The sequence below is a fragment of the Ruegeria sp. EL01 genome, assembly GCF_900313035.1.
Classification (GTDB): domain Bacteria; phylum Pseudomonadota; class Alphaproteobacteria; order Rhodobacterales; family Rhodobacteraceae; genus Ruegeria.
In genome coordinates this window covers 115,344-173,014 of sequence record NZ_OMPS01000041.1, presented here as the reverse complement: position 1 = coordinate 173,014, position 57,671 = coordinate 115,344, and the positions used below count along the sequence as shown (strand labels likewise).

Annotated in this window: 49 protein-coding genes and 5 pseudogenes; 33 read left to right on the top strand and 21 right to left on the bottom strand. The window is 57.5% G+C overall.

What is annotated here, in order from left to right:
* Positions 1-217 precede the first annotated feature (217 nt).
* From ihfB to D9K61_RS16700, 6 genes are all read left to right on the top strand, one after another.
* Positions 218-502, top strand: coding sequence for an integration host factor subunit beta (gene ihfB / locus D9K61_RS16720; RefSeq protein WP_120634325.1), 285 nt, complete (start codon positions 218-220; stop codon positions 500-502).
* 7 nt (positions 503-509) lie between these two features.
* Positions 510-860, top strand: a complete 351-nt coding sequence (locus tag D9K61_RS16715; protein WP_162946947.1) for a lipopolysaccharide assembly protein LapA domain-containing protein — start codon at positions 510-512, stop codon at positions 858-860.
* 8 nt (positions 861-868) lie between these two features.
* Positions 869-1,513, top strand: a complete 645-nt coding sequence (locus tag D9K61_RS16710) for a phosphoribosylanthranilate isomerase (protein ID WP_120634323.1) — start codon at positions 869-871, stop codon at positions 1,511-1,513.
* 239 nt (positions 1,514-1,752) lie between these two features.
* Positions 1,753-3,000 (top strand): tryptophan synthase subunit beta, encoded by a 1,248-nt coding sequence (gene trpB, locus D9K61_RS16705; RefSeq protein ID WP_120634322.1) that lies wholly within the window; start codon positions 1,753-1,755, stop codon positions 2,998-3,000.
* 48 nt (positions 3,001-3,048) lie between these two features.
* On the top strand, positions 3,049-3,252 hold the full coding sequence (locus tag D9K61_RS27605; protein ID WP_254055803.1) for a hypothetical protein: 204 nt from the start codon (positions 3,049-3,051) through the stop codon (positions 3,250-3,252).
* A gap of 26 nt (positions 3,253-3,278) precedes the next feature.
* Complete coding sequence (locus D9K61_RS16700; RefSeq protein WP_371688483.1) at positions 3,279-3,677, top strand: methyltransferase; 399 nt, start codon at positions 3,279-3,281, stop codon at positions 3,675-3,677.
* An 81-nt stretch (positions 3,678-3,758) separates the two neighbouring features.
* Here the strand turns inward: D9K61_RS16700 and D9K61_RS27915 are convergent, their stop codons facing one another.
* From D9K61_RS27915 to D9K61_RS16660, 8 genes are all read right to left on the bottom strand, one after another.
* Positions 3,759-3,959, bottom strand: a complete 201-nt coding sequence (locus D9K61_RS27915; RefSeq protein WP_371688482.1) for an antibiotic biosynthesis monooxygenase — start codon at positions 3,957-3,959, stop codon at positions 3,759-3,761.
* A 205-nt stretch (positions 3,960-4,164) separates the two neighbouring features.
* Complete coding sequence (locus D9K61_RS16690; protein ID WP_120634321.1) at positions 4,165-4,542, bottom strand: DUF2237 family protein; 378 nt, start codon at positions 4,540-4,542, stop codon at positions 4,165-4,167.
* 9 nt (positions 4,543-4,551) lie between these two features.
* Complete coding sequence (locus D9K61_RS16685) at positions 4,552-5,715, bottom strand: serine hydrolase (protein WP_120634320.1); 1,164 nt, start codon at positions 5,713-5,715, stop codon at positions 4,552-4,554.
* An 82-nt stretch (positions 5,716-5,797) separates the two neighbouring features.
* Positions 5,798-6,481 (bottom strand): aminoacyl-tRNA hydrolase, encoded by a 684-nt coding sequence (pth, locus tag D9K61_RS16680; RefSeq protein WP_120634513.1) that lies wholly within the window; start codon positions 6,479-6,481, stop codon positions 5,798-5,800.
* A 218-nt stretch (positions 6,482-6,699) separates the two neighbouring features.
* Positions 6,700-7,350: a 50S ribosomal protein L25/general stress protein Ctc gene (locus D9K61_RS16675; RefSeq protein ID WP_120634319.1), complete on the bottom strand. Its 651-nt coding sequence runs from the start codon at positions 7,348-7,350 to the stop codon at positions 6,700-6,702.
* 121 nt (positions 7,351-7,471) lie between these two features.
* On the bottom strand, positions 7,472-8,638 hold the full coding sequence (locus D9K61_RS16670) for an alpha-hydroxy acid oxidase (protein WP_120634318.1): 1,167 nt from the start codon (positions 8,636-8,638) through the stop codon (positions 7,472-7,474).
* Positions 8,639-8,778: 140 nt separating this feature from the next.
* Positions 8,779-9,570, bottom strand: coding sequence for a tryptophan synthase subunit alpha (trpA, locus tag D9K61_RS16665; RefSeq protein WP_120634317.1), 792 nt, complete (start codon positions 9,568-9,570; stop codon positions 8,779-8,781).
* A gap of 79 nt (positions 9,571-9,649) precedes the next feature.
* Positions 9,650-10,138, bottom strand: a complete 489-nt coding sequence (locus tag D9K61_RS16660) for an acyloxyacyl hydrolase (protein ID WP_120634316.1) — start codon at positions 10,136-10,138, stop codon at positions 9,650-9,652.
* A 212-nt stretch (positions 10,139-10,350) separates the two neighbouring features.
* On the opposite strand from D9K61_RS16660, the gene ychF reads away from it, so the two are divergent.
* From ychF to D9K61_RS16635, 5 genes are all read left to right on the top strand, one after another.
* Positions 10,351-11,448 carry a redox-regulated ATPase YchF gene (gene ychF / locus D9K61_RS16655; protein ID WP_120634512.1) on the top strand — a complete coding sequence of 366 codons (1,098 nt, stop codon included), beginning with the start codon at positions 10,351-10,353 and terminating at the stop codon, positions 11,446-11,448.
* Positions 11,449-11,518: 70 nt separating this feature from the next.
* On the top strand, positions 11,519-12,400 hold the full coding sequence (locus D9K61_RS16650; RefSeq protein WP_120634315.1) for a LysR family transcriptional regulator: 882 nt from the start codon (positions 11,519-11,521) through the stop codon (positions 12,398-12,400).
* Positions 12,401-12,485: 85 nt separating this feature from the next.
* A complete protein-coding gene (locus tag D9K61_RS16645) occupies positions 12,486-14,189 on the top strand; it encodes an NAD(P)H-dependent oxidoreductase subunit E (RefSeq protein WP_120634314.1) in 1,704 nt (567 codons plus the stop codon).
* A 13-nt stretch (positions 14,190-14,202) separates the two neighbouring features.
* Entirely contained in the window at positions 14,203-16,986 is a 2,784-nt protein-coding gene (gene fdhF, locus D9K61_RS16640; protein WP_120634313.1) for a formate dehydrogenase subunit alpha, read from the top strand.
* A gap of 119 nt (positions 16,987-17,105) precedes the next feature.
* Positions 17,106-17,621 (top strand): thioesterase family protein, encoded by a 516-nt coding sequence (locus D9K61_RS16635; protein ID WP_120634312.1) that lies wholly within the window; start codon positions 17,106-17,108, stop codon positions 17,619-17,621.
* A gap of 18 nt (positions 17,622-17,639) precedes the next feature.
* Here D9K61_RS16635 and D9K61_RS16630 read toward each other — a convergent pair whose 3' ends face one another.
* The 3 genes and pseudogenes from D9K61_RS16630 to D9K61_RS16620 all read right to left on the bottom strand — a co-directional run.
* Complete coding sequence (locus tag D9K61_RS16630; RefSeq protein WP_254055802.1) at positions 17,640-21,728, bottom strand: translocation/assembly module TamB domain-containing protein; 4,089 nt, start codon at positions 21,726-21,728, stop codon at positions 17,640-17,642.
* Positions 21,725-23,530 (bottom strand): autotransporter assembly complex family protein, encoded by a 1,806-nt coding sequence (locus tag D9K61_RS16625; RefSeq protein WP_120634311.1) that lies wholly within the window; start codon positions 23,528-23,530, stop codon positions 21,725-21,727. The genes D9K61_RS16630 and D9K61_RS16625 overlap by 4 nt, the downstream gene beginning before the upstream one ends.
* A 150-nt stretch (positions 23,531-23,680) precedes the next feature.
* Positions 23,681-24,308, bottom strand: a pseudogene (locus tag D9K61_RS16620) (urate hydroxylase PuuD); the annotation flags it as partial.
* Between the two features lie 174 nt (positions 24,309-24,482).
* On the opposite strand from D9K61_RS16620, the pseudogene D9K61_RS16615 reads away from it, so the two are divergent.
* Positions 24,483-25,332: pseudogene (locus tag D9K61_RS16615) on the top strand (LysR family transcriptional regulator).
* Positions 25,333-25,336: 4 nt separating this feature from the next.
* On the opposite strand, the gene uraH reads toward D9K61_RS16615, so the two are convergent.
* On the bottom strand, positions 25,337-25,693 hold the full coding sequence (gene uraH / locus D9K61_RS16610) for a hydroxyisourate hydrolase (protein ID WP_120634510.1): 357 nt from the start codon (positions 25,691-25,693) through the stop codon (positions 25,337-25,339).
* Between the two features lie 171 nt (positions 25,694-25,864).
* Here uraH and puuE point away from each other — a divergent pair.
* From puuE to D9K61_RS16595, 3 genes and pseudogenes are all read left to right on the top strand, one after another.
* Positions 25,865-27,281, top strand: a pseudogene (gene puuE, locus D9K61_RS27340) (allantoinase PuuE).
* Positions 27,278-27,784, top strand: a complete 507-nt coding sequence (locus tag D9K61_RS16600) for an ureidoglycolate lyase (protein WP_120634310.1) — start codon at positions 27,278-27,280, stop codon at positions 27,782-27,784. Before puuE ends, D9K61_RS16600 begins: the two are co-directional and overlap by 4 nt.
* 42 nt (positions 27,785-27,826) lie before the next feature.
* Positions 27,827-29,258: pseudogene (locus tag D9K61_RS16595) on the top strand (uracil-xanthine permease family protein).
* Between the two features lie 47 nt (positions 29,259-29,305).
* Here D9K61_RS16595 and D9K61_RS16590 read toward each other — a convergent pair.
* From D9K61_RS16590 to D9K61_RS16580, 3 genes and pseudogenes are all read right to left on the bottom strand, one after another.
* Positions 29,306-30,292 carry a type I glyceraldehyde-3-phosphate dehydrogenase gene (locus tag D9K61_RS16590; protein ID WP_120634309.1) on the bottom strand — a complete coding sequence of 329 codons (987 nt, stop codon included), beginning with the start codon at positions 30,290-30,292 and terminating at the stop codon, positions 29,306-29,308.
* Between the two features lie 54 nt (positions 30,293-30,346).
* Positions 30,347-30,670 (bottom strand): hypothetical protein, encoded by a 324-nt coding sequence (locus D9K61_RS16585; RefSeq protein WP_120634308.1) that lies wholly within the window; start codon positions 30,668-30,670, stop codon positions 30,347-30,349.
* A 100-nt stretch (positions 30,671-30,770) separates the two neighbouring features.
* A pseudogene (locus tag D9K61_RS16580) lies at positions 30,771-31,603 on the bottom strand (bifunctional allantoicase/(S)-ureidoglycine aminohydrolase).
* A gap of 174 nt (positions 31,604-31,777) precedes the next feature.
* Here D9K61_RS16580 and D9K61_RS16575 point away from each other — a divergent pair.
* A complete protein-coding gene (locus tag D9K61_RS16575; RefSeq protein ID WP_120634307.1) occupies positions 31,778-32,134 on the top strand; it encodes a hypothetical protein in 357 nt (118 codons plus the stop codon).
* A 10-nt stretch (positions 32,135-32,144) separates the two neighbouring features.
* Here D9K61_RS16575 and D9K61_RS16570 read toward each other — a convergent pair whose 3' ends face one another.
* Entirely contained in the window at positions 32,145-33,080 is a 936-nt protein-coding gene (locus tag D9K61_RS16570; protein WP_120634306.1) for a glyoxylate/hydroxypyruvate reductase A, read from the bottom strand.
* 126 nt (positions 33,081-33,206) lie between these two features.
* Between D9K61_RS16570 and D9K61_RS16565 the strand changes: the two genes are divergently transcribed.
* From D9K61_RS16565 to D9K61_RS16550, 4 genes are all read left to right on the top strand, one after another.
* Positions 33,207-34,442: an acyl-CoA dehydrogenase family protein gene (locus D9K61_RS16565; protein WP_120634305.1), complete on the top strand. Its 1,236-nt coding sequence runs from the start codon at positions 33,207-33,209 to the stop codon at positions 34,440-34,442.
* 12 nt (positions 34,443-34,454) lie between these two features.
* Positions 34,455-35,255, top strand: a complete 801-nt coding sequence (locus D9K61_RS16560; protein WP_120634304.1) for a thioesterase family protein — start codon at positions 34,455-34,457, stop codon at positions 35,253-35,255.
* 74 nt (positions 35,256-35,329) lie between these two features.
* Positions 35,330-35,977, top strand: a complete 648-nt coding sequence (locus D9K61_RS16555) for a DUF1007 family protein (protein ID WP_120634509.1) — start codon at positions 35,330-35,332, stop codon at positions 35,975-35,977.
* Positions 35,962-36,876, top strand: coding sequence for a nickel/cobalt transporter (locus D9K61_RS16550; RefSeq protein WP_120634303.1), 915 nt, complete (start codon positions 35,962-35,964; stop codon positions 36,874-36,876). The genes D9K61_RS16555 and D9K61_RS16550 overlap by 16 nt, the downstream gene beginning before the upstream one ends.
* Before the next feature lies 1 nt (position 36,877).
* Here D9K61_RS16550 and truA read toward each other — a convergent pair whose 3' ends face one another.
* Positions 36,878-37,645, bottom strand: a complete 768-nt coding sequence (gene truA / locus D9K61_RS16545; RefSeq protein ID WP_120634302.1) for a tRNA pseudouridine(38-40) synthase TruA — start codon at positions 37,643-37,645, stop codon at positions 36,878-36,880.
* Between the two features lie 108 nt (positions 37,646-37,753).
* On the opposite strand from truA, the gene D9K61_RS16540 reads away from it, so the two are divergent.
* The 11 genes from D9K61_RS16540 to D9K61_RS16490 all read left to right on the top strand — a co-directional run bounded on the left by D9K61_RS16540 (position 37,754) and on the right by D9K61_RS16490 (position 52,126).
* Positions 37,754-39,169, top strand: a complete 1,416-nt coding sequence (locus D9K61_RS16540) for a YcjX family protein (protein ID WP_120634301.1) — start codon at positions 37,754-37,756, stop codon at positions 39,167-39,169.
* Positions 39,166-39,621 (top strand): GNAT family N-acetyltransferase, encoded by a 456-nt coding sequence (locus D9K61_RS16535; RefSeq protein ID WP_120634300.1) that lies wholly within the window; start codon positions 39,166-39,168, stop codon positions 39,619-39,621. The genes D9K61_RS16540 and D9K61_RS16535 overlap by 4 nt, the downstream gene beginning before the upstream one ends.
* On the top strand, positions 39,614-40,603 hold the full coding sequence (locus tag D9K61_RS16530; protein ID WP_120634299.1) for a YcjF family protein: 990 nt from the start codon (positions 39,614-39,616) through the stop codon (positions 40,601-40,603). Before D9K61_RS16535 ends, D9K61_RS16530 begins: the two co-directional genes overlap by 8 nt.
* Before the next feature lie 60 nt (positions 40,604-40,663).
* A complete protein-coding gene (locus D9K61_RS16525) occupies positions 40,664-41,374 on the top strand; it encodes a VIT1/CCC1 transporter family protein (RefSeq protein ID WP_120634298.1) in 711 nt (236 codons plus the stop codon).
* 76 nt (positions 41,375-41,450) lie between these two features.
* Positions 41,451-42,767 carry an SDR family oxidoreductase gene (locus D9K61_RS16520; RefSeq protein WP_120634297.1) on the top strand — a complete coding sequence of 439 codons (1,317 nt, stop codon included), beginning with the start codon at positions 41,451-41,453 and terminating at the stop codon, positions 42,765-42,767.
* Positions 42,767-43,246, top strand: coding sequence for a DUF2269 domain-containing protein (locus tag D9K61_RS16515; protein WP_120634296.1), 480 nt, complete (start codon positions 42,767-42,769; stop codon positions 43,244-43,246). Before D9K61_RS16520 ends, D9K61_RS16515 begins: the two co-directional genes overlap by 1 nt.
* 97 nt (positions 43,247-43,343) lie before the next feature.
* The gene (locus D9K61_RS16510) at positions 43,344-46,061 is read left to right on the top strand and encodes a DUF2339 domain-containing protein (protein ID WP_120634508.1); all 2,718 of its coding nucleotides are present in this window, start codon (positions 43,344-43,346) and stop codon (positions 46,059-46,061) included.
* A gap of 163 nt (positions 46,062-46,224) precedes the next feature.
* Positions 46,225-49,185: an isoleucine--tRNA ligase gene (gene ileS, locus D9K61_RS16505; RefSeq protein WP_120634295.1), complete on the top strand. Its 2,961-nt coding sequence runs from the start codon at positions 46,225-46,227 to the stop codon at positions 49,183-49,185.
* Between the two features lie 154 nt (positions 49,186-49,339).
* Complete coding sequence (locus D9K61_RS16500) at positions 49,340-49,900, top strand: GbsR/MarR family transcriptional regulator (protein ID WP_120634294.1); 561 nt, start codon at positions 49,340-49,342, stop codon at positions 49,898-49,900.
* A gap of 66 nt (positions 49,901-49,966) precedes the next feature.
* The gene (locus tag D9K61_RS16495; RefSeq protein ID WP_120634293.1) at positions 49,967-50,608 is read left to right on the top strand and encodes a DUF4166 domain-containing protein; all 642 of its coding nucleotides are present in this window, start codon (positions 49,967-49,969) and stop codon (positions 50,606-50,608) included.
* A 9-nt stretch (positions 50,609-50,617) separates the two neighbouring features.
* Entirely contained in the window at positions 50,618-52,126 is a 1,509-nt protein-coding gene (locus D9K61_RS16490) for a TIGR01777 family oxidoreductase (protein WP_120634292.1), read from the top strand.
* Here D9K61_RS16490 and D9K61_RS16485 read toward each other — a convergent pair.
* Positions 52,123-54,075, bottom strand: a complete 1,953-nt coding sequence (locus D9K61_RS16485; protein ID WP_120634291.1) for a hypothetical protein — start codon at positions 54,073-54,075, stop codon at positions 52,123-52,125. The two genes, D9K61_RS16490 and D9K61_RS16485, sit on opposite strands and share 4 nt — an antisense overlap.
* 142 nt (positions 54,076-54,217) lie before the next feature.
* Here D9K61_RS16485 and D9K61_RS16480 point away from each other — a divergent pair, with 142 nt between their 5' ends.
* Positions 54,218-54,673, top strand: a complete 456-nt coding sequence (locus D9K61_RS16480) for a methylated-DNA--[protein]-cysteine S-methyltransferase (RefSeq protein ID WP_120634290.1) — start codon at positions 54,218-54,220, stop codon at positions 54,671-54,673.
* A gap of 76 nt (positions 54,674-54,749) precedes the next feature.
* A complete protein-coding gene (locus D9K61_RS16475; RefSeq protein ID WP_120634289.1) occupies positions 54,750-55,217 on the top strand; it encodes a hypothetical protein in 468 nt (155 codons plus the stop codon).
* Between the two features lie 3 nt (positions 55,218-55,220).
* Here the strand turns inward: D9K61_RS16475 and D9K61_RS16470 are convergent, their stop codons facing one another.
* The 3 genes from D9K61_RS16470 to D9K61_RS16460 form a co-directional block, all read right to left on the bottom strand.
* Positions 55,221-55,934: a phosphatidylcholine/phosphatidylserine synthase gene (locus D9K61_RS16470; protein WP_120634288.1), complete on the bottom strand. Its 714-nt coding sequence runs from the start codon at positions 55,932-55,934 to the stop codon at positions 55,221-55,223.
* An 87-nt stretch (positions 55,935-56,021) separates the two neighbouring features.
* Complete coding sequence (locus D9K61_RS16465; RefSeq protein ID WP_120634287.1) at positions 56,022-56,942, bottom strand: tyrosine recombinase XerC; 921 nt, start codon at positions 56,940-56,942, stop codon at positions 56,022-56,024.
* On the bottom strand, positions 56,939-57,646 hold the full coding sequence (locus D9K61_RS16460; RefSeq protein WP_120634507.1) for a DUF484 family protein: 708 nt from the start codon (positions 57,644-57,646) through the stop codon (positions 56,939-56,941). Before D9K61_RS16460 ends, D9K61_RS16465 begins: the two co-directional genes overlap by 4 nt.
* Positions 57,647-57,671: the final 25 nt, after the last annotated feature.

The window sequence follows — 57,671 nt, the reverse complement described above, 5'->3', positions numbered from 1 at the left end:
GTTTTTGTTGCGAATCAATATGTTCTGAAATTGCAGCCTAACTTGCGTGTCATTCACGCATTACGTGTAGAAATACCGCCGACCGGCGAAGATTCGCGTGAGTTTGAGCAAAAATGATCCTCTGAGGTGAAGACTTTGCGTTCCCCCGTTCCGGGTTTTTTCCTATACTGTCAGAACAATAGACATGTTAAACCGGCCGCCTGGGAGGGTATCACGTATGATCCGTTCAGAATTGATTCAAAAAATCGCCGACGAAAACCCGCATCTCTATCAGCGCGATGTCGAGCGGATCGTGAATACCGTTTTTGAAGAAGTCACAGATTCCATGGCGCGGGGCGACCGGGTCGAACTGCGCGGGTTTGGCGCGTTTTCCGTCAAGAAACGGGACGCCCGCGTTGGCCGCAATCCCCGGACAGGGGAAACCGTTCAGGTCGAAGAAAAATGTGTCCCATTTTTTAAGACTGGCAAGTTGCTCAGGGATCGATTGAACGGTAAAGCCTGACGTCATGATGCGCTATCTTCGATATGCTTTTCTGGCGGTGCTTGGGATCATCCTGATTTCAGTGTCTCTGGCGAATGTTCAGTCAGTAGAATTGAAACTGATGCCTGATGCCCTGGCCGATCTTTTGGGCTTTAACCTGGCAACATCCCTGCCGCTGTTTGTGGTGGTTCTGGGTGGTGTGGTCGCCGGTCTGGTCATCGGCTTCCTTTGGGAATGGCTGCGCGAACATAAACATCGTCGCGACGCGACCACCAAGAAAAGCGAAGTGCGAAAGCTTGAGCGTGAGGTCAAAAAGCTCAAGAAAAAGCAGAATGAAGGTCAGGACGACGTTCTGGCGCTGCTGGACGAGGCTAGCTGAGGCCGCCAATGCCCGATGATGTAAGGTTCAAGATCTGCGGTTTGACCGCACCCGAACATGTGCGCGCTGCCGCAGACGCCGGTGCGGGCTATGTTGGGTTTGTCTTCTTCCCGAAATCGCCTCGACATCTTCAACTTTCTGCTGCGGCCAGTCTGGCTCAATTGGTTCCGGCCGGTATCGCAAAGGTCGCCTTGGTGGTGAATGCGACGGATGAAGAGCTGGATCGCATCGTCTCGATGGTCCCTCTGGACATGTTGCAACTACATGGCAAGGAAAGCCCAGACCGTGTGGCTGAAGTGAAGGATCGATTTGGGCTGCCGGTAATGAAGGCGATCGGCATTGCAGAGGCCGAAGATCTAACGGCCATTGATCACTACTCTGAAGTGGCTGATCAGTTGCTGGTTGATGCCAAACCACCCCGCAACGCGGAACTGCCTGGGGGCAATGGTCTTGCGTTTGACTGGCGGTTGCTGGCCGGGCGAAAATACTGGCGGCGCCCCTGGATGCTGGCCGGTGGACTTACGCCCGACAATGTGGCCGAGGCAGTACGTATGACCGGGGCACGGCAGGTCGACGTGTCGTCGGGCGTGGAAAGCGCGCCAGGGGTTAAAGACGTTGGCTTGATCCGCGCTTTTGCGGCTGCTCTACAGTGACCTGACCTGACCTGACCTGACCTGAATTGCTTCGCGTATCCCAGGGACACACGATGCAGGCCGCAAACCGCCTGACACATCTGAACTGGTTCTATCATTTTTCGCGCGGTGCGATTCCATTTGCGAAACAGGCCTTGCGCTTTTGCGGCAGCATATTCGCGCAGCGGCGTGATGCGTTTTGCCATGGCAAATTCCGCCGCCACCTCCTATGAACAACACGTACGACGAGGGAGTCACCCATGGCCAACGATCTTTTCAATTCCTTCATGTCCGGCCCTGACGAGCAGGGGCGTTTTGGTATTTTTGGCGGACGGTTTGTCAGCGAAACGCTGATGCCGCTGATCCTGTCACTGGAAGAAGAATATGAGAAGGCCAAGGATGACGCGACATTCTGGGCCGAGATGGATGATCTCTGGGCCAATTACGTAGGTCGCCCCTCACCGCTGTATTTTGCCGAACGCCTGACGGATCATCTGGGCGGCGCAAAAATCTACCTGAAACGGGACGAACTGAACCATACCGGCGCCCACAAGATCAACAATGTGTTGGGCCAGATCATCCTGGCGCGCCGCATGGGCAAGACCCGGATCATTGCGGAAACCGGCGCAGGGCAGCACGGTGTGGCAACGGCCACGGTCTGCGCCAAGTTCGGCCTGAAATGTGTGGTCTATATGGGCGCGCACGACGTGCAGCGCCAGGCTCCGAACGTGTTCCGGATGCGCTTGCTGGGGGCCGAGGTGATTCCGGTGACCTCGGGCCGTGGGACGCTGAAAGATGCGATGAATGATGCGCTGCGCGACTGGGTTACCAATGTGCGCGACACGTTTTATTGCATCGGTACAGTCGCTGGCCCGCACCCGTATCCGGCGATGGTGCGCGATTTCCAATCGATCATCGGCAAGGAAGCCAAGGAACAGATGCATCGGGCCGAAGGCCGTTTGCCTGACACGCTCATTGCCGCCATCGGTGGGGGGTCGAATGCGATGGGCCTGTTCTATCCGTTCCTCGACGACAAATCCGTGAACATCATCGGCGTCGAAGCGGGCGGCAAGGGTGTGAACGAAAAGGTGGAGCACTGCGCGTCGCTGACAGGTGGTCGCCCGGGTGTTTTGCATGGCAATCGAACGTATCTGTTGCAAGACGACGATGGCCAGATCCTTGAAGGGTATTCGATCTCGGCTGGTCTGGATTATCCGGGTATTGGGCCCGAACACTCGTGGCTGCACGAAATTGGCCGCGCACAATACGTCTCGATCACTGATGTCGAGGCGCTGGAGGCGTTCCAACTGTGCTGTGCGACCGAGGGAATCATCCCGGCCTTGGAACCCAGCCACGCCCTTGCCCATGTGATGAAAATCGCCCCTGATCTGCCCAAGGATCACATCATCTGCATGAACATGTGTGGACGGGGCGACAAGGATGTACAGACGGTTGCCAAGTACCTGAACTTTGACATGTCGGATACCGAAGGACGTTCCGCCGACTGAACCCATCCGGGCTTTGCGTCAGGCGCGTTTCGTGACAGGCTTTGTGGCATGCGCGATTCATCGTCATCCATTCCAACGCGGCTTGACCAAAAGTATGACGCCGTCGCCCGAGGGTGGGCGGACAAGATGCGGCTGCTTGGCTACTTCGACGCTTATTTGGGTTTTCTCTCTGCAGGGTCGCCTGAAGACCTTGGAAGCAATGTACTGGACGTCGGGTGCGGCACTGGCGCCTTCGCCGATGCGCGGCAGTAATACGTTCTGAGGGTCAGGTCACCCTGATGGAGCCCTCTGGCAAGATGTTGAAGCGAGCGGAACAGGTGTTGGGTCGCAGGGGTGTAGCTGCGAAAACCGTCAGAACACGGTTAGAAGATTTTCGGTCGACCGACCCCTTTGACTGCGTGTTAGCCGCACATGTTTTGGAGCACTGCCAAGACCCGATATCAGCACTGCGCCAAATGCGCGATTTGGCTGCCCCACCCGCCAAGCTCTGGCTTGTTGTTAGTAAGCCGCATTGGTGCAACGCCATCATTTGGTTTCAATGGCGTCATCGCTCTTACAGGCCGGAGAAGGTTGCTGAAATGCTCGCAGAATCAGGTTGGCTTCTGGAAACGCAACACAGTTTCCCGACCGGCCCTCCGTCGCGCACGTCGCGGGGATACCTGGCCCGAGCGGTTTAAGCGCCCGAGCCGCTTGCCGTGTGTGTTTTGATCGGAAACTAACAATCCCGTAACCAGTCCCGTTCTCCGATCTGGACCGTGTCAGCCTTCGTGCAGGACGGTTTCGAACCCTTCGAACTGCGGCGGCCCCATCAGCGCGGATTGGGTTTTGCTGCTTCCGGCGTTCTTATGCGCATTGCGGAACTGTTCCGATTTGGTCGATGTCTCAAAGTCTTCGCGGCAGTCCCATATGACATGGCTGGAATAAAGGCGATAACCGTCCCCTTCCGGTCCTTTCAACAAGCGGAACTCCTGAAACCCCTATAGTTCGTTCAGGCGGCTCTCACGCTCTTTCCAGACGTTTTCGAAATCTGCTTCGCTGCCCGGGCGGACCTTGAAGCGGTTCATGGCAATAAAGCTCATGTCAAACCTCATTCGTTCATCATTTGGGCTGGCTGAAATGAATGTTGGCTGGCTATGGGCCATAAAGAGTATTCTGAACCCGGCGTCAATCCACGCTGACCGAGTGTTCACGCAGAATGGCCAGCGGAACAATCTCCAATGCGCGCTTGTGCGTGGCCTCAAGCTGCACTTTGGGCGCGCAGCCTTCGTCATGGGCCTGCAGAAACCGGCTGGCGCACAGGCACCAACTGTCACCGGGGTTGAGACCGGCAAAGTCGAACTCGGGTCGTGGGGTGCTCAGGTCATTGCCGACATATTTTGAAAACGCCAAAAACTCGGCCGTCATGACGACGCAGACGGTATGGCTGCCTTGATCTTCGGGACAGGTGTTGCAGGCGCCATCCCGAAAGAAACCCGTCAGCGGATCGCGAGAGCAGGGGGCCAATACGCCCCCAAGTACATTTACACTGTCTTGCTTTTGCATAGGTGCATCTTACAGGTTTCGGGTGATATTGCGGAACATTTCGATATTCTGGGTGTTAACACCCGGCGCGCGGAATTTTCGGTCCGCTCCGGTTGTGACGATCAGCACGCCGCGAGGCTGATCAAAGTATATGTACTGTCCATAAACACCGCGCGCCAGGAACTCTCCGTCGTGCGCGCCAACGGGTATCCACCACTGATAGCCATAGCCTGTCTGGTCAGGTTGGGTCGGTGCGCTGGCGCGTGTCGCCTCGGCGATCCATTCTGCTGGCACAAGTTGTTGCCCGTTATGTATACCGTCCTGAAGGATCATTTGCCCGAAACGAGCAAAATCTCGGGTAGTAAAGTTCAATCCGCCCAGCACAAATGCCACCCCAGCCCCGTCGGTGATGTAGTAACCGTCGCGTTCCAGGCCCAGTGGTTGAATGATCTTTTCGGTCATCAGCTCGGACACGCCGCGTCCAGTTGCTCCGCGGATCACCATGCCAATCACATGAGTGTCGATCGACACGTATTGCCAGGTTTCACCCGGGGTCGCGAAGCTTTCCTGCAGCGAGGCTGCAAAATCATCCAACTCTCCACCCAACGCTACGACTCGGCCCATACGGTTGATGTCAGATTTTGGGTCCAGGTAGTCCTCATCGAAAGTGACGCCGCTGGCCATGTTCAGCACATTTCGGATCGTTGCGTCCTCGTAGGCGCTGCCGTTCAGCTGAGGGGCGTAGTCGACGACCCGGTCGTCCAGCGACGCGATCGCGCCTTCGTTCATCAGAACCCCGAGCAGGGCAGACAGATAGCTTTTGGCAACCGACCACGAGATCCGCCGGTCTTCGGGCGCGGTACCCAAATAGTATTCCTCGAACCGGATGCGCCCGTCCTGCATCACCAGCAATGACGTGACGGACCGCTCGTCGATCCAGGTATCGGTGCCTTCGGGCAGCTCAAATCCGGCGCCATATGACAGCTCTGACGTGGGTGCATTGCCGCGCGGCAAATCAACTGTCAGGAAAGCCTCGTTCATATGCGAAAAGTTGTGGACAATCTTTTCTTCGGAAAACAGCGAGTTCACAGCCATCAGGCGCTGTATCTCTTCGCGTTTCCAAATGCCGACAACGACAGCGGCCAGTCCCAGTGCCAGAACAATCCGCAGCAGCCACTTGATAACCGTTTTCATATGATGCCTCCCTCTTCGGTCAGCATTGGAACGCGGGACGGTTCAATCCGCAATCAAGACGTTGCGGAAAGGTCAGGCGCGCCTATTTGAACTTGTCCAGAAGCTTCTGCATGGTTGAACGATCATCGTTCAGCGGTTCAGGCTTTGCTTCAGGTTTGGGATCGGTCTTGGCGGGGGTAGCGGTCTTGGATGACCGCGCCGGGGCAGTGCGCAAGGCGACCGCATTCATGAATTTCCCGCCTTCATCCTGTGCTAAATAATTGGCACCGTCCGAAACACCGCGCAATAGCTTGCTCAGCCAGTCGCCCTCGGATTTTGCAAAATCACTCAGCACATAGGGTGAGACCATTTCCTTTCGGCCAGGGTGCCCGATACCCAACCGAACCCGGTCGTAGGCCGCGCCGATATGTTCATGGATCGAGCGTAACCCATTGTGCCCGGCATGACCGCCGCCCGCTTTGACGCGCACCTTGCCGGGGACTAGATCCAGTTCATCGTGAAAGACTGTCACGTCGGTCGAGTCGAGCTTGTAAAACCGCATCGCTTCGCCCACGGACTGGCCTGAACGGTTCATGAAGGTTTGCGGCTTTAGCAGCAGGATTTTCTCAGAGCCTAAGCGGCCTTCGGTGATGTCGCCCTGAAACTTTGATTTCCACGGGCCAAACCCATGATCGTCGGCGATTTGGTCCAAGGCCATGAAGCCAATATTGTGCCGGTTCCGGGCATATTTTTGCCCCGGATTTCCCAGTCCGACAAAAAGTTTCATGGCGCTGTTCCACAGGTCTAGGTTCGTCTGCCCCCTCATGCCCGGATTTTGATCGGAAATCCAGATGCGCCACTTTGAAAAACACGCGGTGAGCGGCTGCGAGGTTTTGGTCGGCTGAAGAAGCCGGGCAAACAGACGTGAGGTGGACATCAAGGTTGCAATAAAATAGGGGCTCTAAAAAGAGCCCCGTCAGAAAATCTGGATAATGGTATCCGGATTTATTCTTCTTCTTCGTCCTGTCCGACGACTTCGACTTCGTCAGCTGCGACTTCTTCTTCTTCATCGTCGTCTGTTGCCAGACCTGTCGGTGCCGAGATATTGGCGATCACGAAGTCACGGTCGATGGTCGGCTTGGTGCCAGCTGGCAGCTCAACCGACGAAATGGTTGCAACGTCGTTGATGTTCATGCCGGTCAGATCGACGGTGATCTTTTCAGGGATATCACCGGCTGTGCAGACCAGTTCAACTTCCGGACGGACAACGGTTACAACGCCGCCCTTCTTGACGCCGGGAGCTTCTTCTTCGTTGATGAACTCAACCGGGATGAACAACGCGATCTTGGTGGTCCGACGCAGGCGCATCAGGTCCAGGTGCGTCGGCAGGTCTTTGACGATGTCACGCTGAACGTCGCGGCAGATAACGCGCACGTCTTCGTGGCCTTCAACCTTCAGGTTCCACAACGTCGACTTGAACCGGCCCGCTTTCAGGCGCTTGAACAGTTCGTTGAACGGGATCTGGATTGTCAGCGGGTCTTTGTCGCCGCCAAATACAACGCCCGGAACCATGCCGTCGCGGCGTGTTTGACGAGCGGCGCCCTTGCCTGTCCCCGTCCGTTCCAGAGCTACGAGATCAGGAATCTCACCAGCCATGATATATCTCCAATGTTAGGGCGGGCATCCTCCAAGGCTGTATGCCCGCGTGAAGCGGCGTCCATAGCTTGATTCATTGGGTTTGGAAAGCGATTTTTAGGTGGTCAGACGCAAAGACAGATCAATCCTGCCAGCGCCCGCCAAAATCTTCTGGGATCAGCAGATTATGCCGCCCCAAATCGCCGACGTTTCGCTCACCGCATAGAGCCATTGTGGTGTCCAGTTCCTTTTCGATCACCTCGAGAGCGGTGGTCACACCTTTTTGCCCCATAGCACCTAAACCATAGACAAACGCGCGGCCGATATATGTGCCTTTGGCCCCCAAGGCCAACGCCTTCAGTACGTCCTGTCCGGAACGGATCCCGCTGTCCATGTGTACTTCAACGACGTCTCCGACCGCATCCAGGATTTCCGGCAGCATGCGGATCGAACTAAGTGCACCGTCCAACTGGCGACCTCCATGGTTCGACACAACGATGGCGTCAGCACCCAGTTTTGCCGCCATCTTGGCATCCTCGGCGTCCAGTATTCCCTTCAGAATGACCTTACCGCCCCATTGTTCCATCAGTTTTCCCACCTTGGTCCAATCCAGGCTTGGGTCAAACTGCTCTGCTGTCCACGCGCCCAGCGATGAAGCGTCCGAAACGCCTTCGGCATGGCCCACTATGTTTCCGAACTCTCGGCGATGAGCTCCGAGCATCTCAATGCCCCAAGCCCATTTGGTCATCAGGTTTGCGATGGTTTTTGCGGTCAGTTTCGGCGGGGCAGACAACCCGTTTTTCAGGTCTTTATGCCGTTGCCCCAAGATTTGCAGGTCCAGCGTGATCACAAGTGCCGAACATTTGGCATCCTTGGCGCGTTGGATCAGACGGCTGATGTAGTCGTCGTCCTTCATCGTATATAGCTGAAACCAGAACGGCTTGTTGGTGTGGCCTGCCACATCCTCGATTGAATTGATCGACATTGTCGAAAGGGTAAAGGGCACGCCGAATTCCTCGGCGGCCTTGGCGGCTTTCATCTCACCATCAGCGTGCTGCATCCCGGTCAGGCCCACAGGTGCAAGCGCAACAGGCATCGAAACATCTTCGCCAATCATCTGAGACGCGGTTGAACGCCCTGCCATATCCACAGCGATCCGCTGACGCAGGCGAATCTTTTCGAAATCCGAAGTGTTTTCCCGAAACGTTTGTTCCGTCCAGCTTCCGCTTTCGGCGTAGTCATAGAACATCCGGGGCACACGGCGCTGGTAGAGGCGTTTCAGGTCTTCGATTGTGGTGATGACGGGCATTACACATAGCCTTGGTGATATTGGTTAGGTTTTATTACCAATTTTTTCAACTAACCGCAACGCCGTCCGGGTATCAAAAAGCCGCAGTTGACCTGAGGCTAACTGCGGCTGAAGGGTCGTCAGCATTATGTGTCGTTTGGTCAGGCTGAGTGGGCTCCGTCGGATAGTGTTTTGACAAACGCCAGAACTTCGGCGACCGACTTTCCGGCCCCGATTTGGCTGACGATGGCCGAGCCCACAACAGCGCCATCCGCCACGCTAGCAATGGTGCGTGACTTTTCCGGTGTGTTGATCCCGAACCCGACGATCACCGGAAGGTCAGTCTGCGATTTGATCCGCGCAACCTCGGGCCCGACATTCTGGGCTTCTGCCTCGGCCGCTCCGGTGATGCCCGTGATTGACACGTAGTACACAAAGCCCGAGGTGTTCTGCAGTACCCGGGGCAGGCGCTTGTTATCCGTTGTGGGTGTCGCCAGGCGGATGAAGTTCAAACCGGCCGCCTGCGCGGGCAGGCACAGCTCGTCATCTTCTTCCGGTGGCAGGTCAACAACAATTAACCCATCGATCCCTGAGGCTTTTGCATCCTGTAGAAACGTCTCAACGCCGCGGCTGTAGATCGGATTGTAATATCCCATCATCACAATCGGCGTCGTGTCGTCGGTTTCGCGGAATGCGCGCGCCAGATCCAACGTTCGTTGCAACGTCATGCCGCCGTCCAATGCACGTTGTCCAGCCAGCTGAATCGTAGGGCCATCCGCCATTGGGTCGGTGAAGGGCAGGCCCAGTTCGATCACATCGACGCCAGCCGCCGGCAAACCCTTGACCACCTCAAGCGAGGTTTCGTAGTCAGGGTCTCCGGCCATGACATAGGCCACAAAGGCTTTTTTATCTTCGGCTTTCAGTGCAGCAAACTTCGCGTCGATACGGCTCATCGGATGTCCTTGCAAACGGGTTTCGACCTGATGTGCAGAAACTTTGACCGAAAATCAATCCCGCCTCGGCGCGATTGGATCAGAACGCGTAATGATACCGCAGTAAAAGAGCGTTCACCCCGGGGTTTTCGTCCTGGGTGCTGGCATTGGATTTATGGGTGACTGCAACTGAAACTTTGTTGCCGCCGTTCAGCGTGTAGCCAAGGCCCAGAAGGCTGCGGATCTGAAAGCTGCCGCCCAGATCGTTCAGATCATTTCCTTCGTCATAGTACCCGGGCATGACGCTGCCCTCGACAAACCAGCGATCACCCAGCGTATAGACGCCGATCAGACCAGCGCCGATATGTGTGTCGCCGTCAGTGTCGACCGACAAAGCAGCGCCCCAAGCGGCACTGAACCGTGTCGCCTGATGAAAGGGACTGTGTTGGTATTCCAGCGACAAAATAGCCTGATCCTCGGACATACTGTCCGAATAATCTGCATATCCGGCACCAAAAACGATGGATTGGGCAGGCGCGGCGGTTGCGGCGCCAATGGCCGCAGCGGAAACTAGAAGGAGTGTCTTCATATCAATCTGTCAGTAAGTTGTTGTTGTTGTTGTTCGCTAAGTGGTGACTTTAAGGCGCATTTTTCAAATTGCACAAGGACACAAACATCGAAAACTACCGAACAATTTTGTGATGTGTCCTAACAGGCTCAATTGAGCGTCGCTTGCCCAACCGCTTGCGCATCGACCCGGACCTGCCTAGAAGCAGCCGCGAATGGCATCAGGAGACCATCATGGGCTTTAAAATGGGAATCGTGGGTTTGCCGAACGTGGGCAAGTCGACCCTCTTCAATGCGCTGACCAAAACCGCGGCCGCACAGGCAGCGAATTTCCCGTTCTGCACGATTGAACCCAATGTGGGCGACGTGGCCGTGCCTGATGACCGTCTGGATAAGCTGGCGGCGATTGCGAGTTCGAAGCAGATCATCCCGACACGAATGACCTTTGTAGATATTGCAGGCCTGGTCAAAGGAGCCTCGCAGGGGGAAGGGCTGGGCAACCAGTTCCTTGCCAACATCCGCGAAACCGACGCAATTGCCCATGTTTTGCGGTGTTTCGAAGATGGCGATGTGACCCATGTGGACGGACGCGTTGATCCGGTGGCAGATGCTGACACCATCGAGACCGAGTTGATGCTGGCGGATTTGGAAAGCATCGAAAAACGTCGCGCAAACCTGGTGCGCAAGCTGAAAGGCAACGACAAAGAAGCCCAACAGCAGGAGCGTTTGTTGGCCGAAGCGCAGGCAATGCTGGAAGGTGGCAAGCCCGCGCGTCTGGTCGAAGTCAGCGATGAGGATTCAAAAGCCTGGAAGATGCTGCAGCTGCTGACCACCAAGCCGGTTCTGTATGTCTGCAACGTGTCCGAAGAAGAAGCCGTAGAAGGCAATGAATACTCGACCCGCGTTGCCGAAATGGCCGCCGCGCAGGGCAATTCCCATGTCATCATCAGCGCAAAGATCGAAGAAGAGATCAGCCTGCTGGAACAGGACGAAGCCCAGATGTTCCTTGAGGAAATGGGTCTGGAAGAGCCCGGTCTCGACCGCCTGATCCGCGCTGGTTACGATTTGCTCAAGCTGGAAACCTATTTCACCGTTGGCCCGAAAGAGGCCCGCGCATGGACCATTCGGACAGGCACTGCTGCGCCGCAGGCGGCTGGCGTGATTCACGGTGACTTCGAAAAAGGTTTCATCCGCGCCGAAACCATTGCCTACGATGATTATATCACAGCCAATGGGGAACAGGGCGCCAAAGAGGCCGGCAAGATGCGGGCCGAAGGCAAAGGCTATGTCGTCAAGGATGGCGACGTTATGCACTTCTTGTTCAATACCTGATCATTAAAGGTCTTTCGCTGCAGCCAGAGAAAGTTATCCTGCCCCAGCTGTCAGCACACCGAGGCCCAGAGTGATCGAGATTCGCGACCTGCAATTGCTCAGCGCCTTGGCGCGGCACCGACACTTTGCCAGGGCGGCCGAGGAGTGCGGGATATCTCAGCCTGCGTTTTCAATGCGCATCCGCAATCTCGAAGATCGGTTGGGTGTGTCCATCGTGCGCCGGGCCAATCGGTTTCAGGGCCTGACCGAAGAAGGCGAGATGATTGTTCGCCGTGCACGACGCATTCTGGACGATGCCAAAGCGCTGGAGCAGCAAGTATTGGCAACCCGGGGTGAAATCACCGGGACGCTAATTCTCGGCGTGATCCCGACGGCGACCGCTTTTACAGGTCGATTGATCAAACGACTGCAGCAGGCCCATCCACGTATCCTGTCCCGGATCGAAACCATGTCGGCCAATGCCATTCAGCATCGGCTGGATGAGGGCAGTCTGGATGCGGGCGTGACATATGGCGATAGTATTGGTACCGATTTGCGTCAGGTTCAGCCGTTGTATGAAGAGACATATGTCTTGTTGGTTCCCTCGCACATGACGGATGAGACCGGGCCGATCCCGTGGGCTCGGGTGGCTGAGTTTCCGATCAGCCTGCTGGAACCGCAAATGCAGAATCGGCGCATTCTGGATCGGATCTTTGCAGAGCAGGGTCTTCATCCGCATGTCGTGGCTGAAACCAGCGGGTTTACGGCCTCGATGGTTATGGCCCGCGAAGGCTTGGCCGCAACCGTTGTGCCGCGCGTTCTGGTGCGGGCGTTGGGCGAACTGAAGGGTACAAAGGTACTGCCGTTGGTCGATCCTGTTGTAAGTAAACCGATTTGTCTGGCGACCCTCACGCGCGATCCCGAATTGCCAACGGTTGCGGCATTGCGCGCCGTCGTGACGTCTTTACGGTGATAACCTGTCGTTATCGTGCGATAGTGATATGCGATTTGACGATATGCTAACCTGATGAGAGACCGAACCTCAATCGGAGGACATCATGGCACCACTAGATACCAAGCCATCAGGCGCACCCAAGGGCGTCTGGAAGTCAGGTAAAGGCAAAGGGCGGCACACGCCCAAAGGCCGTCAATTCACGGATGAGGCACAGGCAGAAATCAAGCGCCTGCTGGGGGATCGCCCGCGCCGCCGGGACTTGTTGATCGAATTCCTGCATTTGATTCAGGACGCGCACGGCCATATCAGCGCCGACCACATAGCCGCTTTGGCCGTTGAGATGCGTGTGGGCCAGGCCGAAATCTATGAGACCGCCACTTTCTACGCCCATTTCGATGTGGTGAAAGAAGATGAGGCACCTCCGCCCGCGCTGACGATTCGAGTCTGTGATTCCCTGTCTTGTGAAATGGCTGGTGCTCAGCAGTTGCAAAAGGCACTTGAGGACGGGTTGGATGCCTCTGAGGTTCGTGTTGTCCGAGCGCCCTGCATGGGCCGTTGTGATACCGCCCCGGTGCTTGAGATCGGTCACAACCATATCGATCACGCGACCCCTGAAAAAGTGCAGGCTGCGATTGCCGCTGATGATACCCACGCGCATTTGCCCGATTATGAGACCTTCTCCGCCTATGCCAAAAACGGCGGCTACGCCAAACTGAAAGATCTGCGCGACAGCGGCGACTGGGAAAAGGTGCAGGACGACATTCTGTCCTCGGGTCTGCGTGGTCTGGGAGGTGCTGGCTTCCCGTCCGGCAAGAAGTGGGGCTTTGTTCGCATGAACGAAGGCACCCGCTATCTGGCCGTGAACGGCGATGAGGGCGAGCCCGGCACCTTCAAAGACCGCTATTATCTGGAACGCACACCGCACGTCTTCCTCGAAGGCATGCTGATCGCCGCATGGGCGGTCGAGGCCGAGACCTGCTTTATCTATATGCGTGACGAATACCCGGCTGTGCTGGAAATCCTCGCCCGCGAAATTGCCGCGCTTGAACAAGCCGGGATCGTCGAGAAGGGCTATATCGACCTCCGTCGGGGTGCCGGTGCTTACATCTGCGGTGAAGAATCCGCGATGATTGAATCGATCGAGGGCAAAAAGGGCCTGCCGCGTCACCGACCTCCGTTCGTGGCGCAGGTTGGTGTCTTCAACCGCCCGACTTTGGTGCACAATGTCGAGACGTTGCATTGGGTGTCCAAGATCTGTCGCGAGGGGCCGGAATGCCTCAACAGCACAGAGAAAAACGGCCGCAAGGGCTTGCGCAGTTATTCGGTCTCGGGTCGTGTGGCCAAGCCGGGTGTGTACCTGCTGCCTGCAGGTTCGACCATTCTGGACGTGATCGAGGCCGCTGGAGGCATGGCCGAGGGCCACGCATTCAAGGCTTATCAACCGGGTGGGCCGTCTTCGGGTCTGCTGCCCGCTAGCATTGATGATGTTCCACTGGATTTTGACACTCTGCAGCCGCTGGGCACGTTTATCGGCTCGGCTGCCGTAGTGGTTCTGTCTGATCAAGACACCGCGCGCGATGCCGCGTTGAACATGCTGCGCTTCTTCGAGGATGAAAGCTGCGGCCAGTGTACGCCCTGCCGGGCGGGCTGCGAAAAGGCGGTGAAACTTATGCAGGCTGACAAGTGGGATCAGGACCTGCTGGAGGACCTGTGTCAGGTCATGGGCGATGCCTCGATCTGCGGGCTGGGGCAAGCGGCCCCGAACCCGATCCGCCTGGTCATGAAACACTTCGCTGACGAAATCTGAGGGAGACAGAGCCATGCTTGATGCAAGCCCAACCAAAACCGTCACCTTCAACCTGAACGGCGATGATGTCACCGTGCCCGAGGGCTGGACCATCTGGGAAGCCGCCAAGGGGCAGGGGTTCACGATCCCGCACTTATGTCACAAGCCGCAACCCGGCTATAAGCCGGACGGCAACTGCCGCGCCTGTATGGTCGAGGTGGAGGGCGAGCGCACTCTGGTCGCCTCGTGCATCCGTCCAGCCGCCGAAGGAATGGTTGTCAAAACCGATACCGACCGCGCCGAGAAATCCCGTGCCATGGTGATGGAACTGTTGGTCGCGGATCAACCCGAACAGCCGCACGATGTCTCAAGCCACTTCTGGGACATGGCAAAGCTGAACGACGTCAGCGACAGCCGGTTCCCGACAAAAGAGCCGAACAAAATCCCGCTGTTGGATGACAGCCACGTGGCGATGCGGGTCAATCTGGATGCCTGCATCAACTGCAACCTCTGTGTCCGGGCCTGCCGCGATGTGCAGGTGAATGACGTGATCGGCATGGCCGGGCGAGGCCACACCGCACAGGTGGTGTTCGACCAGAACGACCCAATGGGCGATTCCTCTTGTGTGGCCTGTGGCGAATGCGTTCAGGCCTGCCCAACAGGTGCTTTGATGACCGCCACAGTACTGGACGACCAGCAACTCGGCGACAGCAAGGACTACGACTCGGAAACTGAAAGCGTTTGCCCGTTCTGCGGTGTCGGCTGCAAGGTTTCGCTGAAGGTCAAAGACGGCAAGGTCAAATATGTCGAGGGCATCAACGGTCCCGCCAACGAAGGTCGGTTGTGCGTCAAAGGCAGGTTTGGTTTTGACTACATCCATCACCCACACCGCCTGACCAAGCCGCTGATCCGACGCGAGGATGCGCCGGCCAAGGGACTGAACGTCGATCCCGGCAATCTGGACACCCATTTCCGCGAAGCAACGTGGGAAGAGGCGATGGATCTGGCCGCCACCAAGCTGAAGGCGCTGCGCGAGGATGACCCGCGTAACGTCGCGGGCTTTGGTTCGGCCAAATGCACCAACGAAGAAGCCTATCTGTTCCAGAAGTTCATCCGTCAGGGCTTCCGCCACAACAACGTCGACCACTGCACCCGTCTGTGCCACGCGTCTTCTGTTGCCGCGCTGATTGAAAATGTGGGTTCGGGCGCGGTGACCGCGACCTTTAACGAGGTCGAAAATTCGGATGTTGTGATCATCATCGGGGCCAACCCGATTGAAAACCATCCCGTTGCGGCGACCTATTTCAAGCAGTTCACCAAACGCGGCGGCAAGCTGATCGTGATGGATCCGCGCGGTGTTGGCATGCGCAAGTTTGCCGACGAGATGCTGCAATTCCGCCCGGGTGCGGATGTCTCGATGCTCAACGCGATCATGAATGTGATCGTCGAGGAAGAGCTGTATGACAGCCAGTACATCCATCGCTGGACCGAGAACTGGGAGGCCGAGAAAGAACACCTGCGTGCCTTCACCCCCGAGGCGATGGCGCCGATCTGCGGCATCGAACCGGATCAGTTGCGCCGCGTGGCCCGCACGTTTGCACAGGCCAAGGCTGGTCTGATCTTCTGGGGCATGGGCGTAAGCCAGCATATCCACGGCACCGACAATTCTCGCTGCCTGATCTCGCTGGCTCTGATGACGGGTAATGTCGGAAAGCCCGGTGCGGGTCTGCATCCGCTGCGCGGTCAGAACAATGTGCAGGGCGCGTCTGACGCGGGTCTGATCCCGATGTTCCTGCCGGATTATCAGTCGGTTATGAACGATGACATTCGGGCCAAGTTCAACAATGTCTGGAACTCTGACGACTTCTCGAACGAGAAGGGTCTGACGGTCACCGAGATCATCGATCAGGCTTATGCGGGCAACATCAAGGGCATGTACATTCAGGGTGAAAACCCAGCCATGTCCGACCCGGATGTCGGTCACGCACGCGAGGCGCTGGCCAAGTTGGAGCTGATGATCGTGCAGGACATCTTCCTGACCGAGACAGCCAACTATGCCGACATCATCCTGCCCGCCTCAGCGCTTTATGAAAAGAACGGCACCGTGTCGAACACCAACCGTCAGGTGCAGCGGGTGCGACCAGCCGTGAACCCTCCGGGTGAGGCGCGCGAGGATTGGAAGATCACCGTTGAGCTGGCACAGCGCATCGGGCTGAACTGGGACTACGCGGATGTGTCTCAGGTCTTTGCCGAGATGAAGCTGACCATGGCGTCGCTGGACAACATCACATGGGAACGGCTTGAAACCGAGACGATCACTTACCCGTCGCTCAGCGAGACTGACCCCGGTCAGGCGATTGTGTTCGGTGATGGCTTCCCCCGTGCCGAGGGCAAGGCCAGGTTCACCCCGGCCAGCGTCATACCGCCCGACGAAGCACCCGATGAAGAGTACCCGATGATCGCCACCACCGGACGTCAGCTGGAACACTGGCACACCGGGTCGATGACCCGTCGTGCCACCGTTCTGGATGCGGTTGAGCCGGAGGCGAACTGTTCGATGAACCCGCGTCAGCTGAAGCTGATGGGGATCGAACCGGGTGAGATGATCCGCCTGACCACCCGTCGTGGCTCGATCGAGATCATGGTGCGCGCCGACCGCGCGATTGCCGAGGATATGGTGTTCATACCGTTTGCCTATGTCGAGGCGGCGGCGAACATCCTGACCAACTCGGCCATCGATCCCTATGGCAAAATCCCCGAGTTCAAATTCTCGGCCATTCGCGTTGAAAAGATCGAAGACGCTATTGCGGCAGAATAACCTCTCAAACGGTTAAAACACACAGGGCGGCCCTAAGGAGGCCGCCCTTTTTCGTGTCAAAGCTGGACTTTCGGCCCGCATGCGGCCTTGATGTATGCGCCTGAACGGGGGGAACACAGATGACGAATACGTCTTTGGGTGGACATGACGGACCGTATCCGATGCCGGTCGAAATCTGCGGTGGAGCGGTGGACACTGCTTGGATCGACTACAACGGCCATATGAATGTCGGATACTACGGTGTCGCTTTTGACATGGCGCTTGAGACGTTGATGGTGGATCACCTCGGGTTGGGGGAATTGCAAGTCAATGCGCTGGGGCAGGGCCCGTACATCATTCAGTCGCACCTGCATTTTCTGCGAGAGATTACCCAAGACATGCCGTTCCATTTTCACTTTCGGATGTTGGATGCTGACCCCAAAAGAGGTCACTACTTCGCCCAGATGATCTCGACCTCAGACTGTCATGTCTGCGCCACGCAAGAGGCATTGTTCATGAATGTCAGCCACACCACCGGGCGGTCGGTGCCGTATCCGGACTGGGCCGTGGCGCGTCTGATGCAGATGGTCGAAGATCACAAAACTCTGGAGCCCGCACCCCAGATCGGTCAACCAATCGGCATACGTCGCAAGTGATACCGCAGTGATCCGAGCTTAGTAGTCCCTGGCAAAAAACACTCCGATACCGGTTTCGCCTTTGCCGTCGACAGTGCCCTTGACCGAAAAATTATCTGTGACATCCAGGTTCAGGTTGACCTCGGTATCGCCTTCGGTGTTCACCGTGAAATCCGTATAGAGGTTGTCGCTAAGATACGCACCGGCCCCCAGACGGCCTGCACCGCCTTCGGTCGCGCCGATGTCGACGGTATCAAGGCCGGTGGATTCACGCAGTCCCTTGGTCGAATCGCCGCCCGCGCCGCTAAGCTGTGCCAATGATGCCGCCATCTGCGCGATCAGAAACGGCGATATCTCGGAAAAGCGGTTCCCGAACAACAGCATGGCCAGCGCCTCTTCGGCGGGGCGTTCCGGATCCGAGAACACGTCAACCTCGGGTGAGTCCAGTGGGCCCGCGATTTCGATCGTTGCGGTGCCGTCGGAGGTACTGGCTGAAGACTCGAATTCGATATACGGCGTCAGATCGCCCTGCAGACTGACGATGCCTTTTGTCAGCTCCAGCCTGCGGCCCAGAATGTCAAAAGTGCCCCGGATCAGATCGATCTGCCCGGATGGAACGATTGACGTTGTGGTTCCGCCGATCACAATGCGACCACCCAGTTCCGCATTCACGCCGCGGCCGCGGACAAATACGGCCTTTGGGGCGAGCAGGCTAATATCCAGCGCGATGCGGGAATCGCCTTTTGATCCTTTTTCTGTGACGACCAACTGCGCGCGCTCGCGGGTGATAAAGCCGGCACGGCTTTCGTTGATGTGCTGGATCTCGGGGATTGGTGCTGCGCCCACTGCACCGGCGGCCGCAGCAAGATTGATATTGGTTTCGTCAAAACTGATTTGTCCGGAAAGCGAGCTGTTCCCGGCCAATGCACCGGTCATGGCAATTTGGCCATTCAGCGTCGTTTTGTACAACAGCTTGTCTGTCAGAACGAGGCTGTTCAGCTGTGTCGTGATCTGTGCGTTGAAGGGCGGTGTCAGGGCCACCGGGCCGCTGACTGTAAAACCGCCGCCGGCGCGTACACCGCCGTTTAGCGATATTGTTGCACGGCTGCGGGCCAGATCGACCGAACCGCTGATCCCGGTTATGGTCTGACCGGCGGTTGGGATTGCGAAGGATGTGCCGGACGTTGTGATCGAACCACTTAGTGAATCCAACGCTGGTTGGCCTTTTAGCGCCAGATTGAAGCGGGCGGATCCGTCGATCTTGTTGGGCGTCACAAAGATGTTGGCGATGCCAAGATTGACCCCGCCTTGTGCCGTCAGATCCGCGTTGCCGCTGGTTTCGTCAAACGTGCCTGCCACATCGCTGTTGATGTTGGCCGGGCCTTTGGCGTTGGCATCAATTGTCCAGACGCCATTGTTCCGCTTGGCGTTTCCCGTGGCAGAAACAGTCCCGGGAAACTCTGACGCGAAGCGTTCGACGCGGTTGAGCTTGGCGTCAAAATCTAGATCTGCGGCCCCATCCGTATCCACTGTTCCGGACAGGCTGGCATACGAGCTGTCGGGTCCTTGCAGTTTGGCTGTACCTTCAAACCCGGAGCCGGAAGGTGCCACATTGGCAACCAGTTGCAGCGGACCAGACAAGGTGTTCGACAAACGTGCCAAATCATCCAGTTTGGCCGAGAAATCCAGCCCCCCGGATTCGCGGTTCAACTGACCCGAGGCATTGGCCGACAAAGCTGTACCATTCAGGCGAAAGTCGCGGATATTCAGGCCGCTGCCCTCTTTCAACGCGTCGACAACCAGCGTCGTGCGCCCTTGAATCAATTTGTCCAGCGCGGCGATGCCCGTTTGAATGTCGTTTGCGGTGATGTTGCCTTGGACATCGAAAGTCTCGCTTCCTTTTGCGCCTTTGCCCTGAACGTCGCCCTTGATTGATCCAGCCAGATCGCGTCCGGCAAGGCCGGACAGCACAGACAAATCCGGGACGTTCATACTGGCCTGGCCATCGACAGCCAGATTGCCCGTCGGATCGTCGATCGTAGCGTCGACCTGTGCCGTCAGCGCTGATCCGTTCACGGTCGCCTGACGGACGACGATCTGTTGCTGTGACAGGGCGCCGTCAAATTCGACCGATGTCTGGCCGGTCAGCAACGGGTCGATCTCATCCATACCGGTTTTGATATCGCGCCCGGTGACGCTGGCCACGCCATCAAACTCCAGCGTCTGAACAGTGCCCTTGCCGTCCAGCTTGGCCTGAACGCTGCCCCCTAGGTCGCGTTTCGCTAAACCAGAAAAACCCGAAAGGTCCGGGGCATTGACGCTGGCCTGACCATCAATGGAAAGGTTGCCATCCGGCGTTGTGACCTTGCCGCTGGCGTGCGCGCGCAAAGCCTCTCCGTTCAAGGCAAACTCGCGTATTGTCACCCCGTCCGTATCGCGTTTTGCATCCAATGTGATTGTTGTTTCACCGGTGATCAGCGGATCAATATCGTCGCGCCCGGTGGACAGATCACTGCCGCTGACATCAAGCTTGCCGTCAAAACTGCCTTCAATCGGTGACCCGCTGCCTGTGACCTGCGCCGAGGCTTTCCCGCCCAGATCCAGCTTCGCCAGATCAGAAAAACGCGAAATGTCGGATGCTTCCAGCGAGGCAGAGCCGTCAATGTTCAGTCCGCTATCCAATCCACTGATCAGGGCGTCAACGCCCAACAGGAAATCCGAGCCGATCAGTTCGAAATCAGACAAGTTCAAGGACTGATCATTGCCATACTCAAAAGCCCCATCCAAGGTGATGCGATCCCCAAGCGCCGTATTAAGGGCTGGGTCGGCCATGTCGATGCCGTCCAAAGCGGCCTGCAAAACGCCGCTGATCTTACGAACGGCCCCCTGATCCAATGACCCCTGCGCCGTGATCTGAGCGCGGTCCATGTCGATGTTTTCTGATCGCACCGCATCGGCTGAAAGGTTCACATCCCACAGACCGTCGTTTGTTTGATCAAACAGCACAGAGATCTGAGCAGCCTCAACAGACGTATCCCCGCCTGATACCGGCAGAACGACGGTTTCTCCGTTAGGTGGGGTGATTTTTCCCTCGAGTGCCGCAAGTTGCAATACGCCACCGGGGCCCAGTTTCAGATTGCCGTCAAGGTTCATTGCCTGAGAGGTGAACTTCAAATCACTTATGTCCAGGGCACCATCCGGGTGGGTTTGCCCATCCACGAACAAGCTGGTTTCTTTGCCGAAGAACACGTCCATGTTTCTGGCCACAAAAGGGGTCAGATCGCCGCTGAGATCGGCTGTAAATGCGATCCCTTCCCCTTCGGTTCCATCGGTTTCAAGAGCTGAACGAAGACGAACCTGACCGCCAACGTATTCCTGATTGTTGCTGGCCAGTCCGATGTCGGCGGTGAAGTCGTCGACGGGTCCGGACCCTTTGGCCGTCAACTCGATCGGAGGTTCGTTGGGAATTTTCAGCGCAGTTGAAATCAATCCGCCTGACGATTCTATCACTTTCAGATCCAGGTCGATCTGGCTGCTCGAGTTCTCGAACCCCGCCGCCAGGACTATTTCATCACCGGCCCGATCCAGACGGGTAATGTCCAGGTTGGTGTCCAGCGTGCCATCGGCCAAAGACAGGTTGCCGTTTACCGCAAGTTGGGCCGCCACACCGATCAAAGGTTGACCGAGTGCAAGCTCATCAATCCGGATCTCTCCGATTTCAATGGCGACGGGCAGTTCCGGCAGTTGGAAAGGTTGTGTTTCAGCGGATGGGGGCGGCTCGTCCGTTGTGGTTGTGCCTGGGGCCCTGGCGATATCGATTTCCTGCGCTGTCAGCGTATTGACTGCGAACCGACCACGGATTAGTCCCAATCGGTTCCAATCCAGCTCAGCATCCTTGATGGTGAGCCAAACGCCTTGGTCATCGGACACAGTGATTTCCTGGATCGTCGCCCGAGAGCTAAGCGCCCCTTGCAGCCCTTTGACCGTGACGTTCTGATTGTCACCCGAGAGCGTATCCTGCAGGAACCGCTCAACCATGCTGCCGCCCTGACCCTCTTGTGCCTGCACTAAAGCGGGGGTGCAAACCAGCGCGCCGATCAGAAGAGGGGCCGAAAGACGATGTATCAAAATGCCTGTCCAATCCCGATATAGAACTGCAGGCCGTCTCCGGTGTTGCCTTGTACCGGAACGGCAAGGTCAAGGCGCAGCGGACCAAATCCACCCAGATCATATCTGACGCCAATCCCTGCGCCCGCGTGATCTGCCGCACCGCTGCCAACAAATGACGATGTGTCTACTATACCGTAGTCATAAAACCCCACCAACGACAGGCTTTTGGTAACCTTGCCGCGCACTTCACCGGAAAGCCCAAGGAAGGACTTTCCGCCCGCAACCCCAGTGCCCACCGGAATCCCGAGGCTTTCAAACGGTTGCCCACGCACTGTTCCAGCGCCACCTGAAAAGAACAGAAAATCTGGTGTGACGCCATCTGCCGGTGGCCCAATGACCGAGCCCAGTTGAACCCGCCCGGCCAGAACGAGATTTCCTGCCGTTCCAAAACTGGTATAGGCGCGGCCATCGAAATACAGCCTGAGGCCGGTGTCTGAACCGGAAAAGCCCACAAACGGCATCACCTGCGAATCCAGATAGAACCCACGCGTCGCGCTGACCTTGCTGTCGCGTTTGTCCCATTCCGAGCGGAAGGGCAGGATGAAATACCGGAATTTACGCCCGTTGCCATAGGCGTCATCAGCGTCGGACCACTGGAAACCGGCCGATGCTTCGGCATAAAGCTGATCCGAAAACGTGCGCCGCGCACCATAGGCCAGCGACGCCACTGTCACGTTGTAGTTTTCTGTATTGCGCCGCTCTAGCAACGTGCTCCAGAATGTCGCGTCATCGGGACCCAAACGATCGGGTTGATCCAGCCTCAGACCGATCCGGCCATCAATATCCTCGGCCCCGCCAATGTTGCGAACAGCAGCCTCAAAGCGTAGCCGTTCGGCCCGCCTGAACATATTGCGGTGGGTCCAGGTTGCCGTGACATCCACGCCATCACGCGACGCGAGCTCGACACCAAAGGTCAGGCGGCGTTTGGGCAGGTCCTCAAAGGTCGCATCAAAATCAAGCGTGCCATCCGGGTTGGGTGTTTCCCTTTCCTGCAGGGACACCACGTTGAATGTCCCGGTCCGGCGAAGCCGGGTGCCGACCTTCTGGATCTGTGCAGGCGAATACACTTCGCCGCTCGGAAATCCGGCGATCTTTTCGATCGAACGATGGCGGACGTCCGTGTCGCCGTCGATGAACATCCTGCCAAAAGTCAGTCTGCTGTCGGGATCAAGGCTGATTTGCGCGTCAAGCTGCGCCTGTGCGTGGCGTGCGATGACCTTTTGCCCGGCCACACTTGCCTTGGCATGACCTGCATCCCTCCAACCCTGAACACCTGCGGATGCGGCTCTTTGGATGGCGCCTGTCGTGGCAAGCTTGCCGGGCGCAAATTGCTCGGGCAGTTCGGTGTCTGGGGCCAATGGCTGGATCGTGGCAGTTCCGAATTTGAATGTCGGACCGGTTTCAACGGTGATGACCGCACGATTGATTTGTGCGGGAACACTGAGCGAGCTGAGTTCGGCAGCCTCTTGCCCGTCGAGCTTGATGCTGACAACGGGGCTGAAATATCCTTCGTCGTATAAGATCTGAACAAGCGTGCGGTAGTCTGACAAAGCGGCAGACAGGATTTCCAGCGGCGTATCAAGCCCGCGGTTGTTGGCAGTAGCAACCGAAGATGTCTGTTCCAATCGCTCCACCAGCTCTTTGGGCGCTCCGGGGGCTGTAAGGGTGGTTTCTAGAGCAACCAAGGAGGTTGGCACCAGAGTCATTACCGCTCCGATCATCCAGCATCTCAGAATGCCTTGCGGTGTGCTCCCCTGCATCAAATAGCTCCAACTGCCCCTAGTCGAAATTAGATGCGCCACGTTGTGATGTGTTCGCAGCTCACTAAGCTTATGTTAGAGCATCTGAAACCCCTCGGGGAAAGGGCCTAAAAGTTTCCCCGGACCATTTAAGCCGCAACTTTGGTCGCGCTATAGTCCTGCGTTACGGACCCATCGTATGATGGTGTCGCGGTCTTCCGGTTCCATATAGGTAACATTGGCATGGGGCGTTGCATGACTGACGCCCGCCTGCAGATAAATTTGCTTGGCATTGCGGGCAATGTCGGCCTGGGTCTCCAGAAGAACCCCTTTGGGCGCCCAAAGAATACCCTCCCAAACAGGTTCGCGCACATGGCACATCGAGCAGCGACCCAGCACGACATCATGCGCTTCTTCGAACCCATCCGCGGCTGCAAAGCGTTGTTCGTAGGACGTCAGTGGCAGCGCCACGACCTCTTCCAGTGTTTTGTACATCGGTGCCGTCGACAGCCAGATGATCGCGATAAACAGCAGCGCGGTGACCAGCCAAATCCAGGTTGGGGTTGCCGGTACGGGCGTGGCGCGTGTTGAAATAGTGCCGGATCGCCACTCCCATGAGGAACACAAGTGCCGCAATGATCCAGTTGTATTGCGTCGCAAAGGCCAGCGGATAGTGGTTTGACAGCATCAGGAACACGACCGGCAGCGTCAGATAGTTATTGTGGGTCGATCGCAGCTTGGCGATCTTGCCGTATTTCGGGTCCGCTGTGCGCCCGTTTTTCAGATCATCCACTGCGATCCAAGCGATGGCCGTGATGACGCGCAACCAGCGCATGGCAAAGGCCATCCAGTCCCAGAACACGGCGAAGTCATACTTCAAGTGGTCTCCGATTGCGTGTCGCCACACTAGGCAAGCAGGTATTTGTTCGGTATTCCCGTTAATTGCCCAACTGTATCAAAAAAAAACGAAAAGATGTCCTATCTGGGCAATATCGCACTTTCTTCGGGGTCTACGATCTGGGCAGCATGTCTGCGGCTGGTCGCGACCTGCGCATTTCGCCTGCCGTCACCTCGGCGCGGATATCGCAGCTTGAGGATCATCTGAGCGTTCGCCTGTTCCAACGCACAACCCGGAATCTGACACCGACCGAACAGAGACGGGCGTTTTACCCCGGTGCCATCTCGGTTCCGGACGCGGTGGACGAGGCCGAGGCGAAGGTGGAGCATCTGACCGAAGCACCGCGCGGCTCATTGTTTGTGGCGGCCTCTTTTGGCGTTGGGCGTCGTCTTTTGGCACCCCAGGTACCTGATTTTCTGGCGCTTTACCCCGAGATTGACGTGCGATTGCGATTGACCGATCGATCGGTGGACCTGACCACCGAGGGGTTGGATCTGGCGTTTTTCATTGGCCAGCCCGAAGACAGCACTCTGCGCATTCGCAAGATTGCGGATTGCCAGCGGGTGCTGTGTGCCGCGCCAGACTATGTGAAACGGCGTGGTATGCCGCAGACCGGGGCCGATCTGATCTCAGGCAAGCATGAATGCCTGAACTCGCGGTCTCGGGGCGCTTTGAATGTGATGATGGGGATATGCTGACAGATTGGACGTTGTCGGGCCAAGGCATCGCCCTGAAACCAGTGTTCGAGGTAGCCGACCATCTGAAAGCCGGCGACCTGATTCCGGTCGCGTCGCAATCTCCGCCTGTGCCGGTGCAAATGGCCTGCCTTTATACCCATCGCCGCCATCAGGACCCAAAGGCGCGGTTGTTCATGGATTTCATGATTGAGCTGATCGAAAAAGTGGTCAGCCCGCCAAGTGCTTGAAACCTCAGCTTCCGCGATAGGTCGAATATCCGTAGGGTGAAAGCAATAGGGGTACATGATAGTGCGCCTCGGCATCCGACATGCCAAATCGAATAGGGATTTGGTCCAGAAACAGCGGCTCGTCTCCGGACTGCCCTGAAGCACGAAGATAATCTCCGGCGTAGAAAATCAGCTCATAAGTGCCTGTCTTGAAGTCTTCCTGCGGAAAAATTGGGCTGTTGGTGCGGCCGTCGGAATTGGTCTCGATCTCTACCAGTTTCCGGTGGGAATTGCCGGTTACCTTGTAGAGTACGATTTTTAGACCGTCGGCCGGGCAACCCCGGGCGGTGTCCAGAACATGGGTTGTCAGAAATCCTGCCACGGTGGCCTCCATTTCGGTGTCTCTTCTGGTCTGCCACAGTCTGGTACAAACATCAAAACTGTTGAAATGCCGAAAGAACCCGAACCACTGCTCGGATTGATTTGATAATCCTATTCGGGTTTCTGCGCTATGGCAGTAGGCAGCGGACGAATGAAAGGACGAAAAACCGCGATGCAGCCTTCTCGTTACCCGCGCGATATGCTCGGGTATGGTGCCAACCCGCTTGATGCGCAATGGCCGGGTGGAGCAAAGCTCGCCGTTCGGATCGTGCTGAACTATGAGGAGGGCGGCGAAAACTGCGTTTTGCATGGTGACGCCGCGTCCGAGGCGTTTTTGTCCGAAATCGTCGGTGCCGCCCCATGGCCCGGGCAACGCCACCTGAACATGGAATCGATCTATGAATATGGCGCGCGGGCTGGGTTCTGGCGGCTTCACCGCTTGATGAAGGATCTACTCATAACTGTATACGATGTGGCGACGGCCTTGGCTCGGTCACCGGATCAGGTTGGTGCAATGAAGGCCGCAGGATGGGGGATTGCCAGCCACGGCCTCAAGTAGGTCGAGCACAAGGACATGCCGAAAGACGAAGAGCGCGCCCAGATTCTCGAGGCGATCCGGTTCCACACCGAAGTTTTCGGCGAACATCCGCGCGGCTGGTACACCAGACGCTGCTCGAAAAACACGATCACGCTGGCGGCTGAAGAGGGTGGGTTTGCCTATGTCGCCGATACTTATGCCGATGACTTGCCCTATTGGATGCGGACAGATGGGCGGGGTCAGTTGATTGTGCCTTACACGTTGGACTGCAATGACATGCGGTTTGCCACGCCTCAGGGGTTCAACGCCGGGGATCGGCTCTTTTTCCTATCTCAAAGACAGCTTCGATGCGCTGTATAATGAAGATGAAGAGGATGCCCCAAAGATGCTGTCGATCGGGTTGCATTGTCGCCTCATAGGACGTCCCGGTCGGGTGATGGCACCAAAGTGATTTCTGGATTATGCGCGCGGGTTCTCGGATGTCTGGTTCGCAACGCGACTTCAAATTGCCGAGCACTGGGCCGCTACACATCCGCCAGAAACACACCCCAAACCGTCGCAGATGAGCCGTTCGGATTTTGTTGCCTCTTGCAGGGATATTCGAACATTCAGCCTGGATTGCGGAGCGTGCATTTGATCTTGAGTTAGGGCCTGCGCATGACACGGCGGGTGGGGCGCACAACGCCCTGACATGCATGTTCCGGTCGGCATCCGAAGATGCAAGGCTGGGCGTGTTGACTGCCCATCCTGACTTGGCAGGCAAACTAGCACTGGCCAAGCGATTGACCAGCGAAAGTACATCAGAACAGGCATCAGCAGGATTGGATGCGCTGACAGAGGCGAACGCGCGACGTTCACCGATTTGAACCAGCGCTACACCGCGAAATTCGGATTTCCCTTCATCATTGCTATTCGGGATCATGACAAAACCTCGATCCTTCAGGCATTCCAGCGCCGCATCGACCAAGATCGGACCACCGAATTCGCCGAAGCCTGCCGTCAGGTCGAATGGATCGCTGAACTCCGGCTGCGGGATGTTTTGCCGTCATGAGCCGTCAAATCGTGACCGAACCGATGTCCGCAAACGCCTTTGCGCCGTTTGGGGATCTGATCGAGGTGTCCGGCACCCCTGACAAAAGCATCAATCAAGGTAAATGCGGGCGGTACCATGATCGCGCGGTTATGAACTTCGAGGAAGGTCGCGCGGGGATCAGCCCGTTTGATGCCAACCCGCGCAGTTTGCCGTATCGCCTAGACATGGTCGAACGTCACCCCGAGGGCAGCCAGGCCTTCATTCCCATGACCGAGAACCCTTTTCTGGTCATCGTGGTGCTGACTGAGCAGGGTGGACCCGGCCAGCCCTGGGCATTTCTGACCAAGCCGGGCCAGGCAGTGAACTATCATCAGGCTGTTTGGCACGGCGTTCTGACACGGCTTCACAGCCCGGGCCTTTTTGCTGTTGTCGACAGAATCGGCGAAGGGCCAAACCTTGAAGAATACTGGTTCGATACGCCCTATCAGGTCGTAGCAGGGCCCAATGAAGCCGCAGGATAAGCGGCAATACCACCATGAACTCTGGCAGAGAGGACAGTACTCATGGCTGACACTTCCATAGGCTCACCCGAACAACTTCGGGACCCGAATTTATACACCAGCCCTGCACAAAGCCATCCCGCTGGGCATCCAGCACGTGCTGGCGATGTTTGTTTCGAACGTGACACCCGCGATCATCGTCGCCGGGGCGGCCGGGTTCGGATTTGGATCAAACTCGCCCGATTTTCCTGAACTTCTGTACCTGATCCAGATGTCGATGCTGTTTGCGGGCATTGCGACCTTGCTACAGACAATCACGTTGGGGCCGGTTGGTGCAGCGTTGCCCATCGTACAAGGGACAAGCTTTGCCTTTCTGCCGATCATGATCCCGCTTGTTGCCGGTAAGGGTGTTGATGGATTGGCCGCTTTGTTTGGTGGTGTGATTATTGGCGGAGTGTTTCATGCCTGCTTGGGCGCCGTCATCGGCAAGATCCGGTTTGCATTGCCCCCGCTTGTGACTGGCCTTGTCGTCACGATGATTGGTTTGGCGTTGGTCAAGGTCGGTATCCAATACGCGGCTGGTGGGGTTCCCGCCATTGGAACGTCGGAATATGGGTCCATGCTGAATTGGTCAGCAGCCATGGTCGTGGTCATCGTCACGCTGGCGCTTAAGTTCTTTACCCGCGGGATGCTTTCTGTTTCGGCTGTCCTGATCGGTCTGGTCGTTGGTTATGCCTATGCCTTGATAGTTGGCATGGTGACATTCGAGGCCATTGGAACCAGTTGGAGCCGGGCGTCCGCTTTTGCCCTGCCGATGCCATTCAAATACGGGTTCGAGTTCTCATTTGCGGCCGTCATTGGATTTTGTCTGATGGCGTTCGTGTCTGCCATCGAAACAGTTGGCGACGTGTCTGGCGTGACCAAAGGCGGGGCCGGGCGCGAAGCGACGGATGATGAGATCTCCGGTGCGACCTATGCCGACGGTTTCGGCTCGGCGCTTGCCGGTGTGTTCGGAGGCCTGCCCAACACGTCCTTCAGCCAGAACGTCGGCCTGATCGCCATGACCGGCGTCATGAGCCGCCATGTTGTCACGATCGGGGCTTTGTTCCTGATCGTGTGTGGCCTTGTCCCAAAAGTTGGTGCGATTATCCGAACTGTTCCCATCGAAGTGTTGGGGGGCGGTGTCATCGTCATGTTCGGAATGGTTGTGGCGGCGGGCGTCTCAATGCTGTCCGATGTCGACTGGAACCGGCGCAATATGGTGATCTTTGCAATCTCGCTTTCGATCGGATTTGGATTGCAGCTTGAACCGGATGCCGTGCAGCACTTGCCCGATACGCTGGGCATTCTGATGAAAAGCGGCCTGCTTCCGGCGGCATTAATCGCCATCGTTCTGAACCTGATCTTGCCCGAAGAGCTGTCGGATGAGGCGACTGAGGAGGTTTCAGGTGGCTTGTCCGGGCATGGAACCGGAAGCTTGCCGAAAGAACATTAGGCGCTTGGTAACGGATCGCAACGCAACACGGGTGCGTTGCGATCTGATCAGACTTTGGCCATCAGGCGGGCCACGTCCAGCATGCGGGCGGAAAACCCCCATTCATTGTCGTACCAGCCAAACACGCGGACTTGATTGTCCCCGACCATCCGCGTTTCCGGGCCCGCGATCACCAGGGATTCCGGACGTGCGCGAAGGTCCGAAGATACAAGCGGCAGATCTGTCCACCCCAAAACGGGTGCGGCGTCGACGGCTTCGCGGAAATGGGTGTTGAAGGATTCAGCGGTCGTTTCCCGTTCCAGTGTGATCACAAGGTCAACGGCGGAAACGCTGGCGGTTGGAACGCGCACCGCCGCACCCGAGATGCGCCCGGCCAGATGCGGCAGAACCACGTCAATCAGATGGGTCGCGCTGGAGGTCGTCGGCACCATCGACAAGGCACCGGCGCGGGATCGGGCAAGATCTCCGCGCGGGGCGTCTACCATGGGTTGGCTATTGGTATAGCAATGGATGGTGGTCATATGGCCCGAGGCCACCCCACCGATCTCATCTAAAACTTTCACCAGTGGTGCCAAACCGTTGGTCGTGCATGAGGCGTTGGATACGATGCGCGCGCTGCCCAGTTCGTCTTCGTTGGCGCCTAGAACGATTGTCACATCAGCAGCCGGTGAGGGGCCCGAGATCAGGACTTTGCCAACGCCCGCCGTCAAGCCGCGACGCGCCACGTCCGAGCTGCGTGCGATCCCGGTGCAGTCCAGTATCACATCCACCCCTCGCAAATCGACCAGTGCCAGATCTGCGCTGTGGGTCATCGGAATTGAGCGGCCGTCTACGACCAGCGCCGCATCGCCTTCGGACACGTCCCCGGGGTAGGGTCCGAAGGTACTGTCGTATTTGAACAGGTAGGCGCAGGTTTCCAACGGCGCGATGTCATTGACCAGCACCAGCTCAATATCCGACCCTTTCGGCAAAGCCAGAACTTGCCGCAGGATCGTGCGGCCAATACGGCCGAATCCGTTGATCGCGAGTTTCATGTGCAAGCTATGGCAGGCCGCCGAGGCGACCTCAATGCCCGATCTGACAAGGGGTCAGTTGCAATTGACTTGCGAGAAAAACTGGCCCGAGATGTTCTGATACATACTGGGCACGACGGCTCTGCAGCCCGTGGCTTGCTGAATCGCGGCAATGGCTTGAATGGTGCGAAGACGTGGCGGTGGACCAAAAGGGTTCAGGTTGTTGTTGTCACGTGTGGCGCGAAAGATAACTGGTGCGTCCGAGACCTGCGTGACGGCCCATGTACGGCTCATGACGAAAACGGATTTGGTTTCCTCTTTGGCCGCAGCGGGCGCTGCATCAAGTGTTGTAAGACCCAGCAAAGCCATCAGGGCCACCGTTGTTCCACGCAGTAACATCAAACTATCTCCAGTGCTAAAAACACTGTTATTTCATCAGATTCACTTGGCCCTGTGAAGCCCTGACACAGCAAATACCAATGATGTGTTCAATTGCGCCTTAGCGCTTGGACAGTGACAAGGGCATGTGGCGGTTCACGTCTTTGTACAGAAGGTACCGAAATCGCCCCGGACCGCCTGCGTAACACGCCTGCGGGCAAAAGGCGCGCAGCCACATGTAGTCACCGGCCTCGACTTCGACCCAATCCTGATTGAGCCGGTAAACCGCTTTCCCTTCGAGCACATAAAGCCCGTGCTCCATGACATGGGTTTCTGCAAAAGGGATCACGCCGCCGGGCGCGAAAGTGACGATGTTTACGTGCATGTCATGACGTAGATCCTGAGGATCTGCGAAACGGGTGGTGGACCATCGCCCCTCGGTATCGGGCATAGGCATCGGCGCGACGTCCCGCTCATTCGTGATGATCGGATCCGGTTCGGACAAGCCCGGAACGGCCTCATAGGCCTTGCGCAGCCGGTGGAACCGGGCGGTTTCGTCCGAACGATTGTGCAAAGTCCAATCGCAACCGGGCGGAATATAGGCCTATCCCCCAGTGTCCAAGAGGTGAGGCGTGCCATTCACAATCAGCGTCACTTCGCCTTCAACGACGAACAGAACCTCCTGCGCATCAGGAGCAGTGTCTGGCCGATCGCTGTCGCCACCGGGCTGAACCTCCATAATGTACTGTGAAAACGTCTCGGCAAACCCACTCAACGGACGGGACAGAACCCAGAGGCGGGTATTTCCCAGAACGGCAGGTAGCTGGTGACGATGTCACGTATCGTTCCCTTCGGGATCACCGCATAGGCGTCGGTGAACATGGCGCAGTCCGTCAAAAGTTGATCCTGGCCAGGATGTCCACCTTGCGGGGCATAATACGTTGGATGTGTCATTGCGTGCCTTGGGGTCGTTTTCTGGCACTATGGGGGGAAAGGTCTGACGCTCCTGGCCAGCGCCTTGCGATAGGTTTGTTCGGGGTATTTTCAAGGTACGAGCCGGGGGGTTGGCCCTGCGCGCGCCGGGGTATATCGTCGGGATCAAACAGATTTCAATTCAGCGAGGCAAGCATGACCACCCGATATTCTTTCACTGCGGCGGTACTAGGTGTGGCTCTGTTCGTTGGGGCGGCGCATGCCAAGCCGCTTTCTCGGATCATCGCGGAAATGGGTCTGACACCTGCAGATTTTGAGGTGGTAAGTGTGGCCTCAAACACTCTGCTGTCCAACGGCAATCCCAGCGTGGGAAAAGAGCAATCCTGGGTAAACGAGGCAACCGGGTCGACAGGAACCATCCGCGTTGGCAATGTGCAGGGAAACTGTGTCGAGCTGCAGCATTTCATTCAACCGGAAGGCTCGGATCAGATCCGCGAAATTCGGACGCGCCGATGCCAGGATGCCAGCGGTAAGTGGATCATGGCACCCTGATCTTATTGGGTCAGTAGCCTCTGCTTCGATCCACTTCGTGCAACAATGGCGACCCGGCGGCCAACCTTTGGAAATTCTCTGCGACATCTGACAATGCATCGCCCAGATGCCACCCCGAAACATGTGGGGTGATCGTGATGGCCGGGTGCCGCCACAACGGGCTGTCCTTGGGCAGGGGTTCTTCGCAGGTCACATCAAGAACCGCGTGACCAAGCCTGCCGCGGTCCAGCGCTTCGATCAGGGCCTGCTCGTCAATCAGATCACCACGACCGGCGTTCAACAGCTGGCTTCCGGGTTTCATTGCGGCCAGCATATTCGCGTCGAACAGGCCTACGGTTTGTTGAGTGGAAGGCAGGATCGCGCACACATGATCGCATTGACCCAGCAAACCGGGCAGGGCGCTTTCGCCATGCAAACAGGTGATGCCATCGATCTGCTTGGGTGACCGGCTCCATCCCATGACCTGAAATCCGACCGCATGAAGCATACGCGCAGTGCGGCTGCCGATATGGCCCAGCCCCAAGACGCCGACCACGGTGCTCGGTGTAAATGTTGGGGCTTTGGGCTGCCATTCTGCCCGTTGTTGGGCGGCGGCGTGAAACGCCATATGCCTTTGGGCGCGTAGGATATAGGCCAGAAACCACTCGGCAATTCCCTGTGCTGGCGCATCAGGCTTCAGTCGCGCAATCCGGACGTGGTTTGGAAGGTCAGGATTGTCGACAATTGTTTCCACGCCGGCCCCAAGTTTTTGGACCAGTTTCAGGTTGGGCAGATCACTCAGACGATTGGTCTTGAGATCGACAACCGCCATCATGGTGATGTCGTTCGCGTTCCCTATCGTTTCGGGGGTGCGAACATCTGCATCCGGCATCTGGCGCAAGACATCGCGGGCAATGTCTGCGTCGCTTGTCCAGTTCGACAATCCAGTATCGATCAATAATGCCATTTGGATCCCCTGCTTTGAAAATGAATGTGGTGACGTCCCGTCACCTAGCTGGACAGTGTGATGAAAGTTAAGCCATCCTCAATTGCAAAGGTACAGTCCGGTTTCGGTACTTCAGGAGGAATTTTCATGAATATGTCGTTTGTTCTGCGCGAGGAAAACCGCGCGCTTTTGCAACGCGTTGCCGAGATGATCCGGGACGAGATCATGCCGCTTGAAGAAGACTACCAAGCCGAAATCGACAAGGGCGACCGGTGGCAATACACCGACCGCCAAGCGGAAATACTTGAAGGTCTGAAGGCGAAAGCCAAAGCGGCAGGGCTTTGGAACTTCTGGCTGACGGACAGCGACAAGGGGTTTGGACTGACGACGATCGAGTATGCGTATTTTGCCGAGGAAATGGGCAAGACGCCACTAGGCGCTGAGGTGTTCAATTGCTCGGCACCCGATACCGGAAACATGGAAGTTTTTGAACGATACGGTACCGAGAAGATGAAGGAACAGTGGCTGAGGCCGCTGCTGGATGGGCAAATCCGGTCTGCCTATTTGATGACCGAACCGGATGTGGCCTCGTCAGACGCAACCAACGTCGCAATGTCCTGTGTGCGGGACGGGGAAGACTATGTGCTGAATGGCGAAAAATGGTGGTCCTCAGGGGCCGGTGACCCGCGGTGCAAAGTCTACATTGTCATGGTCAAGACCGGTGGAGAAGAACAGCCAAAGCATAAGCGTCAGTCAATGATCGTGGTTCCTGCTGATGCACCAGGCATCGAAATTCTGCGGCCGATGCAGGTTTACGGTCATGATGATGCGCCCCATGGTCATATGCATATCCGGTTCACAGATGTGCGGGTGCCTGCCGAGAATATTCTGCTGGGCGAAGGGCGCGGTTTTGAAATCGCTCAGGGTCGCCTGGGACCCGGTCGTATCCACCACAGCATGCGTGCCATCGGACAGGCTGAAAGCGCGTTGGCCCAGATGTGCAAAAGGTCGATGCAGCGCGAGGCGTTTGGCAAAAAGCTGGCCCAGCTGGGCGCCAATTTCGACATCATTGCCGAATGCCGAATGGAGATCGAGATGGCCCGCCTGCTGTGTCTCAAGGCTGCGTGGTACATGGATCAGGGCGATGCGCGCGCGGCCGCCCCATGGATCAGCCAGATCAAGGTGGTTGCACCTCGGGTCGCGCTGAAAGTCATTGATGAGGCCGTGCAGATGTTCGGCGGTCAAGGGGTCAGCCAGGACACACCTTTGGCCACGGCGTGGACCCACGTGCGGACGTTGCGGCTGGCGGACGGACCGGATGCGGTGCATCGCCGACAGGTGGCGCGGGCCGAATTAAAGAAGCACACGCAGGAAAAAGTCTGAGACATACCGAGAATGCCAACTGACCAGCGGATGCAGTCCTACTTTCGACTTAGCCCTGATGGGGCTTTCATTGGCAATGATCCCGTGCGCGGGCCTTGGTCCGCCGATCATTGCCACGCGGGGCCGGTGACCGGCCTGATCGCACGCGCCGCTGAAACTGAGGTCGGGCCCGAGAAGATGCTGACCCGCCTGACGGTCGATTTGTTGCGACCGCTGCCATTGGCGGGCCTTCGGGTTGCTGCAGAAACCACGCGTCATACCAAAACCTTGGCGACAACCCGTGTGACCGTTCATGATTTGGACGACACGTTGTGCTGCACTGCGACGACTATGCATCTGGTGCGCAAAGACTTGAGTAGCGTTCCAAGTGCTGCAAGCGAAAAACTCAGCATCAGTGATACCGTGGATGGTCCTTTTCCAATCGGTCAGATGCGGCACGACTTACCCGGTTTTGCCCATTTCGTTGACGTCGTTTATCCAAAAGGTGGCAATCAGGGACCCGGTCCCAAGACCATATGGATGCGCGCGCCACCGCTTTTGGATGGCGAAATCCAGTCGCCGATTCAATCGATCTGCCCGCTGGCCGATTGTGGCAATGGAATCTCGTGGAATGTGCCGCCGACCGAGATGGGATTTATGAACACCGATCTGACGCTGCACATTCATCGCGAGCCGGTTTCCGACTGGTTGGCCTCTGACTCTGTTTCGCATTGGCAATCATCGGGCATCGGTATGTCGCAATCCGTCCTCTATGACACACAAGGACCTGTCGGGACCGCGTTGCAGACACTGGTGTTGTTCCCGCCAGCCTGAAGCGGTCGGCTGGTTTCTGCAATTTGATCGCGAAACGCATTGCCGTTGGCAGACCGAAAACCTATCTTGCGGCCATGCGCTGGCTGACCGCCCTTTTAACCTGCTGCCTGCCGATCCCGGTCTTGGCGCACCCGCATGTCTTCATTGACACCGGGCTGGAGTTCATTGTGGACGATGCCGGCCAGCTAACACATATCCGCGTGTCCTGGGCGTATGACGAACTGTTTTCGCTTTTGACTCTGGAAGATATGAAGCTGGATCAGGATTTCGATGGCATTCTAACCGATGCCGAGGAGCGGTTTCTGACCGGCTTCGACGCCGAATGGATCGAAGGGTACAACGGTGATCTTGTCGTGACGGCTGGCGGTGCACCGGTTTTGTTGTCCGGCCCGCTGGAACCACACGCAACCACCGAGGATGGGCGCATCGTAACCACTCATTTGCGGGCGGTCGAAGGCGGTTCCGTTCCCGCGAACGCGCTGGCGGCCAAGGCTTTTGATGAGACCTACTACACCGCCTATGAAGTGACCCGTCCCGTTACGGTTTCCGGACCCAGCTCTTGCCAGCTGGACCGGTTGGATCCTGATATTGATGGGCAATTGGCGCAGATGCAGGCCTTTCTGCTGACATTGGATGCCGATTACGATCTTGAAGAAAACGATATCCCCCTGGTCGGGGAAGATTTTGCGACCGAGATACGCCTTTCATGTCCAGATACCTGATTGTACCGGTCGCAATTGCCTGTGCCCTGTTGCTTTGGTTCTGGGGCAGCGGCGGGTTTGATCAGTTGGCGGCCTGGGCTGCCGGTGAACAGCGAGAGTTTCAAAACCAGATCGCCCGGTCACTACGGGCCGCGCGCGCCGAACAGCCCGAGGCAGTCGCAACCTTGCTGACGGTTTGTTTTGCTTACGGCTTTTTTCACGCCATAGGCCCCGGGCACGGAAAGGTCCTGATCGGAGGATACGGGCTTGGCCGCCGGGTTGCATTCTGGCGCTTATCCGCAATCAGTGTTTTGTCCAGCCTGGGGCAGGCGGTGACAGCCATCGTGTTGGTCTACGCGGGCGTCCTTGTGTTCCAGATGTCCCGCGAAAGCATGGTCGGTGCTACGGAAAAGGTTATGGCTCCGGTCAGCTATGGGGCGATTGCGTTGATTGGTCTTTGGCTGGTGTTTCGGGCCGTGCGCAGTTTTGTAAGGCGGCATCGCACCGACGCATCCCATGCACATCACGATCATCATCACCACCATGATGACGTCTGTTCAGATTGTGGTCACCGCCACGGGCCAAGCGCCGAGGATGTTGCGAATGTTGGAAGCCTGCGCGAAGCCATAGCCCTGATTGCTGGCATTGCCGCCCGCCCCTGTACCGGAGCACTATTTGTTTTGATCCTCACCTGGCAGATGGGTATTGCGATGGTTGGCATAGCGGGGACCTTTGCCATGGCGCTGGGCACGGCAACCGTTACCACATTGGTAGGCTGGACGTCTTTTGGTTTGCGCGGCGGGCTGTTGGCGTCTGCGTCGGCCACGCGGTTTGCCTCGGTTCTGGCCCCGACAATCGAATTGGTCGCCGGTTTACTGATTGTTGTTATCGCCGGAGGTTTGTTGCTGCGCGCGCTTTGATTCAGTCAAAGATCGGGGCCGGGTATCCAACTTGCGCCAGATACAAGCCTTGCGGTGGGCAAACCGGACCACAGGCCGCACGATCAGCGGCTTCTAAAGCATCGCGCACATCATCCGGGGACCATGCACCGGCGCCAACCCGCTCTAACGTTCCTACAAAACTGCGGACCTGATTGTGCAGGAAGGACCGGGCGCGTACGTGGAAATGAACCTCGGGCCCTGAAAACCCCTGAACCTGTTCAACCCGCAACGCGTCCAGCGTTTTGACCGGGCTTGCCGCCTGACAAATAGTTGAGCGGAAGGTGGTGAAATCATGCCGTCCGATCAACATATCGGCGCCAGCCTGCATCGCATTGACATCCAGCCGATGATTGATCTGCCAGACCTGGCCTTCGTCATGGGTCACCGGTGCGCGGCGCATCAGGATGCGAAACAGATATTGCCGTTCCAATGCCGAAAACCGGGCATGCCAGTCGTCGTCGACCCGCGCGGCCTTCACAATGGCGACCGGCTGAGGTTTGAGATGGTAATTCAGCGCCTCGGACAGGCGGAACGGGTCCCACTCCTTGATCAGATCACAATGCGCGACTTGCCCCAGCGCGTGAACGCCCGCATCTGTGCGCCCGGCGGCGGCGATGGTGTGTTCTCCGGGTTGGATACGGGAAAGGGCCTGCTCAATCGCGCCTTGCACCGACGGCAGTTCCTTTTGCCGTTGCCATCCGACAAACGGTTCCCCTTGGTATTCGATTTTCAGCGCATATCTGGGCATGGGCCGCTGGTACAGCGCGGCGCGCAAACGGGCAAGGGGGGCAAAAACTCTGGCATGTCCTGCGGGCGCTACCTATCTTAGGTAAAACAAAATTTGCGGGGCGGCGGCTTGGTCATCTCATCATTGGCAGACAGTCTTGTACGCGGGGTGGAATCCGTGGGTGATCGTGTGTCCGAGACATTCTTTGAGCCTGTCATTCGCTTAGGCGTCACCGGGTTGGCGCGGTCGGGCAAGACGGTTTTTATCACTTCTCTGGTCGCCAACCTGTTGGACCGGGGCCGGATGACCAGCCTTGTTGCGCAGCAAGAGGGACGGATCAACGCCGCGTATTTGCAACCGCAGCCGGACGATACAGTGCCTCGGTTTGACTACGAATCCCATTTGTCAGCCCTGACCGGTCCCGAAGCGCATTGGCCTGACAGTACGCGCGCCGTGTCTGAACTGCGTCTGTCGTTTAAGGCGCGACCTGCGGGATTGTTGGCCGGGTTGCAGGGGCCGCGCACCGTGCATCTGGATATTGTCGATTACCCGGGTGAGTGGTTGCTCGATCTGGCCTTGCTGGACAAGTCGTACGAAGAGTGGTCGCAAGAAACACTGGCGCGCATTGAAACCCGGGCTGAAGCGGTCGAATTCCTGCCAACGGTTCACTCTGTCGATCCTTCGGGCGCACATGATGAGCCTGCAGCACAAGCACTGGCGGCCGCGTTCACCGCCTATTTGAACACCGCCCGCGAGGCCGGGTTTTATGATTGCACGCCGGGGCGTTTCCTGCTGCCTGGCGATTTGGCCGGGTCCCCGGTTTTGACCTTTGCGCCATTGCCGATCTCAGGTCCATCGCGCCGCAGGACGTTGCAGCGCGAGATGGAGCGGCGGTATGAGGCGTATAAGTCTCGGGTCGTGAAACCATTCTTTCGGGATCATTTCGCCCGGATCGACCGGCAGGTCGTACTGGTGGACGCGCTGGGCGCGATTCACAAAGGGCCACAAGCGGTCGAAGATATGCGCCGGGCCATGGCCGATATCCTGTCGGCCTTTCGTCCGGGGCGAAACGCGTGGCTTAGCCAACTATTGCTGGGCAAACGGGTCGAGCGCATCCTGTTCGCCGCCACCAAAGCTGATCATCTACATCACCTGCAACACCCCCGATTAACCGCGATTATGGAAGCGTTGACCCGAGATGCGCGCGACCGCGCGAGTTTTGCGGGGGCTGAAACCGCGGCTTTGTCACTGGCGTCACTGCGCGCCACGACTGAAGAGATGCGCAGCCACAATGGATCCGAGTTGCCTTGCGTTCGGGGCACGCTTCTCGACAGCGGAAAACCAGCTGCGTTTTACCCCGGTGAGTTGCCGGATGATCCGTCGCATCTTCTTAGCCCGGCCAGAAATGGAGCATCCATCTGGCTGGATGACGACTATCGATTCATGGCTTTTGCGCCAGCCAATTTGACTCTGCGCCCCGGCGATGGCCCGCCGCATATCCGGTTGGACCGCGCGGCTCAGTTCTTGATCGGAGATCGGTTGTGACTGTGATTCTCCGACCCGCCCGCAGCACGGATGCTGGGACCACTGGCACGATCCTGCATGGGTTCGCCAAGGAAAACGACTGGATGCCCGAGCTGCATAGCTGCGCCGAGACCATCGCTTTCTGTGGCAGAATGATCGACTTGAATTGGGTCACGGTGGCCGAAACGGATGCGGGCGTGGTTGGGTTTTTGGCACTCAACGGCGCGGAAATCCATTCGCTCTATCTGGCTGAATCCGCGCGCGGGCGGGGAACCGGGCGGCAATTGCTGGACCATGCCAAATCCCAGCATGCGCAGCTTAGCCTGTTTGCGTTTCAAGCCAATGAAGCCGCATGCAGGTTTTACCAGCGCCACGGATTTGAGGAGGTCGCGCGCGGCGACGGGGCCAACAATGACGAAAATCTGCCCGACATCAAATACGTATGGAACAGCAAGGGGTTGAATAATGGCTAAGGGCCCGGTTTTGATCGATCTGGAAGCCGACGAACCCGCTACGGATGTCTCGCAGGCGCCACCGGTTCCAGATATTACGCAACCTCAGGGGCACGCGATGCAGAGCGCTGTGCGTTTGGCCACCCGCAAACCTTCGGCCCTTGCAAAGTGGTTCTGGGGATTGGCTCTGGCCGTCATCGGCGCTGCCGCATCAGTCGCCGCGTGGGATTTCGCGACGTCGTTGGTCGCACGGGCACCTGTTCTGGGGTGGCTCGTGACGGGGTTGATTTCTGCGCTGCTGCTGGTCGCGCTGATCATTGCGATCCGTGAATTGGCGGCGATTGGCCGCCTATCCCGGGTGGACGGAATGCGCCGCGCTGCTGATGCCGCCCTTGCCGAGGCCGACTTGGCACAGGCCCGCGCGGTAACGACCCGCCTAATTGCGTTCTACAAGGGCCGTGAGGAAACACGTTGGGGCCGCGACCGCCTGATCGAGCGGATGCCTGAGCAGTTCGATGCGTCTGGCCTGCTAAGCCTTGCCGAAGATGAGTTGCTTGCACCATTGGACGCGGCCGCCAGTCGCGAGGTTGAGGCCGCAGCACGTCAGGTCGCAACCGTGACAGCCCTTGTTCCTTTGGCCCTGGCAGACGTTGTCACTGCCCTGGCGGCGTCCCTGCGTATGATCCGGCGGGTTGCCGAAATCTACGGTGGACGAGCTGGGTTTCTAGGCAGCTGGCGACTGACGCGGGCGGTCTTTGTACATCTGGTAGCCACCGGAGCTGTGGCCGTTGGGGACGATCTGCTGGAACCTGTGCTCGGCGGATCTGTCCTGAGCAAACTGTCACGTCGGTTCGGAGAAGGCTTGGTAAACGGGGCCCTCAGCGCCCGTGTCGGTGTCGCCGCGATGGAGGTCTGCCGACCTCTGCCCTTCTCGGACCGGCACAAGCCATCGACACGCGGGATGGTCAAACGCGCCTTGCAGGGCTTGTTCTCAAAAGGTTGATCCAACGCAAAGCCGCCGCAGCCGCTTCGCCGCACACTTGGTGTGACAGAGGAGCGAGCCATGACGGAACACGGTCACAGCCAGCAGGAAATCAAGGCGCGGATCAACGCCCCCGAGGGGCGCGGCGTGTTGCGAGATGTGGTCTATGGAGGAATAGACGGATCCGTGACCACATTCGCAATCGTGGCCGGCGTTGCCGGGGCGGGCCTGTCTCCCTTCATCATCGTTGCTTTGGGCCTGGCAAATGTGCTGGCTGACGGGTTTTCCATGGCTGCCGGGAATTACTCTGGCACCAAGGCCGAACAGGACAACATCCGCCGTATCCGAGCGATCGAAGAGCGGCACATCAACCTCTATCCTGACGATGAACGAAACGAAGTGCGCGAAATCCTCGCGCAAAAGGGATTGTCGGATGTTGTATTGGACGATGCCACGGCGGCGATTACGGCCAATCCCGAGAATTGGATCAACCTTATGATCGAAGGGGAATATGGGTTGGGCAGCGTCGACCCGCATCCGATCAAGGCCGCGCTGGCGACCTTTGGTTCGTTCCTTTTGGCCGGTCTGATCCCCCTTCTGCCTTTCTTGTTGGCTATTGATCGGGCCTTCGCCATTTCCGCATGGATGACGCTGGGTGTCTTTTTTGCCATTGGCGCCCTCAAAAGCCGATGGTCGCTCGCACCGTGGTGGCGATCAGGGATCGAGACGTTGCTGATCGGTGGTCTGGCGGCGTTGATCGCGTATCTGGTTGGATCCCAGTTCCATCCGTAATTTGGTGCAGGTGCCAGTCTCGGCTGGCGCCTGAGAGCCAATCGGATACTGTGACAATAAACAGGTTTGATTGGTGATGTCGCTACAGGATCTAAACGGAAGAAACGTTCTTGTTCTGGGCGCTTACGGGTTCATTGGCACCGCCGTTGCGCGCGCATTGCAGGCCCAGGGCGCTGTCGTTCGCGGTTTGGTGCGCAGCCTGCCGACGGGCGCCAAGGTTTTGCCGGGGATTGCATTGAAACAAGGGGATCTGCGCGATTTGGTGCAGCCTGACGACTGGCGGAGTATCCTGTCAGGTGTGGATGTTGTGATCAACTGCGCGGGGGCGTTGCAGGATGGTGGTGCAGATGATCTGACGGCCGCACATCACACGGCAATTGCTGCTTTGGGTCAGGTTTGCGCGCGTGATGACATCGCGATTGTCCAGATATCGGCCATCGGTGCCGAGGAAGATGCGGATACGCATTTCATGCGCACCAAAACCGCAGGGGACGCAGCCCTGCGCTCCACAGGTGTTGCGCTTTGGGTGCTGAAGCCGGGGCTTGTTGTCGGTCAATCGGACTATGGGGGAACCGCTTTGTTGCGGATGTTGGCGGCTGTACCATTTGTCCAGCCATTGGCTTACCCCGATACTTCGGTGCAGTGCATCGGAATGCCAGACCTGTGCGATGCCGTGCTGCGCGCCGTCGCATGTCAATTGCCTCAGGGTACCTACGATCTTGTGGAGGACGAGCCGCACACCTTGTCCGAGGTTGTCGCGACCACACGCGCTTGGCTGGGGTTCCGGCGTGCGCGCTTCTGTGTGACGATCCCACGGATCCTGACTGGGGCCGTTGCGGCGATCGCAGATGCTCTGGGCCGATTGGGCTGGCGCTCTCCATTGCGGAGCACTGCGATGACCATCATGACAAAGGGCGTGATCGGAGACCCGTTGGCCTACAAGGCGGTAACCGATCACCCGGTCGCCTCGTTGGGCGATATCTACGCATCATTTCCCAGCGCCCGTGAACACCGTTTGACCGCACGGATGACGTTAATGATGCCTTTGGTGGTGAGTGTGCTGAGCGTTTTCTGGATCTTGTCCGGGGTCTTTGGTCTGTTGCGCCTGGGTCAGGCAGCAGAGGTTTTGACAAGCGCAGGCTGGTCCCAGTCATTGGCGGCTTTCAGCGTTGTGTTCTGGTCACTGGTCGATATTGCCCTTGGGCTCGGCATCTTGTGGCGGCCTTGGGCGAGGCGGGCCTGTCTGGCCCAATTCGCAGTGGCAGCGATCTACTTGCTGGCAGCCTCGGGCACGGTGCCTGGCTTATGGCTTGATCCGTTGGGGCCGCTTGTGAAAACCCTGCCTGCGATGATGCTGTCCCTTGTTGCAATGCCCATGCTGGAGAGCCGCTGATGGATCCGGACCTGATCCTGCGTTGGCTGCATGTCATTGGTGCATGCGTGCTGCTGGGCACCGGTGCAGGCATCGCATTCTTCATGCTGATGGCGCACCGCACTCGTGATCCGCGCATCATTGCCCATACCGCTGGCATCGTTGTACTGGCGGACTTGGCCTTTACGACAACGGCTGTCATCCTGCAGCCTATCACCGGCGTTCTTCTCGCCTGGAACTTGGGATGGTCACTAGACGAGGGTTGGATCGCGCTGTCTTTGGTGCTGTACGTATTGACCGGCCTTTTCTGGTTGCCGGTGGTGTGGGTGCAAATCAGGCTACGAAAATATGCGCAGGTCGCGGTCGAACAAGACACTGGGATGCCCAAAGAGTATGACCGGTTGTTCCAGTTCTGGTTTGCCTGCGGAGTTCCGGCCTTTTTGGCGGTGCTGGCTATCTTGTGGCTGATGTTGGCCCGACCGGCGATCGCCGTTTTCTAGCGTGATCGTGCAACAGTCCGAAGGACTACGGGTTTCCTGACTGTTGCCTGTCTTTTGATCACAGTAGCGTGTGACCAGTTGCCGAATGGAGGGTCACTTGGAATCATTGCTTGTTCTTGTCGGTCTGATTGTACTGGCCATTCCGGTGACCATTATTGTGTTACTGGTCGGGCAGACCCGCTTGCGGCGTCGGGTGGAAACGTTAGAGGCGCAGATTGCCAATCTGCCAACAGAAACCACCGAGGCAGAGCAAAAGCCGATCCCTGAAGTACAGCCTTCGCAAACGCCGACTGTATCCGAAGACCGCAAGGCTGGGCCATGGTCTCCGCCCAAAGCAGAATCCACCGAAAGCCCTGCGGACGTGACGGTGGCAGAACCTAAGGAACCGTCCGCGGCTGTTGTGTTTCGACAAGAACGGATTGCAGCGCTGGGCGCGTGGCTGCGGGAGAACTGGTTTTACGCGGTTTCTGCGTTGTCATTGGCGTTGGCCGGTATCTTTCTGGTGCAATACGGGGTCGAAAACGGGTTGCTGCCACCGGCCGCGCGTGTCGCTGCGGCCTTGGCGTTTGGCGTTGCCCTGATCGGTGCCGGAGAGTTTGTGCGTCGCAAATTCGGGGACGGAGAAGACTCGGCAACGGCCTATTTGCCCTCGGTCTTCTCTGGCGCCGGCCTCGTAACCTTGTTCGGCGGCATTCTGGCGGCGCGGCAACTCTATGATCTTATCGGTCCCGAAACCGCGTTGATCGCGCTTGTTTTGATTGCTCTGGTTGGCCTCGTCCTGGGCTGGTTTCATGGCCCTCTTCTGGCCGCAGTTGGTCTGATCGGTGCTTTTGCAGCCCCTTTTCTGGTCGGAGGGGCATCAGAGGATCCGACATGGTTATACGGTTACTTCTTTGTCATCGCCGTTCTTGGGCTGGGGGTCGATACGGTAAGACGCTGGGCCTGGGTTTCGGTGCTGACGCTGTTCGGGGCGTATTCGGCATGCCTGTTGGTGGTTCTGTCCTCACCTCTGACGGAACCGGGATATCTGACCTCTGTAGTGGCGCTGGCCTTGATTGCCATTGCGATCCCGGTTCGACGGATTTGGCCGGATCACGCAGGCCCAATGATTGTCGAAATGGTCTGGCGTCGAAAAGGGGAGCCATGGCCAGAGTTTCCGACCCGCCTTGCGTTTGCAGCCGTAACGGCGAGCTCTGTTGCCCTGTCACTCCACTGGCCCGACTCGGCTGGTGAATTCTGGCTGGGGGTTTGCTTGCTGGCTGGTCTGACGTTGGCTTTGATGTTGTGGGCTCGGGACGCGCGTGCCCTTCAGGACCTGACGATGTTACCTGCGCTGGGGCTTGTCTGGTTTGTCCTGCGTCATGGTCTGGATAACGGGTCGGCCGTGCGCGCCTTTGACAAAACCTACGCCGAGACTGCCGAAGCCGATTATCCCATGGTCATCACCCTGCTTGTCGCATTGGGGGCGTTGATCTCGGTTCTGGCAGCGTGGCGTTCTTTTGGCGCTGATCGAACCAAAATCGCTTGGGCTGCAACGGCGGCGCTGTTTGCCCCGGTGATGGCGATTGCGCTGGAAATCGGCTGGCGCCCGGCAGAGGTGATCGGAGCGTATAACTGGGCGCTGCATGCCATTGTCTTGGGCGCCCTGATGGTCGGGATGGCTGAACGTTTCGCCCGCGTGGACGGTGAAAACCGGATGCGCCCAGCCTTGGCCACGCTGTCCGCGCTGTCTTGTTTGGCGTTTGCCTGCGTGATTGTGCTCAGCTCAGCCGCGCTGACAATCGCGTTGGTGATAACGATCATTGTTGCGGCTGCTTTGGATCGGAAATTCACTCTGCCACCGATGAGCTGGTTTATCTGGGCCGGGGTGTTCACCGTTACCGTACGGCTGATATTGGATCCGGGTCTCGATTGGGCCTCTTACGCGCCGGTCGGAGAAATGGCTGTGGTGTACGGGTCGGCTACTGTTGGTTTCTTTGTGGCCTGGCTGTTGCTGAAGCCATTGGACCGCCCTGTCGCCACCCTGATGCTTGAAAGCGCGACCTGGGCAACCGGGGGCATTTTACTTACGCTGCTGCTGTTGCGCTGGCTGGAAGGGATCGGCGAAGTTGGCGCCGAGAACAGCCATTGGGGCGCAGGATTGCTGTCCGTCATCTGGCTGTTATTGGCTTATGCTCAGGTGCAAAGGTTCAAACTGGGCGGTAAGCTGCAGCCCTTGCGATATCTTCTTGCGGTGTTCTTCGCGGGCCATGGGCTGATACGTTTGGGGTTCGCGCTGACGGAACTGAACCCGCTGCTTGATCGTTATGCCGACCCCGTTTTGGGTCCTCCTGTTTTGAACACGCTTGCCGTGGCCTACCTGCTGCCAGCCCTTGCCATTGGACTGTCAGCCTGGCGCATTCCCGCGATTCCTCTGCGGTTGAAACAGGTCTCATATGTCGCTGCCGGCGCGTTGAGTGCAGTCTGGTTGGGGCTGACAATTCGTCATTTTTGGCAGGGTGCCGCTGGAATGTATGAAGGTAACGGCGTCACCCAGCCGGAGCTTTATACATACACAATGACGCTTTTGATCATCGGGGCAGTGTTGTTCTACCAGTCGCTCGCCCGCCAGTCCGATCTGATGCGCAAGGCAGGTCTGGCAGTGATCGGGCTGGCTGTGGCCAAAGTGTTCCTGATTGATATCGCGGGGCTGGGCGGTTTGATCCGTGTGTTCTCGTTGCTGGCGCTGGGCCTCGCCTTGGCGGGTCTTGCGTGGCTCAATCGCTGGGCCACGTTGCGCTATGCATCGCAGGAGTCGGAACCACTGGACCATTAGGGATAGGCGTCTTATAAGCCCCGCATGTATGACCGGTTGGCCATCATTATTCGAATTATATCCCCGGCGCTCTGATCACGCGAGACGCCGGGCAAAGGTGCTTGAGAATTCGCACTGACCGCTTCGATTCACATATGACAAGATCACCCTGAGGACGCCCCCAATGTGCGCCGACACGACCCAAACATCTGACTACAAAGACACGCTGAACCTTCCCAAAACCGACTTTCCGATGCGCGCTGGCTTGCCCAAGCGCGAACCCAACTGGCTGGAGCGGTGGGAGACTATCGGCGTCTATGACCGCCTGCGCGAAAAAGAGGGGCGGCAGCCTTTCACGCTGCATGACGGACCGCCCTACGCCAATGGCCACCTGCATATCGGTCACGCGCTGAACAAGACCATCAAAGACATGATCGTGCGCAGCCACCAGATGATGGGTTACAATGCGCGCTACGTACCTGGCTGGGACTGCCACGGTCTTCCAATCGAATGGAAGATCGAAGAGCAGTACCGCAAGAAGGGCAAGAACAAGGACGAGGTGAGCATCGTCGACTTCCGTCAGGAATGCCGCAAGTTCGCCGAGGGTTGGATCGACATCCAGCGCGAAGAGTTCAAGCGCTTGGGCATCACCGGCAACTGGCCCGATCCCTACATCACCATGGATTATCACGCCGAGGCCGTGATCGCCGATGAGTTCATGAAGTTCCTGATGAATGGCACGCTCTATCAGGGCTCGAAACCTGTGATGTGGTCGCCCATCGAAAAGACGGCTTTGGCCGAGGCCGAGGTTGAGTATCACGACAAGGAAAGCTTCACCATCTGGGTGAAGTTTAAGGTGCTGCTGAACGAAACCACGCCGACGGTCACTGGCGAGGTGGGGCAGGTGCTGCCGCTGAGCGATCTTGACGGGTCTTACGTTGTGATCTGGACCACGACGCCCTGGACCATGCCATCCAACAAGGCAGTGGTTTATGGCAAGGATATCTCGTACGGCCTGTACGAAGTCACTGACACGCCGGACGAGTGCTGGGCAAATGCAGGCGACAGATTTCTGCTTGCTGACAATCTGGCTGCTGACGTGCTGGGTCGCGCGCGCCTGAACGACGATCAGTGGACCCGTGTCCGTGGCGTTACCGCAGATGAGTTGGCGAACGTCAGCTTGAGTCACCCGCTGGCTGGTGCCGAAGGTGGCAACGGCGAATGGGACGACACCCGCGATTTCCGTGCGGCTGAGTTTGTGACCGACACCGAAGGCACTGGTTTCGTGCACTGTGCGCCCTCGCACGGGATGGAGGAATTCGAACTCTACCGCGATCTGGGAATGCTCGAACAGGTCATCACCTATAACGTGATGGATGATGGTTCCTTCCGCACCGATCTGCCATTCTTTGGCGGCACATACATCCTGTCCCGTAAGGGCGGAGAGGGTGATGCCAACAAGACCGTGATCGACAAGCTGGTCGAGGTCGGAGGGTTGCTGGCGCGGGGCAAGATCAAACACAGTTATCCGCATTCGTGGCGATCGAAAGCGCCGATCATCTATCGCAACACGCCGCAGTGGTTTGCATCGGTCGACCGCAAGCTGGACGATGGCATGGGCGGGATGGGCGACACCATCCGCGAACGCGCGCTGCGCTCGATTGACGAGTTGGTGAAATGGACCCCGCAGACTGGCCGCAATCGCTTGTATTCCATGATCGAAGCGCGCCCGGATTGGGTACTGTCGCGCCAGCGCGCCTGGGGCGTGCCGCTGACCTGCTTCACCAAGAAGGGCGCTCTGCCCACCGATGCGGATTACCTGCTGCGCAACGAAGAGCTTAACGCCCGCATCAAGGCCGCGTTCGAGAAGGACGGCGCGGATATCTGGTACACCGACGGTTTCAAGGCGCAGGTGCTCGACGGCATCGCCAGCCCGGACGACTACGATCAGGTATTCGACGTCCTGGATGTGTGGTTCGATTCTGGCTCTACCCATGCCTTTGTTCTGCGCGACCGGGAAGACGGGACCGAGGACGGCATCGCCGATGTCTACATGGAAGGCACCGACCAGCACCGTGGTTGGTTCCATTCATCCATGCTGCAGGCCTGCGGCACCAAGGGCCGCGCGCCGTATCGCAACGTTGTGACCCACGGGTTCACGCTGGATGCCAAGGGCAACAAGATGTCCAAGTCGCTGGGCAACACCATCGTGCCGGAAAAGGTGATCGAGCAATATGGCGCCGATATTCTACGCCTGTGGGTGGCACAGACCGACTATACTGCCGACCAGCGGATCGGGCCGGAAATCCTGAAAGGCACTGCTGATAGTTATCGCCGCCTGCGCAACACGATGCGTTTCATGCTGGGCTCGCTTGCCGATTTCACCGAAGCGGATCGCGTCGCGCCCGAGGACATGCCGCGTCTGGAGCGCTGGGTGCTCAGCCGTTTGGCTGATCTGGATGAACAGGTGCGCAATGGCTATGCCTCCTTTGATTTCCAGGGCGTGTTCAGCGCGGTGTTTACCTTTGCCACGGTCGATCTGTCGTCGTTCTATTTCGACGTCCGCAAGGATGCGCTTTACTGTGACGGCGACAATCTGCGCCGCCGCGCTGCACGTACCGTACTGGACATCTTGTTCCACCGCCTGACCACGTGGCTGGCGCCGGTTCTGGTCTTCACCATGGAAGAGGTCTGGCTGGAGCGGTTCCCGGGTGACGACAGCTCGGTCCATCTGGTGGACTTCCCCGATACGCCAGCTGATTGGCGCAATGCCGAGCTTGAGGTTGGCGTGGCCAAGATCCGTCGTGTTCGCCGCGCTGTAACTGCTGCTTTGGAAGTTCAGCGTCAGGACAAAATCATTGGGTCTAGCCTTGAGGCGGCACCGATCGTGCACGTCGATGAAGAGGAAACGCGCGCGCTGTTGGCCACCTTTGATGTTGATGACATGTGCATCACATCCGGTTTGACCGTGACGGGTGATCCGGCCCCCGCCGAAGCGTTCCGGATACCCGAAATTGAAGGCGTGGGTGTTGTGTTCGAAAAAGCCGAAGGCGCAAAGTGCCAGCGCTGCTGGAAAATTCTGCCCGATGTGGGCCGTCACGCCCATGACGGTGTCTGCGGGCGTTGCGACGAAGCATTGAGTTGAGCTTTTTCATCCTCACTTGTGTGTAACGCACTAAAACAGAAGCTTGCCGAGATCTTCGGCAAGTTTTTTTGTTTGCGCCCTCTCATTCGGACATTTGCGCGCAGCCGGGCCAGGCGATCTTGACTCCGGATAATAGATATCTAGTATTTCTGTTATGACAGAAATTAGCGAATTATCCAGCGGATCTGCCAAATCCAAGTTTATCCTCTACTGGGGTGACATGGGCAGCCAGTGGGGCGTGAACCGTTCCGTGGCGCAGGTCCATGCACTTTTGTATCTTAGTGAAACGCCACTTAATGCCGAGCAGATTTCTGATGAGTTGGGGATCGCGCGTTCGAACGTCTCGAACTCGCTGAAAGAGCTTGTCGGCTGGCGGCTGATCCATCGCGTGCCGGTTGCGGGCGATCGCAGAGAGCACTTTGAAGCCGAAACTGACGTTTGGGAAATGGCTTTGCTGATCGCCAAGGGACGCAAAGAGCGTGAAATTGATCCGGCGATGCGGGCCATCGATGTCTGCGTCAATCAGGCGGCAGATGAGTCCAACTTGCACCCGCTTGTCCTGGAGCGGATGCGGAGCATGCAGGATTTTCTGAATACGGCGGACCATTGGTCGGCGCAAATGCTGCGGGTCCCTAAGGCAAAGCTGTCGATGTTGATGAAAATGGGCGACAAAATACTCTCACTTCTTCAGGTAGGCAGCAAAAAGAACCAGTAGGGAATTTTTTTGAGCAACAATTTCTCTAAATACAGAAATTACTGATAGTGCAGCAGGAGATGGCAAATGAAACCAAGTCATGTACCCACCGACTTAAAGATCATCAAAGACAAACGCTTCCGTCATCTCGTCGGGACACACGCCTGGAAGGCTTTGCCCAAAACGGTGCGTGAACGCTTTGGACATCGCCTGACCGGAGGAGCAAGCGTGGTCTATCAGGGGAGGGTGACGGCCATGCGCATGTCTCTGGTTGGTCGTCTTCTCGCCCAACTGGCCCGGTTGGTTGGAGGGCCGCTGCCGTATGACAGCTCCTGCGTCGATCAACCCGCCGTGGTCGCAGTGACCGAGGATTGCGCCTGCAGCGGTCAATTCTGGATCAGACAGTACGGGCGCGCAACCGGATTTCCTCAGGTGATACACAGCTCAAAGCGATTTTCCGGGCCGACCGGCGTTGAAGAATACATCGGCCGCGGGATTGGCATCGCTTTGCGTGTCCGCACGGATCACAAGGGCATCTATTTTGAAAGCGATCATTACTTTCTGAAACTCGGAAGCGTGACATTCAGACTTCCGTCTTGGCTGCAACCAGGGTCCTTGACCATTGCGCATCAAGACCTCGGAAATGCGCAGTTTCTCTTCTCATTGAATCTAAGCAGCGACCTGTTCGGCGAATTGATCCAGCAGGATGCGCTGTTTCACGACACATAGGAGGTTCTCATGGATAACCCAATCCTTTGGATGTTGATCGCGGTTCAGGTGCTTATGGGGGCATTTGATACGCTTGCTCATCACGAAGGCACAGAACGCCTGGCGTGGCGCGCGTCGCAAAAAACCGAACTGCGCCTGCATGGCGTGCGCAATTTCTTTTACGCCGTGATCTTCTTTTGTATTGCCTGGTTCGAACCACACGGTGCTTTCACAGTCGGTCTTGCGGTGATCTTGATCGCTGAGGTGGTGATAACCCTTTGGGATTTTGTAGAAGAAGACATGACCCGAAAGCTACCGGGCAGCGAGCGCGTCAATCACACCCTTCTTGCGTTGAACTACGGAGCAATTCTGGCCTTGGCTGCCCCGTACCTCTGGGCGTGGTCGTTCCTTCCCACGGCACTGGTTCCAGTGACGTATGGCTGGTGGAGCGTTATGGCCACCGCCTCGGCCCTCGGGGTGGGTCTGTTCAGCGCGCGTGATCTTTTGGCCTCGGCCAGAAGTGACCGTTTGAAGCGCACGGAACCCGCTGAATTGGTCGCCGATCTTGCGCCGCGCCAAAGCATCCTGATCACGGGCGGCACAGGTTTTATCGGGCAACGGCTGGTGAGCGCACTGGTTGCAGGTGGACATTTCGTAACTGTGGTGACCCGTGATCTGCGCAAAGCGGATGATCTGGCCCATCCAGTTCGTGTCATCACGAGCCTTGATAGGGTTCACAGTGGTGATCGCTTCGATGCTATCGTCAATCTGGCTGGCGAACCCGTTGCAAACTGGATTTGGACGCAGAAAAAGCGAGCGAAGATAATTCAATCCCGTGTAGAGACAACCGAAGCGCTGGAAGCACTGCTCCAGCGTTTGGAACACAAACCAGATTGCCTGATCAATGGCTCGGCAGTTGGGTGGTACGGTTTGTGCGGTGATGAGGAGCTGACGGAGGCGTCAGGCCCGGCACCCGCTTTTGTGCACGATGTATGTGATGCTTGGGAAAGATCGGCCAATGAAATCAAAATGCTGGGCGTGCGGGTGGTTATCTTGCGTATCGGCCTAGTTTTGGGGGTCGAAGGTGGGATGTTATCAAGGTTACTGACCCCCTTTGAATTCGGCGGAGGAGGGGTTCTGGGCACCGGTCAGCAATGGATGTCGTGGATTGAACTTGACGACATGGTGCGCGCCATCGGCTTTACGCTATCGCAAAAAGACCTAGAAGGCGCGGTTAATGCGACCGCTCCGCATCCCATTCGAAACACCGAATTCACGCAGGCTTTGGCGGCAGCCTTGCGCCGCCCGGCGATCCTTCGGTTTCCCGCGGGCGTACTGACGGCCCTATTGGGTGAGATGGGGCGAGAAACCATGTTAGGCGGTCAACGGGTCTTGCCAGTCGTGCTGCAGAAAAAGGGTTTTATCTTCAGTCACCCAGACCTGCATTTGGCGCTGCGTGAGATAACAGGTGCCAAGCCAGCCCGACGCGCAAGCATTCTGGCGCAGATCAGGGCACGTTTTCTACCGGAGCAAAACTAGCCGTGGGATTTGGGATGAAACAGTTCGAAGCCGATGTCGTCCCCCGACAGAACTTTCCAGACCTGATAATCGGTAAAATACCCGGTATGACCACCGGGTTGAACCGGGAAGTTCCTTGCGTCGTCAATCAGGCCGCCCTCAATCCGGGTTCCGACGAAATCATCCTGTCGAAAGATATTGAACCAGGCGGCGCGCAGCTTTTCCGGGTCAACCGTGAACATCTCGGGGAAATAGCGTTGATAGATATGGGTGACCGGAGACCCCATCGTGATCAATGTAACCGGCCGGCCGTCGATGCGTCGTTGCACCCGTTTGTCCGATAACATCTGGGTGGCAATCACGGTTCCCTGCGAATGCGAAACGACCGTAATATGGTCCGCAGGAAAGACATCCAGCGCATAGAACAACGCGCGATAGAACCGTTCGTCGATGGCCGTGCGATCGGGGTAGTTACTGTGCCTTGATTGCAGATCACCACTCAGCAAGCACTTGTCGCGAATGGCGTAAGTTACGATATCTCGGGCCACCCCCAAACCAGCCGCGACAAAACTTGAATACCGATACAGCAGGGCGGTTGTCCCAAGCACCGCTATACCAATCATGCCCTGAAGACCCATCAGATCGTTCAGGGTGTTACCCAGGATATTGCATTCAACAGTTTCTGCCGTGCCAGACGCGGCCGAGCAAAGAGGGTCGTCGTCTCGAATGAAAATGCTAAGCCCTCTGTAAGTTACAATCGACAAAGTGGCCGTGGCCAAAAGGAACACCCATTGGGCAGATCTGTTCACGATTGCGCGGCTCAGAACCTCGGGCTTGTGGTGCAGATTGTTTTTGCCGATGTGGCGACCAGCATAAATGACCCCAGCAACCAGCGCGAGGACAACAATGGCAGCGAATGCAACGCTCAGGGTTTCGATGGCGTCCCGAAGATGAGTGTCGAACAATGAATTCAGCTGACTGTTCGACAGTCCGGGAACTGTTTTGACGACTTCGTCAAATGTCAGCCAAAGCCCGGAAATGAAGAACATCCAAAAGACCAGCATGGCCGCGCAGGTGCTGGGATATATCCGGCGGTGTTCAAAGGTAAGCTGGTCAGCGATTTCTGTCTTTTCCATCGATGTCAGGTACATAACAGCCGTCAACACAATCAAGGTGGCCCAGCATCCTGCCAGGGCAATAACCTGAAGGCTTGCAAATTGCTCTAACGCCGATCCTGTGTTGAGGCCCCAAAACCCGGCCCCCAACGGTCCAGTCAGAAGGGCGGCCAATAACAAGCCGCCGACCACTGCCATACCGCGCCAAAATACCCGCCTGAGGTAGGTTGGTGCAGAGTTCGATCTGCGCAGGCCGATCCCGGTTCCGGCGCCGTAGAGCAGTAGCAGCAACACGAACAGAGCGTTCGTCCTGTCCACATATGTTTCGGGGATGAGGTCAACCAAAACCGCACCGGCTCCGATCAGCAGGTAAGCATTCAATGTTGCGACTGCGCCAAAGAAAATCCAGGTGAAAAGATGGACCACCCTGGCGGCGTGGGTGTCGCGCCCTTTCGCCTTGGACGGATCAATGTCTGAGCGGCTATGGGTTTGTTCGACATTGTCCATGGCCAGGTATCCAAGGGCCAGAACCACCCAGATAAGGTCGAGTACGGTTTTTATCGCCCCTTTGGGCGCCGGAGAGCGATCTGCCCAGAAGACTTCTGCAAACAAGGCTTCATCTTCGGTGTTGCTGGGTTCCGATACTTTCCGAAGGTGGACCTTGAACAGTTTGGCATTGCGGGTGGATCCGTCGAATGTGCGCTCGGCCAGCTCAATCATTTCGCGCTCGACCGTGATTGGTGGCCTGGCTTTGCCGTCAAGCCAGGTTGTGGCGGCACCCACCACCTGATCCACGGTTTCACCAGGTTTCTGTTCGCCGATTCCGTGAACCGTCAGGACCAGATGTCGACCCATTTGCCCCTCCTAAATTCTTTAACCAATATGAACAGCTTAACACGAGTAGGGCGAATTCCCAAAGGACCTCAAAAAAAGCCGACAAACAGCGGCTGACGTTTCCCCGCTTGCACTGGGCCGGTCGATCTGAAAGCCTGCGGACATGGCAATGGTCGAAGTAGAAACCCGGTTTGGGCGGCTTGGCGTGGAAGACACCGACGGTGCCATTACGCGCCTTGTCTGGAATGGCCGCACGGATGGAGAGCCCACACCCTTGTTGCAGGAAGCGGCAAGGCAGCTGAAAGCCTATGATGAGGGCGAACTGGAACGTTTCGACCTGCCTTACCATGTTGCCGGTTCCGAGTTTCAGCGGCAGGTTTGCGATCTCATGTTTGCCATCCCGTTGGGTGAGACACGCACCTATGGCGACATCGCCAAAGAGCTTGGTCAGCCCGCGCAACCGGTCGGTCAGGCCTGCGGCGCAAATCCCATTCCCGTCATTATTCCCTGCCACCGTGTGCTTGCAGCCAATAGCCTTGGTGGTTTTTCCGGCGATGGCGGTATTGAAACCAAAGTGGCCCTCTTGCGCCACGAACGTGCCGCTGGTCTGTTGATCTGATCTTTGGAAATCAGTTGTAATCGCCCGACCTCGGACACAACTTATATCAGAAGCCGAATTTGAAGGACCAGAGTGCATGACGACCGAAACAGACCGCGCAGCCCGCAAGAAGGCCATTATCGACCGGCTGATGTCACTGGAAGCACAGGAGCTGGCGACGGCGCAGGCACATTACGATGCCTATCTGAAGGATGCTCAGTTGGATGATCGGGAAGTTCATGACAAAGACGACATAGTCGCGTCGCGCGAAAATGCAGATCTGGCGGCGGCGTTCGACGCCCCGGTTCATGCGCATCACGCCAAGATTGACGTGATCGAGAACACTGATTTCAGTCTTGCGGATACTGTGCAGCCGGGGGCGGTCATCAAGTTCAACAACCGGCGGTTTGTTGTGTGCGTCTCAACCACCCGTTTCGATGTAGACGGTAGAACCTATATGGGGATTTCAACCCAAAGCCCGATCTATCTGGCGATGATCGGTCTGCAGCAAGGCGACGTCTTTACCCATAACGGAGTTGAATTCGAGGTGCAGGAGATCCTGTAGCCCCTAAAGGTCACTTGGCATGTGGGCGTTGCGTGGCGGGATTATCATCTGCGCGATACCCGCAAAAACCAAGTACAGGCTGGTGACAACCAATCCCCAATGCGCCCAGCTTTCAGGGTGAAAATCGACCCATGCAGCCCACCCTGCAAAAAATGTCCAGGCAAATGCCATGGGCAAGGTCAGGTTGCGCCAACGCTCGGTGCGCACCGGGTGGACGAATTTGAGCGGCAGGAACATTGAAACTGACAGCAGGGTGACCAGAACGAGGATGATCCAGAAATTCGGCTCTAGCGCGAAAATCACGATGACGAACATGTTCCAACAGCCCGGAAAACCGGAAAAGGAATTGTCCTTGGTTTTCATGCGGGTGTCAGCAAAATACATCGCGCTTGCAAAGGTGATCACGATAATTGCGAACCAACCAGTCCAACCATCCATAAGCCCGGATTTGAACAGGGCGAAGGCCGGAATAAACACATATGTCAGGTAGTCGATGATCAGGTCGAGGAGAACGCCATCAAACTCGGGTGCGTTCTTCTTGACATGATAGTGACGCGCCAGCGGGCCATCGATGCCGTCCACAATGAAGGACACCACCAGCCACAGATACATCAGGCTCCATTTTTCCTCGACGGCAGCCAGCATGGCCAACATCGCAAAAACGGCACCTGTGGCAGTGAAAAGATGGACGGACAGCGCTTTGAATCTCAGTGTCATCAGGACGTCATGTACGAAGCGCGCCAGAGATGCAAAGCAAAAAAGGCGTGAAAACTCATTTGTAGATACCCCGGTCAGTTAGCTGCTTCACGCCTTCGGATGGGCACGGTTGTAGACTTCCATCAAGCGCGCCGTGTCGACGGCGGTGTACGTCTGTGTCGTGGACAAAGAGGCATGCCCCAGCAATTCTTGAATAGCGCGCAGATCGCCTCCGGCGGCCAAGAGGTGCGTGGCAAAGCTGTGCCGCATGGCATGAGGTGTCGCAGTCGAAGGCAGACCAAGTTGCATCCGTGCCTTCGCCATCACACCTTGAATGGCACGGGGGTTTAATGGCCCACCGCGAACGCCGCGAAACAAGGCCACTTTGGGCGATTGCGGGTGTGGGCACAGTTGGACGTAGCGATCCACGGCGTCGCGGGCGGTGGGAATGACCGGAACGATCCGCTCTTTATCGCCTTTACCGACAATGCGCAGCGTTGCCGGCACAGGTACATCGGCACCTGTCAGCGACAGCGCCTCGGAAATGCGCAATCCGCAGCCATACAGCAGGGTCACAACGGCGGCGTCCCGGGCGGCCACCCAATCTGATGTCGATTGCAATTCGACTGTATCGATCATGGCGCGTGCTGCTTCTTCGGCCAAAGGACGCGGCAGTTTCTTGGTAAACCTTGGTGCGCGGGTCGACAAAACTGCGGTCGGTTCAAACCCCTCACGCTCTGCCAACCAGCGGTAAAAGCTTTTAACGGCCGAGAGTTTGCGCGCCAGCGACCGAGCGCCGACGCCGGATCCACGCTGATCCGCCATCCAGGCGCGCATGTCCGAGATCGTGATACGCTCCAACGCCGCCAATCCCTGGCGCGCGCTATGATGTAGGGTCATGAAGGACAGAAAGTCGGTGACATCACCGCGATATGCGGTCTGCGTGCTTTCCGATCGTCCAGCCAATGCCCCCAGGCTGTCAAGCCAATGCTGCAGCGCATCGCGACAGGCTGGAGAGATCAGGCTCACGACAACCAGTGGCGCATCGAGCGCTCGAATACGCCAGCAAAAAAGGTCAGAAGGTCGGTGCCCAGCTGCGGCGAGAAATGACGCGGGTCTTTTGCCCCCATTGCCATCATGCCGGGCAAGCGGCCTTCGCCAAGGTTCAGTTTCAGGCAGGCTTCGGACTGCAGCTGCCCGGATTGCGTGCCGTAAACCCGTGGGTTGGCTTGGTGAATTTCCCGCATGATGACGTCGCGGGCCGGTCCGCCGCGATCAAAGCTGAGGTATTTGTCGACAAAGCCAGGCTCGGTCACAGTCAGAACGCCGCCCAACCTGTCGATGGCCGGATCGTTTTGTACGACGGTTGTTTCGAGCACCACAGTAATGTGGTCCACCCGTAGAACCTCGGCTACATCATTGCCCAGGGCGTGCAGGAAATCCTCGAACTCCACCGGTTCAAGCAGGCGCAGGATCGCGCGGTGTATCTGGTTGGTGCCTGCCAGGTTTTCATAAGCGGCAGCGATGACCGAACGGTGCGTGTCCTCTAGACGGTCCAGCCGCGTTTCGAGCCGTTGCATGGCAATCCCTCGCAGATCGATAACATTGTCCCCGCGTGCGCGTTCGTTCGCGGCGACCAGAGCCTGCATCAGATCCTTGTCATCCAACACCACATCTGGCTCAGCCAAAATCGCCGCGCGGAGGTTATCCTCGAGTTTGGGATTGCTGCTCATGTCCTGTCCGTCTTTTTTTGTTGGG

Coding starts and splice junctions, on each gene's coding strand:
- ihfB (WP_120634325.1), top strand. CDS start 218: ATGATCCGTTCAGAATTGATTCAAAAAATCGCCGACGAAAACCCGCAT.
- D9K61_RS16715 (WP_162946947.1), top strand. CDS start 510: ATGCGCTATCTTCGATATGCTTTTCTGGCGGTGCTTGGGATCATCCTG.
- D9K61_RS16710 (WP_120634323.1), top strand. CDS start 869: ATGCCCGATGATGTAAGGTTCAAGATCTGCGGTTTGACCGCACCCGAA.
- trpB (WP_120634322.1), top strand. CDS start 1,753: ATGGCCAACGATCTTTTCAATTCCTTCATGTCCGGCCCTGACGAGCAG.
- D9K61_RS27605 (WP_254055803.1), top strand. CDS start 3,049: ATGCGCGATTCATCGTCATCCATTCCAACGCGGCTTGACCAAAAGTAT.
- D9K61_RS16700 (WP_371688483.1), top strand. CDS start 3,279: ATGGAGCCCTCTGGCAAGATGTTGAAGCGAGCGGAACAGGTGTTGGGT.
- D9K61_RS16690 (WP_120634321.1), bottom strand. CDS start 4,542: ATGCAAAAGCAAGACAGTGTAAATGTACTTGGGGGCGTATTGGCCCCC.
- D9K61_RS16685 (WP_120634320.1), bottom strand. CDS start 5,715: ATGAAAACGGTTATCAAGTGGCTGCTGCGGATTGTTCTGGCACTGGGA.
- pth (WP_120634513.1), bottom strand. CDS start 6,481: ATGAAACTTTTTGTCGGACTGGGAAATCCGGGGCAAAAATATGCCCGG.
- D9K61_RS16675 (WP_120634319.1), bottom strand. CDS start 7,350: ATGGCTGGTGAGATTCCTGATCTCGTAGCTCTGGAACGGACGGGGACA.
- D9K61_RS16670 (WP_120634318.1), bottom strand. CDS start 8,638: ATGCCCGTCATCACCACAATCGAAGACCTGAAACGCCTCTACCAGCGC.
- trpA (WP_120634317.1), bottom strand. CDS start 9,570: ATGAGCCGTATCGACGCGAAGTTTGCTGCACTGAAAGCCGAAGATAAA.
- D9K61_RS16660 (WP_120634316.1), bottom strand. CDS start 10,138: ATGAAGACACTCCTTCTAGTTTCCGCTGCGGCCATTGGCGCCGCAACC.
- ychF (WP_120634512.1), top strand. CDS start 10,351: ATGGGCTTTAAAATGGGAATCGTGGGTTTGCCGAACGTGGGCAAGTCG.
- D9K61_RS16645 (WP_120634314.1), top strand. CDS start 12,486: ATGGCACCACTAGATACCAAGCCATCAGGCGCACCCAAGGGCGTCTGG.
- fdhF (WP_120634313.1), top strand. CDS start 14,203: ATGCTTGATGCAAGCCCAACCAAAACCGTCACCTTCAACCTGAACGGC.
- D9K61_RS16635 (WP_120634312.1), top strand. CDS start 17,106: ATGACGAATACGTCTTTGGGTGGACATGACGGACCGTATCCGATGCCG.
- D9K61_RS16625 (WP_120634311.1), bottom strand. CDS start 23,530: ATGCAGGGGAGCACACCGCAAGGCATTCTGAGATGCTGGATGATCGGA.
- D9K61_RS16600 (WP_120634310.1), top strand. CDS start 27,278: ATGAGCCGTCAAATCGTGACCGAACCGATGTCCGCAAACGCCTTTGCG.
- D9K61_RS16590 (WP_120634309.1), bottom strand. CDS start 30,292: ATGAAACTCGCGATCAACGGATTCGGCCGTATTGGCCGCACGATCCTG.
- D9K61_RS16585 (WP_120634308.1), bottom strand. CDS start 30,670: ATGTTACTGCGTGGAACAACGGTGGCCCTGATGGCTTTGCTGGGTCTT.
- D9K61_RS16575 (WP_120634307.1), top strand. CDS start 31,778: ATGACCACCCGATATTCTTTCACTGCGGCGGTACTAGGTGTGGCTCTG.
- D9K61_RS16570 (WP_120634306.1), bottom strand. CDS start 33,080: ATGGCATTATTGATCGATACTGGATTGTCGAACTGGACAAGCGACGCA.
- D9K61_RS16565 (WP_120634305.1), top strand. CDS start 33,207: ATGAATATGTCGTTTGTTCTGCGCGAGGAAAACCGCGCGCTTTTGCAA.
- D9K61_RS16560 (WP_120634304.1), top strand. CDS start 34,455: ATGCCAACTGACCAGCGGATGCAGTCCTACTTTCGACTTAGCCCTGAT.
- D9K61_RS16555 (WP_120634509.1), top strand. CDS start 35,330: ATGCGCTGGCTGACCGCCCTTTTAACCTGCTGCCTGCCGATCCCGGTC.
- D9K61_RS16550 (WP_120634303.1), top strand. CDS start 35,962: ATGTCCAGATACCTGATTGTACCGGTCGCAATTGCCTGTGCCCTGTTG.
- truA (WP_120634302.1), bottom strand. CDS start 37,645: ATGCCCAGATATGCGCTGAAAATCGAATACCAAGGGGAACCGTTTGTC.
- D9K61_RS16530 (WP_120634299.1), top strand. CDS start 39,614: ATGGCTAAGGGCCCGGTTTTGATCGATCTGGAAGCCGACGAACCCGCT.
- D9K61_RS16525 (WP_120634298.1), top strand. CDS start 40,664: ATGACGGAACACGGTCACAGCCAGCAGGAAATCAAGGCGCGGATCAAC.
- D9K61_RS16520 (WP_120634297.1), top strand. CDS start 41,451: ATGTCGCTACAGGATCTAAACGGAAGAAACGTTCTTGTTCTGGGCGCT.
- D9K61_RS16515 (WP_120634296.1), top strand. CDS start 42,767: ATGGATCCGGACCTGATCCTGCGTTGGCTGCATGTCATTGGTGCATGC.
- ileS (WP_120634295.1), top strand. CDS start 46,225: ATGTGCGCCGACACGACCCAAACATCTGACTACAAAGACACGCTGAAC.
- D9K61_RS16500 (WP_120634294.1), top strand. CDS start 49,340: ATGACAGAAATTAGCGAATTATCCAGCGGATCTGCCAAATCCAAGTTT.
- D9K61_RS16495 (WP_120634293.1), top strand. CDS start 49,967: ATGAAACCAAGTCATGTACCCACCGACTTAAAGATCATCAAAGACAAA.
- D9K61_RS16490 (WP_120634292.1), top strand. CDS start 50,618: ATGGATAACCCAATCCTTTGGATGTTGATCGCGGTTCAGGTGCTTATG.
- D9K61_RS16485 (WP_120634291.1), bottom strand. CDS start 54,075: ATGGGTCGACATCTGGTCCTGACGGTTCACGGAATCGGCGAACAGAAA.
- D9K61_RS16480 (WP_120634290.1), top strand. CDS start 54,218: ATGGCAATGGTCGAAGTAGAAACCCGGTTTGGGCGGCTTGGCGTGGAA.
- D9K61_RS16475 (WP_120634289.1), top strand. CDS start 54,750: ATGACGACCGAAACAGACCGCGCAGCCCGCAAGAAGGCCATTATCGAC.
- D9K61_RS16470 (WP_120634288.1), bottom strand. CDS start 55,934: ATGACACTGAGATTCAAAGCGCTGTCCGTCCATCTTTTCACTGCCACA.
- D9K61_RS16460 (WP_120634507.1), bottom strand. CDS start 57,646: ATGAGCAGCAATCCCAAACTCGAGGATAACCTCCGCGCGGCGATTTTG.